This window comes from Bacillus sp. FSL P2-0099 (genome assembly GCF_038007445.1).
Lineage (GTDB): Bacteria > Bacillota > Bacilli > Bacillales > Bacillaceae_G > Bacillus_A > Bacillus_A mycoides.
The window spans coordinates 2,385,630-2,443,300 of the sequence record NZ_JBBOXE010000001.1 but is presented as its reverse complement, the minus strand read 5'-3'; the positions used below and the strand labels follow the sequence as shown (position 1 = coordinate 2,443,300).

Here is a 57,671-nt window from a genome sequence, read left to right as displayed (position 1 = left end):
AAACAATTCCTCCCCCAACTAAACTCCATAGTGGTTGGAAGTAATGTTTTTTAGATGAATCGATAATAGCTATACTTTCTTTCAATAGGGATACATTTCGTAACAAATGTGCAGTAGAAGATAGTCCTGCAGTCCCAGCGCCAATCACAATAATTTTATAATTATCTCTGGTCTTCATTATCCTCTTCCTATCTGAATTTAATTTTTAAGTTAACTAATTATTAGCCTTATTTCATCGTAGTAACAATATTATAAGATAAAAATACTATTATTTTATCTTATTAAAACGAATATTCCGTTAACTTTATCCGTCGACATTACTATATGCGTAAATCCCTTATGTTACTTCTTTAATTTGTTTCAAACTCTACAAACTTTACATTTCTCAATATTAGCCTGTATCCTATCTCACTTTAATGTCATTACACTTCTATAGATAATGAAATGCAAGTTTCTTTGGTATGGTTTGTCCATCCTCCTTTTCAGGAGATAGACAAAAACAATCTTATTCCAATAGCTATATTACCTATTCTTTTTTGAATCTTTGTTATAAATATCTATACATGCATTTGAGAACGTCTTTGTTGTTTTTCCAGTCCCTCAATAATGTGAGAATTGCTATTACCATATTTCCCGTAGCCTTTGATTTATAGGGAGCTGAAAATACTACCTAATTAATCAATTCTAGCTACTGAGTAGGAAAGAGTTAATTAATTTGAAAATGATTTGAGTAGGTAAATTCTCCGTTATACTTAATTACTGCAATATATGTCCCTTTAGTATATACATTTGTAATTGGTGTTCTCCAAATTTCTAACCCTTTAGGCGTAGTAATAAATTCTGGTTCAATTGTAATAAAGCGTTGTAAAGTGCCGTCAGGGTGAACCTTGAAAATCTTCATTTTGGCACCAAAATGCGCTCTACCAAAACGTTGAGTTAAGTAGAAAGTATCTCCTGTTATGAGGTGTTCAATATTCCAGTCGGGTTGGTATGTAGCTATGAAGAATTAAGATCTTAACCAGCTTCAATTTGATTTTAACTTTTTTAATATAAACACATTTTACTTTTAATAGAAGTAAGTTAACTATTATATCCACCTACTCTTCGTATGCAATATTGCATACTAAGGGCCTTAAATATTTTGGTATACTATGCATGTGGATTTTTCATCCAAAATTCCACTCAAACGCATATTTATGTATATGCCGACCCTAATTGCTAAAAGTGAGAAGAATGTTATTCATTCTTCTCACTTTTTTTATTTAAAATGTGTGCTTGTACTTAGGTCTTTAGATATTTTACATTTTGAATCTTAATACTAATCCACGTATGTGAATTTCCTTATAAAAATAAACTCCAAAATAGAATTAATCTTCCAAATTCCACCTATGGAGTCAGTTGTTTTCTAAAAAACATTCCAGCGTTTTTATCAATTGATTTTAGAATAGTCAAATAATAATACCGTATACAAGCTCTGCATAAATTATTCATTTTCTTTTATATAATACCTACCTTTTTACTTCTAATAAATCATTAAACATTGGATTATATTTCACTTTTATATAAATAAAAGCCAAATAGCCGTTCATAATGAACGACTATTTGGCATCTTACTAATAATTTGAAGTTTATTCATATTAATCTATTTTGCTTAATCCCGTAGAAGTAACTTGATAGGTTCTTTTTTTACCTATATATTCCTGTTTACTATTCTCAAGGTTAATAAGTGTAGCCCGTGTCTTTTCCTTTACTGCTTCCCCTTCTATATGGGTAAACTCGATATAATCTCCCACTTTGACTGGCACAGTTTGTCTTTCAGCAGTTTGCTGTCTATTTCCCACTATTTCCTTATTGTACACAACACTACCGGATGAATTCTGTACTTTGATACTTGCATACGTATTATTAAAATAAGAATGTGGTACGCCTGCTTCTAAATTCACCTGTATTTTCTCTGTTACCCTATTATAATTTACTTTTGCAATTTCTCTATCACTATATCCTTTTAAAGACCAACCAAATTGATTTCCGTCTAAAACCGTTGTTTCTGGCATTTTTTCTACTTTCTTCAGACCTTCTTTTGTAACTTCGTACATTGCTTTTTTTCCAAAGCTTTCTTGTTTACTATTATCTACATTTGTGAAAGTAGCTCTATGCACACCTTCTAGATGTGTTAACTCAATATAATCCCCTACTTTGACTGGAACTTTTTGCGATTCAGCATTTTGTTGCTTGTTTCCATAAATGTCTTTCTTGTATACTACTTTTCCTGATGCATTTTGCACTTTAATACTCGCATATGTTTCATTAAAATAATGATGCGGTACGCCTGCTTTTAAGTCAATTTGCATTTCTTCTGTCGACTTATTGAAATTGATTTTAGCAAATTCGAAATCACTAATCCCTTTTAGTGACCATGAAAATTGGCTTCCTTCTAAAATATTATTTTCATTAGGCACATCTGGTTTAATTGGATTAGAATCCGTACCCTTCCAAATCTCTGCTGTTAAAATTGGATATCCTAATGCAGCCACTTTTTGAATGGTATTGTTATTTGGACGCAATCCCCACTTCTCAAAGAAAGGTATCAAATTTTGTTTGGCTACTTTTGATGCCGAAATCATAAATAATTGTTTTTTATTTTCATCAGTTTGTGGAAGTTCACTTGAAGACATGTCTCTATACAATTGATGCAATTTAGGATAGAAGTCCTCTCCATATGCTAACTGTAGTTGCCAAAGCATAACAAGCTTAACAAAAACATCACTAACTTCGTCATAATTTTTATTAGGTTGTTCTAAGTATTGAAATGCCTTAGTATAAGCGCCCTCCTGTTGCAATCTAAAAGATTGATTAGATGTAAATGCTTTTTCTACAGAAAGGCTGTAAATATTATTTTGTACTTCTGTCATATTATAAAACTTCCAAGGTGATTGCTGTCTCAAATGCCCTGCCTCATGCCAAGGACCCCAGCCATCTTTTATAAATTTATTAATATCTAACACGTATTGGATTGCATCTCCTACATATGCGGTTCGATAAGAAGTTGCATACATATAATAATCGGGAGAATGATTTTCTTCTACGTAATGAATATAATGTTTATCTACTTGTTCCTCGGATAAACCAGCTACTTTGTCTTGAATTCGAGTAGCTTCATCCATCTTTTTTAAGAGTTGTACAGGATCTGTATTAGAACCTAACAAATATTTCTTAACACGTGCAGGGCTGGCCGTAATTAATACACGTTCTCCTTTTAACTCCACTGCATGTGCATTGGGATATTGGTCCAGCATGTTTATTAAATCTTGTTTCGTATGCTTTCCTAGTTCAAAAAAAGGAGTAGTCGTTCCACCTGTTGTGACTGTTGTTCGAATGGTACCACCTTGTTGTTTATTATAAAAATAAATCATCCCCCCATTTGGAGATTGGATTGTGTTTATACCAGGTTTTAATGTAAATGATTTTATTTTAGAATCATCTCTCCAAGAAGCATCATACGAATACGTTCCAATGTATGCTTGAATATTTTGATTTCCTTCTACATTAATCGTTATTTGTTCATTTGGCTTTGCATATAAACCAGTGGGTTCATATGGACTAAATGCCATACTTTTTCTTTCCTGTTGTTTCAGTACCTCAACATCCCCTTTTCCTGGGACTGTATATATTCTGTTTTCTGATTTAACTGACTTTTCCTCTTGCAGTGATGTCGATATTTTTTTTTGCTGCTTTGTTTCCTCTGCAAAGACATCTGATGAAGAAACCATTCCAGTCGTAAGCATAGTTACTGTAGCGGTAGCTGCAAGTATTTTTCTAGTTTTATATTTTGAGTTATTCCCCATATTATCTCCCTCATTTTCCCTTAGTACATTTAAGGATTATTATTTTACTTATTACGTTTTTACACCAAAAATTTTTTACGCTATTTATGTTGTATCTAATACTCTATTTTTTCTCATAATAGTCTCCTTTTCTTTATTTCTAATTGTTTATAAATGTTATTTGATGACACATAAAATAACAACTTTAGGATAAACTTATCGATAACAACCTATTATGTTTTGATTTAGCATTCTTAACTTCCATCTAATTCTATAAAAGTATTCAATTAGGAAAATAAGAATATAAAGCTCACTAATCATAGATCAGGTTTTATGGAAAAATTCATAAAAATCATTCACCTTAAAAATTCAAACTTGTATAACTACTTTCTACATATAGGATGGAATTATAAAAATATTTCAATAAAATAAAAGACAGAGGCCTGATGATACCTCCGTCTTTTCAATTTATAAAGAACAAAAAATCATTTTATAACTGTATAAATGCCCTTGCAACAAATACTGTATTCCGCTATTTTTTTGAAGAAACAGGATCCATTTTTAATGTTTTTATCCCTTCTTTTAATGTAAACGCATCCGCTCTCAATGTTTTCCAACTATCTTTCGCTGCATTCAAATTAGGTTTTAGGAATTTGAATTTATTTTGATCCGCTTTTTGGGATGCTTTATCAATATGACTAAGCACTCCCGAATATTGAGAATCTAAATCATGCCATTGTGCAGACATATAGGTAAGTGCATTAATAGCCGATCCAATCGCATTGTGCATTTCATTAATATTATTATACGCAACACCAACTACACGATTTAATGTTACTTTATAATCTATAGTCTGACGTAATTGTGCTAACAACGGCTCTAACGTACCTAAATTATTTCTTGCTACCCCTATCATTACACCACCAGCAATCCACGTAGGAATTGAGGGAATTGATACAGTTATTATTCCATCTGATTCTACTTGTTTAAAATGTCTTACTTGCTCTAAAACTTCATTTAGGCGCTTTTCATCTTCATCAATTCCAGATGCTTGGTTTTTCAGAATCGAATGCAAAATATCTTTATGACCTCCAAATGCCCGGACATCTTCTCCAATACTATCTCTTAGCTTAGCTAGTTCTTGTATTAAATTCTGTGTATATGCTTGATTTTGTTTAATCTCACCTTGTAAATCTGTCATGCCTTCTTTTAATGTGTCTGCATCCCCTTCATTAATCGCTTCTACTAATGTGTCATAATAATTGTCGAATTTAGTATCATACTCTACAATCCCCGTCAGTGTATCTAAAAGTTGTTTTTTTATGTGTGAATCCCATTTCGTAGCATGCTCTCTTGCATTCTTTTGATCTTGTAGAATTTGACTAGGTAGATTTGTATATCCTTTAATGTCAATGCCTTCAAAGTTAACATCTGGGTTTTTAATTAACAAATAAGAGTAATCATTCATGGATTTTGCAAATACCCCAGCATCTTGCAAAGCTTTTTTCATCTTTTCGCTGTTTACAGAAAGAGATATATCTTCGGTACTAGTTTGTTCCATTTTACTTTCACTTGCGAAGGCTGCCACTGGAGAAACTACAGTAGTTGTTGTCAGAGTTAAAAACGTCGATACAGCAAGTAGTTTATAAGGAAAGTTTTTATTCATTTTAATTCCTCCTATACATATATATTGATTTTTAATTTGTTTTTTCTTGTTTAAAAGCAATGTCTTTTGAAATGAATTCTGCATCCTTATGAATATCATTCCAACTTTGTTTTGCAGCCTTTAAATCATCAGGTATTAAAGAAAGTTTATGTTCTTGCATTTGGTCGATATTATCATATAGATCTTTATAATTCGCTCCCATCGTATTCCATTGTTGCTGAATACTTGTTAGAGACATAATTGCTTGATCAACTGTTTGATACAAATATGTTAAAGTGTCTTTTGTATTAGTAAGTGAAATAACTGCTTGGTTAGCTAAATCAGCTTTCATACTTAATTCTCCAATTTTATTCGAAATTTCATTATAGGAGTTCATATGATTAGATGCCTCAACACCAGCTGCTGTTCCTAAACCGATACCAGCTGCCCCTAGAGCTGTTAGACCACCAACAACAGCTGGTGTCGCTGTGCCACCGGTCACAACAATTACTACCGCTCCTGCAATCGTTCCAATAACTAAAATAGCTGCTCCTAATCCACCACCAATTGACCAGGCTAATACATTATCAAAATGTGCTTTCTGCGTAGAACGTAAATTCTCAATTTCGGCCTGAAGTTGTGGGACTAGTGCTTGTTTTCCCGCTAATATAGCCGTTAATCCCCCTTGTCCATCTGGACCTCCAACATTATTTTTAAAATCTACAGTATTTGTATACAACTTTGTTTTGAAAGCTTCTAACATCTTAATAACTTCCGTAACTTCATTTGAATTTGTATGAATTGTACCGACTAAATCCCCTATTCCTTCTTTGAGGCCCGCCTTATCTTTCTTTTTTACAGTATCTACTAGTGTGTCGTAATAATTTTGAAATTGTTCATCATAATTTACAATATTACGTGCTGTCTTTTGAATGTTTGGCTTCGCTGTATCTAGCCAGTAATTTGCATTGATTCGTGACAGTTCCTGATTCAGGTGAATGTTTTTGATTAATTCTCCCCCTCCTGAACCTAAATCAATGTTGGATAAATTTACATTCGGTTGCTTAATCATTGTTTTTGCGTACAAATCCATTACAAGAATATGAGAGCCTGTTTCAGCCAACACTTTCTTTAACCCTTCAGGTCCTAACGCATAATTTTCTATTTTCTGTTCTTGTGCTGTCTGTTCTTGTGCAAGTGCGTGAATAGTACTACCATTCGTAGCAGTTATAACCGTTGCTAAAGTGGCCAAAGTTATGACCTTAAATGGAAATTTCATTATTTGATTCTCCTCCTTATTTTCAATTGAGTTATTATCTTTTTATTAAACCTAAATTCTTAATATTAAAATTTATAAACTTGTTCTTCGAGTTGATTTGTTACATTTTTTAGTCGTCTTAATGTATCTTTTTGAGACTGAGTGTTACTAGTATCAACTTCAGTCAATAATTTTGTAATACTATTATTTATTAGATTCAAATCCTCTTTATAACGTTTCATTAGCTCAATTTCTCCATCTACTTGATTAGCAAATGTATGCAAATCATTTTGCATGAAAAGAATCATTGATTTTTGTAAATCTGCTACTGTTAATTTAGTTGTTAAGTCATATAATTTCTGATTTTGTTTCTCTAAATCATTTAAATATACTCTTTGCTCTGCTGTTAGTTTATTAATTTCGGCAAAGGTACTATATGTTTTTTTAATTTTTTCAGGATCAATCACTTTCATAAGATCATACTCTTTCGTTTTTGTAACTGCAGCTGCAGCAATTTCACCTTTTTTACTTTTCTCTATCGTTTCACGTGCTTCTTTTTTGGCAACTTCAATTTCTATAGCTGATTTTCCCTTTTCTGTTGCTTCTTGCTCTGCTTTCTTCTCTGCTTCTACAATAGCATTGTTTATTTCTTTTCCTTTGTTATACGCTACTACCGCTGTTTGAGCAGCCGGTTCAATGATATCTTTTGATAGACTATAAATTTCTTGGAATACCTTTAGCCCTTGTTCATTTAAAGCTCCTGGTAATAATGCTATTTGCTGTAAATCATTTTGAATTAACTTTTTTGTATTTAGCATTTCATTTTTTAACTTGTCTATTTTTCCTGTTCCCTCTGAACTAAGTACACTCTGTGCTTTTACCACATCCGTATCAAGATTTTTCAACTTCTTATCTACCTGTAGTTTAAGATCTGTTAACTCATTAATCTGACGTTGCACGTTTTTTTGGTTTGTTATAGTCATATCTTGAAGAACTTCCAGTCTATCTAAAAACCCTTCTTTATCTTCCTTATTATCTACAAATCCTTTTAATGTTGGATAATAGCTATTAAAATTCGTTGCAAATCCTTTACTTTTTGAATTTAGTAGAATTAATTTTGGATATAGTTCTGATGACCACTCTTTCATATCTTGTTTAATTAGAAATTGAGTTGTATTTAAAGATGGAACTTCTTCAAGTTGCACATTCGGACTTACTAAGGCTCCATCTATAAAGGTTTGTGTTAATTTGGAGTGTGCACCTATTTTTCGTAATGCTGAGGAAATATCTATATTATCTTGTTTCGTTTCTGCCTGAACGATTGGCATTGCGAGAGTATTGATAGGAATAGTCGCTCCAGTAACGATTGATGTTATTAAAAATCCTGTCATAATTTTATTCTTCATTCCGTACACCTCTTCACTATTGTTTTTTACAGTTTTAATCGTAAATTTTGTACAACCTAACGTTAGGATTTCATCACACACACTTGAGGATAGAAATTTTTTTGATAGAGTAATCGTATCTCGTTTTTTATTTATTTTTGATAGAATATAAGGACCTTACTTCTCCCTCATTTTAAACACTATGTTTTTCATAAGTAAACCTGAAAATCACATTGATTAAATTTAATTTTTCAGATATTTATTATTCGAATTTAAAAATATTATGTTTAAAAAAGTTAAATACAAATTTCATTTCATAAAGTGAAATAATTATACTATGATAATTAAACATAAAAATTCTTTGATTCCCTTAAATCTATATGAATCCCTTACTTAAAAATGATTTCAATATAATTTAATAGTGATTAACACATATGTGTCTTTTATATGGATATGTAAAATTACATATCCATATAGGAGTATCTAGCTTAACTACTCCAAAATATTATTATCGTATACATAATAATCATATTGCTACGAACACCACAGGAGAAAATTTCCCTCATGCACTTTAGGGGATAAATTGTCCATGAAATAATAATTTTCGCTTATATACTTACTACTCATTATAGGAATACAAAAAAGCGATTCTTTTCACAGTAAAAAGAATCGCTTTCTAGGTTCCTATTTTCAATTACATTACAAAAAGAATTGAGAAATTATCATTTAAGAGCCTTAACTATAACTTCAGCTGCATCTGCAATTAGTTGATTATCATAGGTAGCCTCTTTCTCATCTTTACTAGATAAAATTGCGATGATAATGGGTGCTCTATTAGGCGGCCAAACGATAGCAATATCATTTCGTGTCCCATAACTTCCAGCTCCTGATTTATCTCCAACTACCCAGTCAGTTGGTACGCCTGCACGAATAAGTTTGTCTCCTGTAGCATTTCCTTTCATCCACTCTGTAAGAATTTTACGTTTATCAGCTGGAAGTGCATTTCCGACCGTAAAAGCCTTAAGATTGGTAGCAATGGCTTTCGCTGTACTAGTGTCACGAATGTCTCCTGGAGTAGCTTCGTTTAACTCTGGCTCAAAGCGATCAGCCATAGTAACCCGATCACCCATCTGTCTAAGTGCTTTTTCATATCCTTTAGGTCCACCTATTTTATTAAATAAAATGTTCCCGGCGGTATTATCACTGGAACGAACAGCCGCCTCTGCAATTTCCCCAAGTTTCATGCCTGTATCTACATGTTTCTCTGTAATGGGTGAATATTCCACCAAGTCGTCTTTCGTATAAGTGATAACTTCATTTAATTTCTCAGTTGAGTTTTGCTGTAGCAATACTCCTGCCGCTAATGCCTTGTAGGTTGATGCAAAGGCAAATCTTTCGTTAGGTCGATAAGCAATTGTTCGATTTGTACCAGTATCAATAGCATACACACCTAATCGAGCATCAAATTTTTTCTCAAGTTGAGAGAATTCTTTATACGTCGCATGATTTTTATGTTTAACTGGTCCGGTCTTTTCTTTCGCTTCAACTTGCAATGCCCCTCCTGTAAAAGCTTCTAGGCTTGTAAGACTTAAACCTAATATACCAACACATAAACCTATTTTTAGCATCCTCTTGTTTTTCAAAATCATCATTCCTTTCAAATTTTCAATACTGAAAACAAGTAGTAAATTCAATACACTGTATCCTATTTGAAAACCTGTTTTTATACGTACACATAATAGACCATCTAAGAAACAAGTTTGTTCCATAAATTTAAAACCTTTTTAACTAGTAGCCAAGATATTAACAAAAGTAAGAGATAGCAACTATGATAGCCGCTATCTCTTATTTCAAATCTTCCTTTTTCTTTAACTTATAAAGGCTTTTATATAAACAGGGTCTCTTCCCCTGAGAAAAGTGCACAAATTTTACTAATTTTGATTCGAACTATCTGTACTAGCAGCTTCACCATGTATACGTTGCTTTTTTAAATCAAAGTATACATCTAAAATTTCCTTTCCAATTATAGAATTAATTCCATTTTTATCATCATGAAGCCATGGGACTACTACAGAAAATGCTACTTCTGGATTATCATATGGAGCATATCCAACTAATGTTAAGTTGTAACATTCCATACGTTCTCCTTTTGCATTTCTACCAATTGGATCATCTCCACCATATACAGTTTGAGCTGTCCCTGTCTTTCCTGCTGGTTTATATGGCGCATTTTTGAAATACTTCACGCCAGTTCCATCACCTTCTTGGAATACCCATCTAAAACCTTCTTTTATCCGATCAATATGTTCTTTCTTCATATCAACTCGATTTAATACGACAGGCTCTATAGAGCGTATAACTTTACCGACCTCTTCTTCTTTTATTGATTGCTCTCGTATTTCTTGTACAATTTGGGGTTGCATTCTATATCCACCATTTGCAATAGTTGAAATATATTGTGCCAATTGCAATGGCGTATACGTATCATACTGACCGATAGAAAAATCTAGTAAAAACCCAGGTTGACTATCTACTTTTCTCGTTTGCCCAATTATTTCATTCGGTAAATCAATACCTGTTGGTACCCCTAAACCAAATTGTTTAAAATAATAACGCATTTTATCAAATGCTTCTTGTTTAATATCCAATGAACCATTCGGTACGTAATTAACTCCCGCAATTTTTAAAGCTGTCTGGAACATGTATACATTCGAAGATACTTGTAAAGCTCGTAAATCATTAATATTACCAAATCCGGATACATTCCATGATTTCTTGGCTTGTGTACCTTTAAATTTCATCGGTGCATCATAAAATTGATCTCCTGGCTGTATTGCCCCTGTCTCATATCCAGTTAATAACGTTGCGCCTTTTACAGCTGATCCTAGCTCATACGAAGTTGTCATGTTACCTAATGCCAAATCCTCAATCTCTATTTTCCCTTCTTTTTCTACAATCTTTTTGCCTGCCATAGATAAAATCTGTCCGTTATTTGGATTTGTCATGACGACAAACGCTCGGTCCAACAATGGCTCTGAACTCTTAAAAGCTCTCAAATTTTTCTCTATACTTTCTTCCACTTTCTTTTGTAATTCCATATCAATCGTTAATGTTAAACTACTACCACTTTTTCCTTTAGAGATTATTTCTGTGTTTATAATGTTTCCTGATTTATCAGTAATGTTTTTCACTTCTTCTTTTGTGCCGTGTAATACATCTTCATATCGTTGTTCAATATAACTTTTTCCTACACGATCATTACGGTTATATCCACGTACCAAATAAGAATCTAAGTTTTCTTTCGGTAATCCTTCTTCACTACTTGTAATATTACCTAACACGGAACGAAATAAATTACCATTTACATAATTACGTTCCCAATCAACTGTTGTATCTACTCCTGGAAATTCCGCAAGTTTTTCACTTATCCGCGCATATTCTTGATCTGTCACATCTTTTTTTATAATTTGTGGTGTCAGTTGATAACCTGAACTCATTTTACTTTTAATAGATAACACCTTTAAATCTTGTGCTGTTAATTCTGCCAATTCTACTTCTGTAACGCGACTTCGTCTTAAGTCTTGAATTTTTTTGTCTAGTTCTTTTCCCTCTATTCCCTTTTCTTTAAACTTTCCTATGTCGTTTTTAGTAATCTTTGATTCCGCACGTTTCGTATTCAATTGCATCCAGAAATCTTTTTTATCGATATCGGTTAATTTATTTATATCTTGCTCAGGCATTTCAAGTACCTTCGCCAAGTCTTTTGCTGTTTTTAAAATATCTTCACTCGTAATCCCCTTTACCCTTGTATACGTAATTGCGCGAAGAGATTTATTATTAACGACCGTTTTCCCTTCTCGATCTAGAATCTGTCCACGTGGAACTGGTATACTAGTTGTTTCATTTTGACTGTTTTCCACTTGGTTCTTATAAGCCTCTCCCTCAACGATTTGTACTTTTCCTAGCTGCATAATAATAGCTGAGAATAGTACAAATATGCAAAGGAACATTATATTCAATCGAATAGATATATATGTCTTCTGTTTCTTTACTTTTTGTTCTTTCATAAATCCTCCATATAATTCTTCAGGAAATCCTCACTAATACTTAGTAAATAAATATACTAAAAGCGTTCCCTATATATTAGAAACCACTATTCAGTTATAATAGTGTCTTATCTTTTTTGTTAAATCCTTGTAAGCATCCATTCCTTTTGGTTTAGCCGCGTAATTGATAAATCTCCCTTCCTGTTTTTTTCTCTATTTTTTTGTCGCCTGCATTAGAAATGCTAAACTGTATAATGACTCATATTAAACTTACACATAGACTTACTATTAACATGTACTTTTTTTCATACTGATTGTTCCTTTCTTCATGCTGTAATACTTAATAGACAACCTAAGTAATAAAGTTGTTCCACATTTACAAAAAAAAAAATTAACTATAAGATGGAATAGGCTACATAAGGGAGGGTTATATGTTACATACGAAAAGATGGAGATTTTTTGCGGTTCTTTCTATTGTAAGTTTGATTTTACTAATTTTATTAAAAATCAACTTCATTTCAATTACTATCGCAACTTCTTCAGCTGAAAGAGGAAAAATTTTTGATCAAAATGGTGTAATACTAGCTACAAATAAGAAAGTTAAGTCTCTATATTGCACTTCTAATGATGAAAAACTATCGAATAAAGATACATCAAACACATTAGCTTTTTTCAATCAATTTTCAAACGAGTTTCAACATGACATTTCTACAGAGGACATAAAATCTCAATTACAACAATCCTGTAATAAGCAGACTATGAATGAAATATCCTTATACTCTGATATAAATAAAAATGAAATTTCATTCATAAGCAAGAATAAACCTAAAAATGTAGTGATCAAAGACGAATTCATTCGATATTATCCAAAGAACGAAATTGCTTCACAAGTAATTGGGTATGTAGAAAATGACCTTAATTCTAAAAATGTACCTGTTGGTAAAAGTGGGATTGAGTTTCAATATGAAAATGATTTAAAAGGAAAACCCGGAAAAACTCTGATTTTTAAAATGAATAATAAAAAGTTCTTATGGAACATTCAAAAAGTACAAAAAGGAAAAGATGTCCGGCTAGCTTTAGACTCTAAATTGCAGCAAAAAACAGAGGAAGCACTAAGATCTCAAATTAAGAAAGTACCTGATGCTAATGCTGGTTATGCAGTAGTAACCGATGTAAAAACTGGCGCAATATTAACTATGGCCAATTCGGCAGTTTTTGATCCAAATATATTAAATACACATGTATCATCTAAAAAAGAAAACATTAAATCCCTTTCGCAAAATAAAGCAATTCAAAAATTAAAGTATGGTGAATCTTATGTAAATATGGCCTCTACTATAAAGCCACTTACTATTTTAATCGGATTAAACGAAAAGCTCTTTCAACCTGAGGATACATATTTGGATAATGGTAGTTTTCAGTATGATAATCAAAATAACATCACTAATGCTCCTGGAACACCAACAGGTGAAATTACACCGATTCAAGCTATCATTAATTCATCAAATACATTTATGACGGCAAAAGTAGCTCTCCCCTTATTCAACCGAAATAATGGGAATATAGAAAAAGTAGCAAATATATGGACAGATTATTTAAAGCAATTTGGCCTCCGCTCTAAAACTGGTATTGATTTACCCTTTGAAGAAGACGGAGAATATGAATTTCATCCATCTAATAAGTTTGAAAATGGAATCTCTGCTTTATTAAATGCATCTTGGGGAGGAAATGAAGTACACACCCCTCTACAACTTGCTCAATATGCAGCAACTTTGGCAAGTAAAGGTGATAAATATAAACCTCAAATCGTAAGTGTTATTATTGGTCAAGACGATAAGGAAACAAAAAAGTTTAAACCACTCTTAGAAAGTTCAAATCGTTATCCTATGAAATTTTGGAGTGTCGTGCAAGGTGGGATGAGTCAAAATATAGAGGAGATTAAAAACTTGCCCTTTCATGTCGCGGGTAAAACAGGGATAACTGGCTCTCCGAACGAGCAAGAAAGAATGATAAATCATTCTCTTTTCATTGCATATGCTCCTACCGAAGATCCAAAAATTGCTATTTCTGTCGTTATTCCTGGTAGTAATTCGGAAAAAAATATTGCTGCTCTCGTTACATCAGAAATTTTAGAGTGCTGGAATTCACTTCAAAAAGAGGATAAAGATAAAGAGGAAGGTTCATTAAAGTGAACCTTCCTCTTTTACCATATAGAATCTATATTCGTTATTTCCCATATACCTTCATCATTCTTTTCAAATATGAAAGAATATTTAATATCAGTTAAAACATACTCTTTTTGTACATATCCAGTATGACCGTTAATTGTCGATACTTTTATAAATCCATCATTCCGTACTTTTTCTGGAATCAAAGCTTTTACCATTTCATTAGATACTTCATATAAAACTTGTGATTCTCGTTTTGGTTCAGCTAAAATTTTCGTTTTATTTCCAGTAACAGTTGCATATATAAAATGCGATTGCTTTGGTTGGTTACTTTCTGTCAATCCACTTGGTACTTTGTATGCTTTCTTTGTATCATTTGCAAATTCTCCCCCCATTGTAAGAGCGACTTGCAACTCATGAAAAATATCCTCATCAAACTTCAATTCATCCTTCTGATAACTTTTCCCTTTAAATAGAACTTCATCATTTAACGCTCTATACAGGTCATTTTCATTTTTTGAATTTGTACTTCGATATAACTCATTCATAAATTGTTTTAATGATGGATCTTGAGCAGACTCATCTTTTGTTTTAGGCTTAATTTGAGTACTACTTTGTACCGGTGATTTATTATCATCAAGCCAAGGTTGTTGAACAATAAAAAATAACATTGTACAAACCAAAACAACTACAATAGGCAATGCTTTTTTACGAAATGGTCTCTTGTATGGTACAGAGTCTACTTCACTATTTTGGTATATCGATTGCTTTATTTTATAAATAAATGCTTCTTCATCTTTACGACGCTCCATTGGTCCATTTTTTAATTTGCTATACCAGTCAGGATTTTTTTTATTGTTCATCACTTCTACCCTCCCCTATTAATTTTGAAACTTTACTTCTTGCTCTGCTTAACCTAGATTTGACTGTTCCAATGGATACACCTAATGTTTCAGCCATTTCTTCATAAGATAATTCATATTTCGCGTCCAATATTAGTATTTCGCGGTGTTTTTTAGGTAGTTTTAATACAACATCCCACACATCATTCATTTCCTCTTGATTAAAAAATTCTTGTTCTGCCGATGGAGATTGCTTATCGTCACTAAAAAATCCCACTAAAGATATCCTTTTAAAATAAGAGGATTTCAAATAGTTTATTGCCGTATTTCTTGTAATTTTTAATATCCACGTTTTAATAGATGACTCCTTTCGAAACGAATTCCAATGTTTAAAAACCTTAATAAATACATCTTGTGTGATGTCATCTGATAAGTGTGGATCTTTCGTAATAATAAATGAATAATTCCATACATCTTGCCAATAGTCTTTTATAACATAGTCAAGCTCATCATGATTACATTTTTCAATAAACTTCTGTTCCATTTCCACACCTCAAACTTATTTGAATAAACATAAAACTGCCCTCACTTTTAATATGGTTTCAATATATAGACATGATACAAGTTTCATTTGTTCCATTGTTTATCTTTTTTTTCGATAGATGATATTTCTTAAAAAAATGTAATAAAAAAGACCAGGATAAATTCTTAAAATCATCCTGGTTTTTCTGTATTAAATATATTTTTATTATTTTTTTATAATAGAAACCGCATCTAATACATCCACTTGACTCCCCATAGTTTTAGTGAGTTTTTTCCATTCAGTTTCTGCTTGTACAGCCGTAACATCATCTGTGTTATATGGTCTATCTTCACCATACGATTTATTGAAATGAAGGATTTCCATTGATGTTTCATTTACAGGGATTTGATTGAAAGTCGCATTATCAACAATTACAATCAATTCCTCGTAATTTGGATTACGATAGTGACCAAACCAAGTATCACTAGCATACTGGACATCTATTTTCTTTTCATTAATTGTTAATTCCTTGATTTTTTTATTTTTCTTACTAGCTAGTAAGACAGCTTTACCTTTTGGAACTGAAGGTACTGACTTAATTGGGTCTGAACTCCATACTTCATCATCATTATCTGACTCTCTTAATACACCTAACCCAACCATTTTTTTCGCTGTTTTTTGATCCATCATTAATACTTGTTTACCATCAATTTCTGCTTGCTTCACTTTATACAAAGTGTTGGTCTTAATTTCACTTTTATGTTGATTTACTATTCCTTTTAATGATTGTTCTCCTCCAATTAATAAAGCGGCATTCCTTGGTTCTTCTTTCTTCCCAAAAGAACAAGCTCCTAACATAGAAATAGATACAATCCCTGCCACGCACACTTTCATTACTTTTTTCATTGCTTTTTCTCCTCTTTGCTTGTTTTATCAATACGCTACATAATTTTTTTATATAACCGTTGTAAATAACGCCAACGGACAGTGAAAAAGTACACACTTTGAATGGATATAAAGGCTAGTATAATTAAAATCGAAATCTTTAAAACTGAGTAGTCAATTAGCTGTTGCAAGGCTATAAAAGCGACCCCGCTATGAATAATCGCTATAATGATAGGCAAGAAGAACATTAGTATAAGCTGTCGTGTTACGATTTTCTTTAGTTCTTTTCTACTTAGACCGACCTTCGCAATCATTTCGTATTGTTGTTGTTCTCTTTCTAAATCTGCATATAGCCTGAAATATAATAGGCTGGCTGCAAACGTAAAGAATACGATCCCTACTAATACACTGACAATAAGTAAAATACCGTTCTCTTGTTTCGAAGAAATCCATTCAGAATACAACGCTTTAAAATAATGATGTGCTTGCACCGAATTATGATTACCCATTGTTTCTTCTAATTTTTTTGTAACCACTCTTGATTTCTCCCAATTTTCCACGACAAAACCATATTGACTTTTCATTACGTAAGAATCATCTTCCGTCTTTCTATTAGGGATTTTATCGTACAGAGAATCCGAAACAACAATAATGGCTCCAATTGAATTTGGGAGAACTATATGTGGGACCGCCTTCTTGACCCGGAGGGACATTTCTAAGTTTTCCTGTACTACATCTATTTTCTCGGGTATATCTTTTCCTCTTGCATACTTTTCTTTTTGCGAAATGATTGAGGGTACTATAATCGCTTCTTGATCGTTATCCATCTTTTCCATTTCATATCCGAAAATTTTTGCAAACTTGTTATACTCTGATACTTTGATTAGCACTAAATTATTTTCCGTGAATTTAGGATTCGTAACCGCTACCTGATAAGAGAAATTTGAGCGAGTAAGTTGTTTTTTTATTTCTGTAATGTGCTCTTCTTCTTGTGCATTTTCTCCTAACGAAGTATAGGTAAATGCAAATGGGTTGGTCATTTCGGTTAATCCCTTATTTCCCATTGCTAGGCATGTACCAATCCCTGTGAAGGCCACAGCGGAAACAATCGCTAGCATAAAGAACATAGTTGCATTATCCTTCATACGATAGGCCAATTCAGATATAGTAAGAAGGTTTGTTTTATTAAAAAACAAAGTGTCTTTTTTCTTTAAGACACGTATTACATACACGCTCAACTGTGAAAATAGAAAATATGTCCCTATCACTACAAAGACTACCCCTCCAAGTAAGTAAGGCATAATGAAGTTTCTTTCTAGTACGAAATAGAACACACATCCATACCCTAATCCAATGAAGAATACGGAAAGAAATGCTAATGCTTTTGATGCCTTTGGCTCTGGTTTTGGCTTTTCCTCTGATTTCATCAAATCAATTAACTTGTTTGCTTTTACCATTTTAGAAGTAAACAACGAAATGACTAGAAACAGAATCAAAAATGCGCCAGTTGTCGTAAAGACAGCTTTTATAGGAACGTAAAAAGGAAGACCCTTATCAATCGCTAATATATTTTCACTTGCCAATAAATTGAGCTTTGAAAATATCAAACCAATTAAGATACCAAATGTAATTGAAGCGACTCCAATTAACATATTTTCTAAAAAAATTAATTTATTTAACTGCGCCGGTGTCATACCATGCATGATTAAAATTCCAAATTCTTTTTTTCTTGTTTTTAAAAAAGAACTCACCGAATATAAAAGAAAGAAGAATGAAAATACAAAAATGAGATATTGAGAGATTTGCATCCCCATTGTTCCTAAAAGGCTCATTGTTTTACTTGTGGAGGCTAGTTCTCCTTGTAAATCAGGATGAAAAAGTAAGAGTGAATATGTGAAAAAAACCATAACTGAAAATGAGCTACTTAGAAAGTGTGCAGCATAAGTCCGCTTACTTCGAATGATATTATTAAAAGCGAATCTTTGAAAAGTCATGCTTACGACCTCCTAGTAATGCAAGTACATCTATAATTTTTTGATAAAACATTTGTTGGTTTTCTCCGTTATAAATTTCGTTATATAATTTTCCATCTTTAATAAATACAACGCGATCACAAAAACTTGCAGCCACTGGATCGTGCGTAACAAGCATCATTGTTGCATCTTGTTCTTTATTTAATCGTTTTAATAACTCCATTACATCATTAGCCGCTTTTGAATCTAAGTTTCCTGTCGGCTCATCTGCAAGTAATAATTTAGGTTTATGAATTAGAGCACGTGCAATTGCTGTTCTTTGTGCTTGTCCGCCCGATATTTCATATGTTCGTTTATTTAATATATCTTGAATGCCTAATTTTTCTGCAATACCTTCTACACGCTGATTCATATCCTCAACTTTAGTACCATCTAACGTCAGAGGAAGAACAATATTTTCTTTTACAGTTAATGTTGTAAGAAGATTGAATGCTTGAAACACAAAACCTAATTCACGTCTTCGAAATAATGCCAGTTCATTTTGAGATAATTGATATGGATTTTCTCCATTAATCAATATTTCTCCTGATGTGGGAGAATCAATAGTAGAAACCATGTTCAACAAAGTAGTTTTTCCACTTCCTGATGGTCCCATTATTCCTACAAACTCCCCTTTTTTCACACTCAAATTAATGTCGGCGAGCGCTTCATAAGATACCTTTCCTGTATAGATTTTACTCAGTTCACAGACCTTTAATATTTCCATATCGTTTTGCTCCTTTTTATCTTTTAATAACCTAAGTTTATCTAAGCGTCCCTTCTTCTCATATCGATTAACCTTTCATATATCTAACAGGTCTGTAATATTTCTGAAAAGTCAAACTAAATAACGTTCTAACGATTTGCATAAGGGAAAATAATACAGATTGTTGTTCCTTTTCCTACTTCCGACTTTATTTCAATATCATGTTCCAATCTTTTTATAATATTTTTCACAAGATATAATCCCATCCCAGTAGATTCCTTAAATTTCCGACCGTTTATTCCCGTATAAAATGGGCGGAATACTCTCGGGAGGTCTTCTTTTGGAATTCCCACACCATGATCGTGTATTTCAAGGATTACTGAGCGCTCTTCTTCTAATGTAGTAATAGTAACGTTTTTTCTACTTCCTGCTGAATACTTAATGGCATTGGATATCACTTGATGAATAACAAACCGAAGCCACTTTCTATCGGTTTCTACCATAATAGTTTGTTTTACTTTTACTTCTGGATAAACATAGCTACGGATAAACAGACGTTTATTTTCACGGATTACTTCTTGAACGATTTCCTGTAACGAAACTCTTTCCACATAAAAATCTTGCTCAAACGTTTGTAATCGCGCCATATATAAGACCATTTCTAATCCGTACTGTATTTGATCTACTTCTTCCACAATACTTTCAAAAACCTCCCCATTCTCTTCTTGTGTGATCAGTTCAATAACTGATAGAGGCGTTTTCATCTGGTGCACCCATTGATTAATAAATGTAAGGTGCTCTTTTTGTTTATATTCCCAAGTCTTTAACTGTTGATGATATTGACTGTATTGTGTCTTTAACACACGCTGAAGTGCTACTGATAATGGAGTGGAATCGAGTTCTTCTAAGGAGTCCTCTAATGTTTCAGAAGGGTTGGATAATTTGTTATAAAATCTACGATGGCTAAAGTAGCGATAAAGTAAAAACGCAATTAAAAAGCATCCTCCTAAAAACACACTATATAACGCAGTAGATAAGTGGTTATATCCATCCAGCCAATAAACAGTTAGAACGACAAATAGCTGAATGATTGAGAAACAGATGAAAGGGATATGTTCACGTAAAAATAAATTCATTATTATACCTCATCATTCTTCCAAGTTATTTTCAAACGATATCCAGCACCACGAACTGTTTCTAATGCATTTTTTATTCCGATTTCCTCTAATTTTTTTCGGACACGTGTAACATTTACACTTAACGTATTATCATCTACATACGTATAGTCATCCCAAAGCTTTTCTAAGATTTTCTCTCGACTAACAATACTAGGAGATTGTCGTAAGAGAGTTTCTAGTAAAGCAGTTTCTTTTTTTGACAGTATACACATGCTATCATTTAGCTTTAATTCCATTTTTTCTGGATAAAGTATTAAACCGGATTGCTGAACAACTCTTTCTTCCGCTTTCGGTGCGTATTCTCCGTAAATTCTTCGAAGATGACTTCGGATTTTTGCCATTACAACTTCATAATGAAACGGTTTAGTGATATAATCGTCTGCACCATGTTCAAGTGCCATAACTTGCTCCATCTCTCCACTACGTGCTGATATAAATATAATGGGACAAGTAGAGACCGTTCTAATTTGTCTGCACCAGTAGAAACCATCAAAACTCGGTAAATTTACATCTAATAAAACTAAATCAGGTTGAATTTTTTCAAAGTTAGCCAAAATATTTTCAAAATCCTCTGTAATATTCCCTTCATACCCGTACTTATTAATATGGGATTGAAGTAGTTTAGAAATTTTTTGGTCATCTTCTACAATCATGATTTTATACATATATTTAGCTCCTTTTATTTATGTATCTATTTATTATCTAGAAATATCTAATTAATACTTTTATCTTTTAGTATAAAGAAATTCCCCTCTTACTTATATTGAATAACCTTACTTCAAACTAACAGTTTTGTAATATTTCTGAAAATAAAGTTAAGTATAATAGCTCTTATTTTTTAAATTTCAATCATCTAATTTAACATTTAAAAATTTGTTGTTTTATAATTTTTAAATAAAAAATAATCGTATTTAATTGTGTAAAAAACACGTAATTAAATACGATTATTAAAATCATAAAATCTGCGTTTAGACATAAATTAACCGATTCCTAATATAATCTTGAATCGGTAAGGTTTGTATATTTACTAAAGAAGTAAATTTCACCTTCTAATTAAGTATTATTTCTGAAAAACATGTTTTATTTTTTCACCTGGAACGTTGCTCCCGCCTCTTCCTTTTACATCTTCAATCATCATGGTAACGATCATGTTTGGCGCGCTTGCATCGAAAGCTGCAAACCATCCAAGTTCTTTACCCTCTGCTTCTTTCGATTCTTTCAGTTCTGCTGTACCTGTCTTACCAGCGAGAGTTACACCATCAACTTTAGCAATTCTCCCGGCACCATCAGGATCATTAATAACCTTTATTAACGCACTTTTTAATATCTCTTGATTCTTGGTAGAAATCACATTTTCTTTCCAATTTCCCGTTTCTTTTGTTTTTTTTATAAGATGCGGTGACGGAATGTTACCCTCATTGACAATCGGTGCATAAGTCAATGCTAAATGAAGAGGTGTCATTAATACTTGTCCTTGTCCGTACCCCGTGTCTGCTAGTTGAATATCATTTTTTATCCCATCTTTTGCAATGATTGAAATAGGGAATTCGTATTCAATTGGTAATTTTTCATGAAATCCGTATTTCTTAAATTCATTTACATACTGATCTTTTCCTATTTTCAAAGCTTGTTGAGCAAAATAAATATTATCAGAGTACTTCATTGCCTTATCAAAATCAACTGGACTAGCATCCTTCACACGTGTTACATAATAATTTCCCCAAGATGAATCTTTTGTCCACTTTAATCCTTGAATTTTAAATTCTTCCTTAGGATTTATTGTGTTTGTTTCCAAACCAATTGCACCTGTTATCGTTTTAAATACGGAACCTGGTACAAATGCTTGTGTGAAGCGATTCATCATTGGCAGTTTCGAGTCATTATTCCATGCTTCCCGTTGAGCTTTTGATGCTCCTCTAACTATTGTATTTGGATTATAAGCAGGGCTACTTACAAGTGCGATTGTTTCACCCGTTTTAGGATTGACCGCTGCACTAGATCCTGCTTCATTTTTCATCTCATTAAAGATTTTTTCTTGAATTGCAGCATCAATAGTTAACGTAACATTTTCCCCTTTTTTTGCTTCTTGTTTTGCTACGTTTTTAATCTCTTTCCCGTTCTCATCTTCCATAAATACGCGTCCACCCTTTTCACCACGCAATTTATTCTCTAATACTTTCTCTAAACCTGTCTTACCCACTAAATCATCTGCTTGATAACCTTTTTTTTGAAGCGATTTTAACTCCTCTGCATTTACCTTTCCTATATATCCCGTTAAGTGTGCCGCTGCTTCTCCTAATGGATACGTACGAATATTTACTGGGCGAGATGAAACTCCTTCTAATTCAATATAATCATTCTGTCTGGTTCCCTCTTTTAAAATACCAATTGGTACAAGGGAATCTGGTTTTATCCATTTCGCTGCGAGCTTTTGATTGATCTCTTCTATAGACATATCAAGTAATTGTGCTACTATTTCTTTCGTTTGCGCTGCCGTTTCACCTAGTTTCTCTGGAATAATTCCAACTTCAGTCGCTTTACCATTCGTTGCAAGCCCTTTTCCATTTCGATCATATATTTCTCCGCGTTTTCCTTGCTCTGTTTGCATACGTACTTTGTAATCTTTTTTCATACCTGGGAAAATGAAGTCTGGTGTCCAATCTATTTTCCAAGATTCCTTATCTTTATCTTTCACGAGTTTTGCTTCATGGATGAATGAAACTGTTCCTCCATCCGTATCCATATTAACTTCAAAAAGAAAAAGTTCTTTATCTTTAGTATTCTCTCCTTTCGTTTTAATTTTTAAATTCTTAACTCCAATACCCTCATAAATTTTTTGATATTTCTCTGTGAACTCCTTTTTAGAAATCGTTTTTTTTGCATGTTCTGATAAATAATCATACATATTTGTAAATTTTTTATCATTCCATAAATTGATATATTCTTCAAATGCTTGTTTTGGCGGCTCATCTTTATTGCATCCTACCAACATAACTCCAAAACAAAAGAAAAGCAGCATCCATATTTTTTTCAATTCAATCTTCTCCCTTAATTAAAAATGATTATTCCTTTCTAAATATGTTAAATAAAAAATGTTTTAACGCTTAATAGACAGTGTAAGTAATGAAATAGTTCCACATTTACAAAAAAATTAAATTTATGGTTAAGCTGCATTCAAAAAGGGAAGATTTTAAGATTCTTACAAACGACGAATATATTTAGCGAACGTTATCATTATTAGTGTTGTTTTAACAATTCATTTAAAATACCTTTTAGTTCATTTTCGCCAATTTCATCTTTTTTCTTTATAGATTATTGATACAAAAAAAGAATCCTTATACTAAGGATTCTGCAACAGAAAATAACAAAAATATAAACAATAAAAAGAATTACTTAAAGTATAATTTATAGGCACTCTATATCCTTCTTTTTCGCACCAAAAACCCCTGTACAGCATGCGACAGGAGTTTAGGTCATTCTACAGCTTATTTAAAAGAGTCATGTACAGGCAAACTACTAAAAATCAATTCAGCAACTTTTACATATCCTTTTGAGTTTGGATGAATTAAATCCGTAGACCAAAGCGTATTGTCATTAACTAAATGATGATTCCAAAAGTCAACATGATGAAGCTTATACTCTCTACTCAGTGAAAGTATAACTTCATTTGCCTCTAATAATTGTTCTTTTAATACTTGTTTTTTTTCAGAAGGAAATGGAAGCCTAACAGTAAAATCTGGAAGGTTTGCTATAATAATATCAGCACCTGCTTTACTTAATGTATCTATCATAAATTCCATATCGTTCTTATATGCATGATGATTCCAACGTCCTTTTAAAACATCGTTTGCACCTGCAATTAGACTAACCAAATCTGGATTAAAAGTTAATGCCTGTTCCAATTGCTGTGAGCAAATTTCTTTAGTTACTAACCCACGTTTTGCAAAATTAGCATATTTTAAATCATCTACACACAGTTGAACAAAATGATCTACCCAGCTTTTTAATGCTATTCCCTCAACTTCATCCCCTATCCCCTCTGTAAAACTATCACCAATCGCTACAAATCGCTTCCACATATATAGTCCCCCTTTTTTGTTATTCATATCTACACTATACAATAGCCCACAGCGTAATTGTTCTTCTTAAATGTTTTTCAATTTCAATTAAATTCCATAGGAGATTTTTCAAATGAGCAAGACAACTCGATTAAACTATTTCACATGAACAAAAACATGAAAATCTACGTTATCTTCTCGCAGAAATAGGTTGAGACCAACTATCTTTCCCATTATCATTTAAGTGTACTTGAAAAACATATATAGGTTGAGAAAAGCCTTTTGTATCAGCGTAGTAATCTATATTATAATCTGTAATGACTAATGTATCACCTGCTTTGAAAGATATTATAGGATCAAAGTCTCCTTGTTTTAGTTTTTGAAATACTTCTTTGGGAGACAGAATTTCGACATCTCGAATATGTGATTTTTTTGTAACTGGCTCATTGTCATTAGGCATTTTTGTAATTTCCTCTTTGTAAACAGGCATTTTATTACCTTCGTCTTTTAACTCTATTGATGTTTTTATAGTGACATCAGTCATGTCTGTTTTTGTAATGGGATCTAAAGGCATATTCCCAAATTCCTTCATTTGATACGAAATCATTATTCCAAGTGCAACAAAACTTACTGTAATCGGAAGAAATAAATATTTGGTCATTTGTGTATCTGTTTCTTTTTTCTTCAACAATATAAGAACTATATTTAACATAGAATATCCTAGCATCATTCCTAAAGTATTATGAAGTAAATCGGCTAGTTCCATACTTCCACGTTGCATTATAAATTCAAGGATTTCAAGCAATAAACTTGCTATAATTGAGCTGATTAACATCCATTTTGTTTTTTGAAAAACATTACTAAATAAAGGTAATAAAATTCCTAACGGAAAAAGCATACCTATATTCAAAATGATATGGAAAAAAGAAGAAAATGAAAAGGTATTCCATGCTTTTTTATAAACACTAAGTACATCAAAGTCAATTGTTCTTGCAAAAGTTATATCATCTGGACGACCAAATGAAGTAGCTGATAATACAAGGGAATAATATCCTATTATCAATATAAACAATATAACTTGTTGTACGGTAAATTCCCCCCCTCCTTTACATACCTTTTTGTATACTACAAAGTAGCTAAAAACAAAAATGAGTAGTAACAAGAATGTGAGTTGTATTGTAGGAATTGCAAAGGTAACAAGTAGTTCGGAAATAAAATTCATTTTACACCTCTGTTTTTACGAATAAAATATTCAATAGTTTTATATAACATTTTAGATATAGATTGCGATGTGTTGTTACCCCTAATAATTATTAATACAGAATTAAACCTGTATACATTGAGCATTTCTTCCTCTTGAAACTAGCTTTATTTGACCAAGCAGCTACAAGGAAACTAGCTTTTTACTAATTGTACTTTCGGCTATGTCTGGAAAAACGTTACGAAGATTCTCTTTAGTAAGAGGATTTTTGGAGTTAAGTATAAAATTAAAAATTTGTTCAATTTTAGTATATTTATATAGAATCCGTAATTGACCGATTCCTAATATACTTAGGAATCGGTCATATTCGTATATTTACTAAAGAAATAAAATTCCTTCAAGCATTACACTTTTTTTCGAAAATTTGTTGTTCTTTGTTTTGCCCAGTTGATACATTTCTTTTCAATTAAATGATACGAAACTATAGAAAAAAGTATTGTCATTGAAATACACAAAGCAAGAAGGAAAAAGATAGGTATCTTTGTATACAAAAGTTTAAATAGTACCATCATGATTGGAAAATGACACAAATAGATACTGTATGAAATTTCTCCTAAGTATACAAATACACTCTTATTTAAAAATGCTTTCACTTTTAGGTTACTCATGGCCATTATTATAAATATACTAACACCGATTACGACACCCCAATCTTTTAATAAGAAAGTAGTATCATTACGGGAAAAACCATAAATTAAAATGGAATATAAATATAGAATAATCCCTAATGCAATAAGAAATCCTTTATTAAATTTTTTCATATTCCTATATAAGTAGATAAGCTTTTCCTGATGCTTAAAAAGTAACATTCCAACCATAAACATCGATGTGAAATGCAGTGTATCGGCATAACCATTATAAAATCCCTCTGCTTTCCCTATATGCAACATATTAAGGAAAACACTAATTAAAGAAAAGCTCAAAGCAAATAGTATCGTTTTCTTCCAACTCAGTTTATAAAAAAGAAGGAATAACAACGGAAACACAATAGATATACGCATTTCTTGAGCCAATGACCAGATAACTGGATTATAATTTTCCGTAAAAAAGTTATTAAGAAGCACAAAATGGTTTATAATATCTATTTTTGTTATAGACCCTTGCCACCTATCATAGAACCAATCCCGTAGTCCAGCCACTTCATACGGCGAGAACAAAATAAATAAAGCAAAGGTAATGATTATCCAAAAATAATAAGGAATATAGATTCGTACAAATCGCTTAATTAAATATCCCCAATAATTTGTTTTTGAATGATAAAGTGCCATAGATAACACAAAACCACTGAGTACATAAAAAACGATTACAGCTTCCCCGCCAGCCCATAAAAACCTAAGCGGAGAAAATTTAATAGAATTAGGCAACGATGGTAGCATTAAACAAAAATGTCCAAATACCACTGTCAGTGCCGCTAACCCTCGTATGGAATCTAATTCTTTTATTCTCTTACTCATAAAATGTTCTCCTTATAAATTGTAGATTTTGCTGTTAATAAAGGCCACTATACTATTGTAGTGGGAGAATTATACATATTGTTTCTTTAAATTCCTAATATAAGCAGTACAAAGTCAATCTATGTATCTGTTTTAGGAAACTTTCGTATTTAGGCGTAAGTTATATAATAATAGAAAGAAAAAAGAAATTTCATTCTATAAAATCGTATTGTCGTTTAGAAAACATTTTAAAACTGTTTTCTAAACCCTCGTTATAGTCTGTCTGCTTATTTGTCCATTGAACACCCTTATTCCCAGGCCACCCTGAGGTATTAGCAACATATTTTAATAGCTCTGGTCCTTTTAAATTTTGCTGTAAACCACGGTTATATGCATTTATCATATTAGATATTGCAATTCGAGTATTGGTTTCTGCATTTTTCAAATCTTCGTTCGTTAAATCTTTAGGTGCTAGTCCACCTCGATGAAGCTGAAACAGTCCAAATGATGTGCCCTGATCTCCAATTGCGTTTCGATCAAACTTACTTTCATGGAATGCAATAGATAAAGGAATCCATGGCGGTATACCATGCTCTATTGATATTTGTTGAATCGTGTCTCTTACTTTAACTCGGTTAGTATGATGGTCATATGCGTATTTTGTAAGATATAGCCCTCCTGTTAAAACTAAAATAAATACTCCACTTTTTATTAATGTCCCTCTCATCGACGTCACCTCAATTGTCAGTATCAAAGATTGTCACTAGTAATCCTATCTTTTGGGGATATTAACTCGTAATCATGTATCATCTTGTTATTGTTTGTTTCATTAATTACCGATTTTCAGGTGAAATTATTAGGGGGTTCCCTCCATATAACATTCGCTTTTATCACTTTCGGTACAATTTACTTTTGTATGGGAGAGCGTTTTCTCTGTATGGTACCGTACTTTTTTCTCGAATACCTTACTTTTTTATTCGATTGAAATTAAAGAATAACTATATACATAGGGATAAACACTATAAAAAGATACTTAAATTTCTTTAAAAAATTCATTTTTCGGCCTCCATTTCTTTATATAATTAATTTAAAACAAAATATTTAATAAGAAGAAAAGATTTTATTAAATTTTTATAAAATTTAATAACAGGAATAAGTACCAGGTATTTATTTTTATTGTCACTTGATGGAATAATGAATGTGTTTTCATCATGTAACTTTATTAAACTAGCCTTGCACCAGAACCCTTTGAATCGAACAATTCATAATAAACGCCATCCTTTCTGTATATTTCTACAAAAAGAATAGCGTTTTTTGATTATATGGATACAAATTTATCTTAGCTTGATTGCAATACCGAAAGTTCCGAAGAACCAGATTTGAGAATTAATGCAATCTTCCATTCCAAGCCATCCACATAAGAATCTATAATACTTTGAAACCTTTTATTTCAGGCTAATATTTAGTTTTATCCTACAAAGTTAGCCTTTTACTATATCAACCGCACTATTCCACATACCGCTAAAGAAAGATCCTATTTCGCGCATAAAACGTGTAAACCAATTTGCTTGTTCTACTTCAGATTTTGTTACAAGGTCTACTTGTAATGATTTACCTGATAAGAACCCAGGATCTGTAATATCTTTAGGCGATATAATCATTTGACTAATTGTTACACCTTTTTTAATAGGCGCTTCTTGTTCTTTATTCGATACTTTAAATTCTTTTTTATAAACGTCTTTGTTGCCCTTTGGCATTGGAAGTGAAACAGCTTGCTTCGTTTGAACAACTATATCTTTGTCCTTTGCATTTGCTACCCGCACTGTTTCATGACCTTTTACTACTGAATCTTTTCCATAGACCTTCTTCACTTCAAAATTCGCAAATCCATAATCATATAATTTCTTTGTTTCATCAAAACGTGCTGTATGAGAGTTTGCTTTTATAACTACAGAGATTAGACGCATACCGTTTTTTTCTACTGTACCAGTAAAACAATCTCCGGCTTCTGGAGTAGTTCCTGTTTTTAACCCATCTACACCTTCGTATTGCTTAATTAAGCCTTTTAACATCCAGTTAAAGTTCGTCATATCAATCGGATACTTGCCACCCTTTTGGAATGTTTTTTTAGGGATTTTTGCTGTATCTAATATTTTCGGGAAATCTTGAATAAGACGTTGTGCTAAAATCGCACAATCTCTTGCGGACATTTTATTTTTCTCGTCTGGAGTTGTCCCTTCTGGGTGATGTCCTTTTAAATCATGGTTTGTTAAACCTGTAGAGTTTACAAATTTATAATTTTTCATTCCAAACTCTTTTGATTTATCGTTCATCATTTTCACGAAATTGACTTCTTTTCCAGCAATCTCTTCAGCTAAAGCAATTGTTGCACCGTTTGCAGAGTAGATTACCATTGCCTCATATAACTCTTTGACCGTATAAGAGCCACCATTTTCTAATGGAACGTTTGATAATGAGCGATCTTGCGAAATCTTATATGCATATTCAGAAATTTTAACTTTTTGATCCCATTTAAGTTTTCCTTTATCCACCGCTTCATGAACTAAGTATTCACTCATCATTTTTGTCATACTAGCAATTGCTAATGATTCATCTGCATTTTTTTGATATAAAATTTTCCCGGAATTTGCTTCTACTAAAATTGCTGATCCTGCTTCTACGTCTATAGCAGGAACTGTTTCCGCTGATGCTCTTCCAAATGTAACGGCCATGCTACAAAATAGTGTAAGCACTGTTACTATTGTAATAAATCTCTTGCAAAACATACTTTTCACTTCTGTTACCTCCAATATCTTTGTACTCAAAAAAACGTTATTTTAACATAATCCTCCAAAAAATAGACAGTGTTATCAAATTCTATATACATATAAGACATTAGGACCACTTTCATATAGACCATCTCATCCCACACATATCCCTCTTTTTAATACCTTTGTATTTTTCAAATTGATTCGTACTTTCATATTTTTTAGGATTACACTTAATAGACAATCTAAGTAATACATTTGTTCCACATTTATAAAAAAATAAAACCAGTGTGCCCCGGTTGAATACCGAAACACACTGGTTGCTAAATTTACTATCGTCTTTTCCATTGTTCATATCAATGAACTTTCCCTCTATTCTGTTAATTACTTTATAATAATAAACAAATTAATTTGTCAGTATCATGTCTACTATGAATGGCTTACTTGAATTATTAACTTAAGAAGTTTCTTAAGTTTTAAAAAAGCTTATGGAACCTTTCATTCCATAAGCCATTCTATATGATCGGATGTTCAACAATAAAGGCTATCCAACCTTCTTTATATTCTGCATGTATATTACCATTGTGAAGTTCAACAATTCTTTTTGAGATAGCAAGTCCCAGTCCATTTCCTTGATCACCTTTTCTGGCCTTATCACCCCTGAAAAATCTCTCAAACAATTTATTTGGATCGCTAACAGGTGGTTTCTCAGCTTTATTTGATACTTTCAAAATTGCTTTATTATCTATTACTTCAAGACATATTGATAATTCGGATGGCTTCATGCTGTACTTTATCGCATTTATAAACAGATTTTCATAAACACGTACCATTTTTTCTACATCCATAAGAATAGGTATTGTTTCTTCCGTTATTGATTTTTGAACAATTAAACTTTCCTATTCAAATATAGGAGTGTATTCTCCAACTATTTGCTCCAACAAACCTGATACATCAACTTCATTAAGGTTTAATCTGGCATCGATGTCTGATAAACGGGTGTACTCAAATAGTTCATCAATTAGATATTTCAATCTCTGTGATTTTAAATAAGTGGTTTCGAGATACTCCTGTAATTGTGCTTTACTGTCGTATTGCCCTCTTTTTAATAAATCTACATAGCCGATAATAGATGTCAACGGTGTGCGTAAGTCATGTGATACGTTGGTTATGAGTTCATTTTTTGTACGTTCCAATTGTCTTTCCTGTTCAAATGTATTCTCCAATTCCTTGGACATATAATTAATATTTTGAGCAAGATGAGTCAATTCATCCTTTCCCTCAATCCCAATTGTCAAACCCAGTTTTCCATTGGCAATATCATTCACATTATCAGAAATGAGCTTCAAATATACTATTTTCTTTCGAACCAATATTAAAAAATGATAATAAAAGTAAAGATCGCTAACGCAAATATAAGAAATGTAAGTATATTATTTTCAAATGTACTAAGATCATCAAGATAGTGATTTAGATTTAATGGTATTATAATATATATAAAAGTGAGGATTGTTAAACCAAACGAAACAAAAAAACTAACTGCAACAGCACCAAGAAGTTTTATTATTATCTTATTTCTAAAACTAACCTTCTTCATATTTTGTACCCAATTCCCCAAACAGTTTTAATATAAATTGGATGTTTAGAATCCTCTTCAATTTTGTCTCTTATTTTTGTAATATGCACCATGACGGTATTATCCGATTTATAAAAAGCATCTTTCCAAACTGCTTCATATATTTTTGCAACACTCAGAACAATCCCTTTGTTACGAGCAAGTAGTTCGAGTATATCAAACTCTTTTGGAGTTAGCCTTACTTCCGTGCCTCTTATCCATACTTGACGTGTATCTGTATTTACGGTCAAATCACCAATTTCTAGGACACTTTTATCATTATCTGTATTTGTATTATATTTTTTAAACCTTCTTAATTGGGATTTTACTCTAGCGATTAACTCCAACGGATTAAACGGTTTTGATAAATAATCATCGGCACCAGAGGCTAAACCCTGAATTTTGTCTATATCCTCTGATTTTGCAGAAAGCATGATAATAGGCATATTTAGTTCTTCCCTAATCTTCATACACGCTTCAATGCCATCCATATTAGGCATCATAACATCCAAAATAATAAGATCGAATCGCTTTTCTTCTAACAGTTCTAACGCTTCAATAGCATCTTCTGCCTTTTGAGTTTTCAGACCTTCATTTTCCAAATATACAGAGGTAAGATTTCTAATCTCTTTATCATCATCAACAATAAGAATTTTTGACTCCATATGATTCCTCCACATTTTTCTCATATTGAACAACTAAAAGCATAAGCAGACGGTACATTTCTATCCTCTTTTTTGTAAACCTGCAATTGAATGACCAAAAGTAACATAATCGATATAAAAGATAACGTCTTAAATATTGTTCAAAATTTTCTTTAGATCCATTTACAATTAATAATTTTTCTTCTTCATTAAATTTAGCTTTTAATAAAAAAAATTATTTTGAGATTCCTTCTTTTAATTAATTTTTTTTGATTACACCGGTAGTGTATATAACTTATAAAATGAAAAAAGAATCCTCTTCAATACGCTCTTTAAAGAAAATTCTTTTTCAAATCGTATTTTCTTTACTCGTTACTTATTTTCACCAGTTTTTCTCCTTGTTCTAAAAGTGTTTCATAGTCATTGTTCTCTTTAATTTCTTTGATTTTATTTTCAATTGTGGGCGTATTATTTATATTAAAGTACGTATTTAATACTTCATATGGTGTCTTTCCTTGTTTGATTGCACTATCTTCAATAGCTTCTTTCCATGGAATATTTACTTTGTCCATGCTTAATTCAAGGGCTGAACCAGTCTCATATCTCATATTCCGCTCTAAAAACCTTGGAGATTCTGCCTGTCCATTAGCAATGAAGTTGAACGCCTCCATAAAAGTAACATGATATGGCTTCTGCTTCTTTGCAAGTACCATAAGATTTCCACCAGTTAATTTACTATAACGATACTCTAAGTATCGTGCTGAACCTTCTATTGCTTCAGTTTTTGTTTCTCCAATTAATTGAGGCCATTTTTTATAGCGATAGTTACGTACAATTGTCCAATCATATAATGCCTGATTAATACTTTCTGGGTTCGTATCAATCATTGCTTTATCTAATAGCTTAAATTCTAATCCCATTAGCGCGTAATTTTCTTTATTAATCGGATATTCGTGAATAGACTCTCCACCATTTGCATCATATGTCCAATCTTTTTGTTTATCAGCATGAAAACCTTCATGTAATAAGAAAGATGAAAAATCAAAATATAAATCTGGATTACTAAACATTTTAGGATGATATTTTAAATAAAATACATCCATATCGTTAATATTTATTGTCCCAAAGTTCCAAGGAATCCAGGTAGAAATAGTTCTAAAATCAAAACGAGTTAAGCGATAGACTTTAGATAGATGCAGAGAATTTGAGACTTTTATTTCCTTTGCAAAAATACTATTTTCTAATCCCGTTACATTAACTGCATAAGCTTCTTGTCTAAAGAATCCCCCGTCTTTATTACTACGTATCAGAACCAATGGCATTTTTTCGAAGCGATAATCTTCATTCCAAAGTTTATCACTCGATTCTTCGAAGCTCTTATAAATAGTAGATAATTCTTTTAACATGTTTTGATCCGTGTTATCTAAAGACTTAAACTCTGTATGATATGTTTTATTTAAAATTATGCTTCCCAACATAATTCCTATAAATATTACTAATAAGATTAAAATTACCTTTAAAAATTTTTTCAACACACACTCCTTTTCTAAAACGATAATCCTTATGATGAATAAAGTTTACAAGTTTTATGTTTATTTACACTCTTTTGGTGCAAACCCAATTTTAAATAATAGCTATAATAGACACAATGAATACAAGATATTTTTTTGAAAATTGTTCTATCCTGTCAAAATTCCGATAATAGTTAACAATTAATATTGGATGATTATTCAATTTTATTGTAAGGGGATAGTGCAAGAGTTCCTACAAATAAGGTTAAAGTAGTACTCAATGTAGGAACGATGCTATTTTCCCTCTTCTTTTCCCTTCATTATTAAGATATAGAAAGAATAGTATTTTTCTCTTTTAATTGCTCATACATATCTTCTTGTAAGTTATACATGAAATGCGCCCCCTACTTGTATTTACTTTTTTTCTAACACTTTCTGCCGCTCATTGCTGCATATTTGTATCTCAAATCCACTTTCTATTTTGCTTACATGATATTTTTTCACTTCATCATAACGGGGGCCAATTATGATGATACTTAATATACATAACATTATTACATTAACCTTCTTTCGGAAGTACAATTCTTTTATACAATTGAACTGTAATCCAGTAGTAAATCGAATAAATCACTATGAAAATAACAATTGGTAACCAAATACGAAAATACGGATCGATTAAAAGAGGGCCAAACATATTCATACCAACTAATATGTGAACAATCCCGATAATTGCTGGGACTAAGAATACGAAGGATAACTCCTTATAAATCGATTGTGTTAATAATTCCTGGCGAACACCAATTTTACGAAGCATTTGGTAACGTATACTATCTTTAGATGCACCAGATAGAATTTTAAACATTAAGCAACTTGCCATCATTGCTAAAAACGCAATTCCAACGAAGAACCCCATAAACATTAGTCCGCTGGAAAAACCTTGATTTGCAATATATTGTTGATACTTACTATACAGCTCTTCAGATTTCACATTTTTATACTTAACTACCTGTAATTCATCAAGTTTTTTCCATTCTTTTAAATATGCTTCAAAATCATCTGTTTTCCCAATAAACACAGTACTTTCTTTACCTTTCATACTATCGTATATGTTTTGATCTACAATTTTTATTTTATGATTAGGATATATATAATTTGGCTGAATTGTTTCGAAAGCGTCGCTCCATTGTTTTGATTTTGCATCCTCTTTACCCCATTGTCTTGACAATGCAAATGCATCCATGGGAATCTCTTCTGAAACTTTCATTATCTTCTCATTTTTTCTATCTTTTACTAAAGGATGATTGTTCTCTAGCTCTTCTTTTATATAATAAACATACTTATCATCTACTTTGTAACGATATTCAAGTTTCTTTTGAAATAAAATACTACTCAAAATGTTCTTTTCTTCTGCTGTTGGATTGTGAACTACCGAATCGTAAATTGTTCCTTTATCAGTCTGCTTTAAAACGTCGTTTTTAAATGCCATACCACACGCAATTCCACCTGCTCCAAGGGCTACTAAGATTGCTACCGTCGCAAGCACATTTGTTAAGCCATTAATGCGGAAGTTTAATTGAGCAAAGGTAAAAGCATTAAGCCCTTTTTCACTACGCTTTTTATTACTTTTTATTTTTTTTATCATAACTGGGAGAAGTGATCCAAACAACATGTAAGTACTAACAGTTGCTGCGATTAATCCAAGAGCCATTAATGTAGGAACGGTTCCTAGATTTTTTGCCTGTGGTATATAGAGCAATGATGCATAACCAATACCTAACAAAATCAGACCAAGTAATGCAACTACAACTGTCATTTTTCCTTTTACCGCGCCACGCTCTGTTTGTGCACCTGCATGTACAAGTCGTAATATAGAAATACGTGACAATTTAATACTATTCATACTTGCTGATAGTACAAATAATGCAAAGAAGAAGATGCAAGTAACGACCATTGATGGAATGTACAAAGCTTGGTAACCTTCTCCAGTCAACTCCAATTGTTTCATTAATAACTGTCCGATACCTTCTGCAAGTCCTACACCACTTGTAATCCCAATCACAAGTGACGCCGCACCTAATATAATTGTTTCAAGGAACATCAGTAATGTAACTTTATACTTTTTTGCTCCTAACATCATATACATACCAAACTCTTTTTGGTGAAGAGATAATAAGAAAGAGTTTACATACATAATGTAAAAAAATGTTACAATCGCTAATAAAGAGGAACCTATTTGGAATATTAATACAATAGGACCAATGTTTGCATTAGATTCAAGGAACACTTTATTTAGTGATAGCGTTTGAAACATATAGAAAGTAGAAATAGATACAATAAGACCAATAAGTAATACAATATAATCTTGCAATTTACTTTTCAACCCTGACATGGAAAGTTTAAATAACATGCCCAAACCTCCTTTCTTACGCTTTTTGTGTGCCTAAATCTGCAAGCACCTCTAAAATTTCTTTATAAAACTCTTCACGTTTACCACCACGGTAAATTTCTTTATATAACTCACCATCTTGAATGAATAAAATACGCTGACAGTAACTTGCACTGTATGGATCATGCGTAACCATCATAATCGATACGCCTTGTTCTTTATTTAAATTTGTCATCGCATTAAGTAAACTAGTTGCATTTTTAGAATCAAGAGCTCCTGTTGGCTCGTCCCCTAAAATAATTGCAGGCTCATGCACTAACGCACGTGCTGCTGCTGAACGCTGTTTCTGTCCACCAGATACTTCAGATGGGTACTTTTGAAGTATTGTTACAATCCCTAACATATCAGCTACCTTTTCTACTTTCGGCCCAATTTTTCGTGATGGGACACCTTGAAGGGATAATGGAAGTGCAATGTTTTCGTAAATAGATAAATTCTCTAATAAATTAAAGTCTTGGAAAATGAATCCTAACTTTTGCAAACGGAAATCAGAAAGCTCACCTTGCTTCATTTTCGTAATATCCGTTCCTGCAATTTCAATAACGTCACCTGTCGCTTTATCAAGAGTTGAAATTACATTTAATAATGTCGTTTTGCCAGAACCAGATGGCCCCATAATCCCAACAAACTCCCCCTCTTGAATCGAGAATGAAACACCTTTTAATGCGTGTGATTGATTCTCACCTTTTTTACCGTACACTTTTTGAATGTTTTTACGTCTACGACTTGTTTTATCATATAATATCCTCCTACGTCTCTATGATTGATAAGCTACCGGCTACCGTTTGGGTTGTTTCTTTTTCTTTTTCGTTTCCACTTGCAATGCCTCATCTGTAAAAGTATTAAACTTGTACCCCACCAATATATATCCTTTTATTTTTCAAAATAATAAGTCCTTTCATATTTTTGCAATACATAAAAATAGATATCAAACGGGATATATTGTACTCAATTTGGACATCCATTTTTAGGAATACACGTAATAGACCATCTAAGTAATAAATTTGTTCCCCGTTAAGATAAGAAAGCACTAGGTATTTTGTTAAGAAAACAAAATGAATTGCATAAAAAAATCCATTTTCGCTATCTCAAAAAAAGAATCAATGCTGCAGATTTTATAAACTGTATAATGGCCGGCTCATGCACAAGTACACATGTTGCTGCCCACTAGATACTTCAGGTGGATGCTTTTAGAGTATCGCTGAAACTTCTAACATATAAACTACCTTTTCTACCTCCGGGCGAGTAATTCGCGATGGAACACCTTGAAGGGAAAATGAAGAAACAATTTTGTGCAATCATTTGAATTATAAATAAAACATATTAAGAACTACTGGTTATATTTCTTAATTTTTCTTAAGATAATTTATAAAAACTAAACCATAATGGGGAGATTATTTCATAATTGTTTCTAGTACAAATAATAAAAAAACTACATCCTATATTGAATGTAGTTTTTCTAGCTGATTTATTTATTTTTCACTTCATTTTTATAAAAATCAAATAATGGTTCAATGGCTGGACTAGATAAAAGAGGAATTGCCTTCTTAATCAATTCTCTATCCCAATCAAACCAACGCATTTCCATTAGCATATTAATTTCTGTATCAGTGAACCGTTTTTTTATTTCCTTAGCAGGATTACCGCCCACTATTGTATATGGCGGAACATCTTTACATACGACAGATCCTGCCGCAACAATTGCACCTTCACCGATTGTAACGCCAGGCATTATTATAGCATTCATACCAATCCAGGCATCACTTTCAATGACTGTATCACCCTTTGGTTCATAGGATTGTCCGATTTGCTCAGCGAATGGATACACTGTAATCCATTCTGAGTGATGATTATGATTACCACCCATTAAAATGATAACGCCACTTGCAATACAAACATAATTTCCAATAATAAGTTTATCAAGATGCCAACCCATCTGTTCAATTGGATTGAAAAGTGCTTGGGACTTAGCATCGCCCCATAAATACCTTACACAACCATCTTCAAAATTTTGATTTCCATAATACCCTGAATAATAGGAGTACTCTCCTACTTCAATGAGTGGATTTGTTACTATATCTTTTAAATACTTTGTTTCAGACCAATGATTAAATAATGGATGCTTCATAACTATATTCCTCGCTTCTAAGTATTGTAGATTTTTGCAATTTACTTAGAAGCTTAATACGACAGCGACATTTTTAAACTTTTTCAAACGACGAATCATTATCTTCAAGCCTTTCAGTTATAATGAAAAATCATAACGTAATAAATTACACAAGTCAAATTAACCAAGTTATAATAAATCCGAGAATGCGGACAAGAAAACCATTTTATATTTTTTTTGAAACTCTTTATTTTTTTATTTAAATTACGGTACATGAAATTCACATGACACTTGTGTAGTAATACTTTCTCCTTATCAAGAGGATATAATATTACAGCAGAACTTTTACATAGGTGTAGCTTTTGAATAAAGTTTGATTAAATTAACTTAATAAACCTTGATAAAAGAGCGAATAGAAAAAAGTTTGATGATTTTGTGAACCTTACTCAATTAAAGCGCCCGACTGTGGTAGATACATTATCCTCAATTACTTCTTGGGGTAGCGTCAGGAAAATGCGGATTTACAACGCTAAGGAAATGTCACTTATTTAAAAAGCCGATTTCCATCTCAAGGAATCGACTTTTTAGTTATTCTTAATGAACTAACGCATACGTTAGTTCATTAAGTAAGAGGTTTGAAAAAATAGCCTGTATATATTTGAACGATGAATAACTTACCTATTTTCTTGTGTTAGTTTGCACTATATACAGAAAATCCAGAAAAACTTAACATATTATTTATCTGTTTGTTTTTGCTTCTTTTTCAAATACTCCGCACGCAATTTTTCAAGTTGCTGCTTTTTATCAAATTTGGCAGGCGTCTGTTTTTCATGAAACTTTGCCACAGCTGCCTGACCTTTGTAATCCAATTGATATTTCCCCACTTTGTTCACCTACTTTTCTTATCTTTAAAGAGAATCTATTCAACAAATATAATATACCTTATTTTACTTAAGTAAACCTTATTAGTCAAAGGAACTTAAAGTAAAAAGCTTGATAACAAGGGGGAAATCAATCTAAAAAGTCGCTTTCCTTAGGTAAGGGAAAACGACTTTTTGTGTAGTCTTATTCAATTAAATGGCCCGATTGTTGAAGAAAAAGATACTCTGCAAAATAGATCTTTTTATCAAACTTTATTTTAAATCAACAATAGGTAAATTTCTTGGCCATTATTTTGCTTCACATAAAATTCTATACAAAAAAGCAACCTATAAATTTAGGCTGCTTTTTATTCCGTCTTTTATTACTTAGCTAATTCTTTCGTTCCCTGCATTACATCAACGAAAAATCCCCAGTTATTCACAACAGAAGAAATACTAATATGTTCATCTGGAGTGTGAACATTAAAGATATCTGGACCGAATGAAATAGCATCTAACTCAGGCATTTTTTGAACAAATACACTGCACTCAATTCCTGCATGTACTGCGAAGATTTCAGCATCTTTGCTGTATTTTTCTTGGTGCACTTTTTCGAATAAATTACGGATAGGCGAATTAGGATTATATGGCCACTCTGGATATTCAGACTCTTTTTCAAATGTTGCCCCTACTAATTCCGCAATATACTTAATTTCCTCTACAATATGTTGTTTTAAGCTACTTACAGAACTTCTCACTTCGCTTCGTAATTTAATCTCATCTTGCAGTGTTTGAATAACTCCTAAATTAGTTGAGCTTTCTACAAGACCTTTAATATCCATGCTCATACTTTGTATACCATTTGGAATTAAGAATAATGAAGAAATAAGCTGTTTTTGTGTTTCTTTAGAAAAGACTTTTCCCGCCTTTTCTTCTACTTTTGTAAGTGAAACATGAACATCCGGATCAACAGCACGTAGCTCTTCTTGTAACATACGTGTCCATGATTTTAGTTTTTCTTCTACTTGCTGTACATCTTCTGCACGTAATAAAATTGTAGCTACACTTTCACGCGGAATTGCATTTGTTTTTAAGCCGCCATGAACTTCACTCATATTAAACTGAATGTGAAGTGATAAATCACGTAAAACTCGTCCTAATACTTTATTCGCATTACCGCGTTGTTTATCAATTTCCAAACCAGAATGTCCACCTTTAAGTCCCCCAACATATAGTCGGTATGTGTCCATATCTACTGACGCTTCATCCCAAATCACTGAAATCGTTTCAACTGCTTTCGCACCACCTGCGCTACTCACTAGTAATTTATGATCTTCTTCAGAATCAATATTAATAAATATTTTTCCATCAAAATGATTTGAATCAACAGCGAATGCACCGCCCATTGTCGTTTCTTCTTCAGTTGTAATAACAACTTCTAAAGCTGGATGCGGGATGTCTGTTGAATCTAATAATGCTAATGCATATGCAACGGCAATACCATTATCAGCACCTAAAGTAGTTTCGTTTGCATATAACATATCTCCAATAATTCTTAATTCAATTGGGTCTTTCTCAAAATCATGAACTGTCGCTTGGTTTTTTTCACACACCATATCAGAGTGCCCCTGAATGATAATAGCTGGTACATTCTCATAACCAGAAGTAGCTTCTTTTTTTATAATGACATTTAACGCTTCGTCTTGAATAACTTCTAAATTACGTTCCTTTGCGAAACTCACTAAGTAATCACTAATTTCTTTTTCATTACCTGATCCTCTAGGAATCTTTGAAATTTCTGCAAAATGATAAAATACAGGGTGCTTTGTTAATTGTTCTAAAGTAGAATACATTTTTAAGCTCCTCTCCAATTGACAAAATAATATGTACGTCCTTTATTATTATACCATGATTCATTATTTTACTTTTATTTTAAGATTTCAAAAATTCATTATAACCTATTCATTCCATCCTCATATTTTTTAATTTAGTGTAAATAAGCTATACTCTTACAAGATTGTAAGAGTGCTGTAATCAAAATCGATTTTTCTATTTAAAAAATAACCGCATACTTTAAATACATAATTTAAAGGAGAAAATGAAAAAATTTTTATCTGTTATTACACTAAGTTTATTATTTTGCAACTTAACTATCGGGTGCGAAAGAGCTTCTCTAAATAGAATCGGTAAGGATGTATATTACGTACAGATAAAAGGTGAAGGGTTTATTGAAAAGATAGAAGGTAGAAACTTACGGAACTACACATTGCCGGCATATGATGAAGATGGAGTAAGAAAACAAATTACATTTAGAAGTAAAAAACAATCAAACGATCAAAAATTAAATGAAAAGGCATTTTTGTGCATTTATGTAGACCAAGAAAATAAAGATAAAAATGAAATATCATCGATTGAAGTAAAATCCTATGAAGAAATTCAAAAAGCGGATTTACCTTTAAAAGTAAAAGAAAAGTTTAATGCAAAATAAAAAAATACAGGAAAATGCTCTTATGCATTTTCCTGTATTTTTTTCACTCGAGCATATTTCGAACTATTACTATCCATAAGTTTTTCTAAACGATTTATATTTTCTGTTAATGCACCTTTCACAAGAGAGAAATCTGTATTTGATTCTTCTTTTTTAGTTTTAAAAAACGAAGATTTTTGAGCATTTACTTCTGCCATCTCTTCTCCCCCTTTTCAAAAAGATACAACCTTTTATTTATATTATATAGCAAATGCAGACAGAGTGTACACGTATCATTTTCTTTTTAATTCTTCTTCTAACTCTTCTACTTGCTGCAAAGTATCTCCTTTTATTAAAGAGAAATCTGTTGTATCTTCATTATCTTCTTTAAAAAAATCATTGTCATAATCTTTTATCACTACAATCACCTCTACGTGCTAGTGTAGGAATGATTGTCCAATTTTATACAAGCTTGTCTGAATTTGTTCTCCCTTTATGTATAGGTGAAAAGGACAGAAAAAGATTCTGTCCTTATTTACTAAAATAACTATGATGAATTGTTAAATTATATACATTTTCAAAATCTCGATCTTGAAGGTTATTTTTCTTCCCATCAATAACAATGAAAACATCACTAACTATTTTTGCTGGTATAATTCCGACATTTTCTACTTGCACCGCTTTCTGCTCATTCAATTGCTCGATGTGTTCTAATGGAACAATAATACTAAATTGAGAGCGGATACCACGAAAGTTTGTATTTAATTCCTTCACCGCTTCAAATACAACAATTTTCGCACCAATCTTTTCCCCATATGAATCTAAAAATGTGTTTAAGCTTTTTGTATATTCCTCTTCCGTATGCCATTCCATTGTCCCAAAGGCTGTTGGATTCACATTTTGAATAATTGTCGTATATATTTCTCCTCTTGCTTTTGAAGCAATTAATGACCTTTTAATTGATTGGACCGTCTTTCCAATATCGATGAATTTTGCGCCCCATATTTCTGAAATATTTGGTGTCAAAATGAATGCAATATCAACGAAAATTACCATCGCAGTAAACATTAAAAGATTTTTCCAGAGGGTTAAATCTATTCCTTTTATCATGAAATAAACTGTGACTGATGTTATGAACAAACCGTACCACGTTTTTCGAATTCGTTGTTTCTTCTCCTCGTACAACTCTTCATTTCTCCAATAAAAGAAAACAAGAACAATAAAGACGATTGCTAAAATAAATAAGCCAATTCGAATGTTAGAGATCGTCAATCACATCACCCTCCATTCCAAAACTACTCACGATACCATTACATGCACAAACAGCTCTCTTTATGACAAAAGACGTGGACAACCTTCTAAAGTTAGCACCATCGCATATACATTAGAAGCAGGCCACGTCTTTTATCCCGCATTAACGGGCAGTAAGACCCCCCACCTCAAAATTCAGCGAAAGCAAAGACGTTAGGTGAGGGATCAACTGCCCATAAAAGCCCGATTGGTGAAGGCTAATAATCAGTGCGGGATGAACACCCTCCACTGATTAAAGTTTCACTTTATCATGAATCTACATTGTATATGTAGACAAGCATGCGTTTCAAATTTTCATGTTAAAAAGAAATATGTTTCGGAATTTCCCCTTCAGGTACTTCTCCATCCATACTTAAGTAATAATGACGAATCGGACGTAATTTTTCATCTAACTCATAAACAAGCGGAATGCTAGTTGGAATATTTAATGAAACCACACCATCACTTGAAAGATTGTCTAAGTATTTCACTAGCGAACGAATTGTATTACCGTGCGATGAAATAATTACTTTCTCACCACTTTTTAATGACGGTGCAATTTCTGAATGCCAATAATCAACTACTCTTTTCTCCGTATCCTCTAAACATTCAGTCAATGGGAATTCATCTTTTTTTAACGTTTTATATCTTGGATTGTTCGCCTCATATCGAGGATCATCTTCAGTAAGTGCAGGCGGTCTCACATCTATACTTCTTCTCCAAATATGAACTTGTTCATCTCCATATTTTTTTGCAGTTTCGTCTTTATTCAATCCTTGTAGTGCACCATAATGGCGTTCATTCAACTTCCATGAGTTATGTATAGGGACCCAAGTGAGATCCATTTCATGCAGTACAATCCATAATGTACGAATTGCTCGTTTTAGTACCGAGGTATACGCAACATCAAATGTATATCCATTCTTTTTTAATATTGTTCCTGCTTCTCTCGCTTCACTTAATCCATTCTTTGATAAATCCACATCTGTCCATCCTGTAAATCGATTTTCAAGATTCCACAAACTTTGTCCGTGACGAATGAGTACAAGTTTTATCATTATAATTCCCCTCTCGGAAATATGAATTTTTAAATTTCAATACGTACACATATAAAGTTTTTGGCAATGTGAATTTTTTATCCATAGTTGCCAAATATACAGATAAAAATTTATGATTTTTCAAACTACAAAACAAGATACTGTTTCTATCTTTTATTCTACTGGTATTTCACGCTTAGACGTCCATGCATCAAATCCTGAACGGCTATTTGCCATTTCATTCATAACTTGATGCCAATTTTCTTCACATGATTCGCCAAACTGTGAGAAAATAGCTCCCATTTGTTCTCTTTGAACATCGCTCAGTTTTTTCTCTAAGTCTGTTCCTTCTTCTGTTAAAGACAGCTGTTTCACACGACGATCATGTGCAGCTTCATTACTCTCAATAAGTCCTTTATCTAACAGTTGGCGCAACGGTCCGTGAAGAGCTTGTTTACTTATTTCTAAAAGTGATAGCAGCTCATTTACACTAAGCCCTGGAAAACGAGCGATAAAAAACAGAATTCTATGATGTACACGCTGTATACTATACTCTTTTATTATTTCATCTGGTTTTTCTGTAAAAGTTTTATATGCAAAGTAAAATAATGCTAATGCCTCATTCATTTGCTCTTCTTTATGTTGTGTCATCTACTTTCCCCCTGTATGTAAATTATACCACAACTCAATTATGAATAATTAAATTGGTATATTGAGCCTAATTTCTTCATTCTAAAACCAACAAATTTCAACTATTATATTTTTGAAGGTTGTTTAATTCGTAAACCATACCTTCAAATAAAGTATCCAAATTATTTTTTAAAGAATTCTTAAGGAAATAGGTTAAATTCAAATGATAAATATTGTAAAATTTATTTATTAATATTTTTTTGAAAAACTCAATTGTGATTGGAGTGTTATTGTATGCAAACAAAAAAAGTTTATCTTTATGTATTTAATACGATGTCAGACTGGGAATATGGACATTTAATTGCAGAACTAAACTCAGGAAGATATTTCAAAAAAGAGTTAGCCCCTTTAAAGGTAGTTACAGTAGGAGCTAATAATGAAATTATTACTACGATGGGAGGACTGAGCATAAAGCCAGATATTTCCCTGGATGAATGTACTCTTGAGAGTAACGATCTTTTAGTTTTACCTGGAGGGACTACTTGGGGGGAAAGCATTCATCACCCTATCTTAAAAAAAATTGGTGAAGCGTTAAAACTCGGCACTATTGTTGCTGCCATTTGTGGTGCAACTGAGGGGTTAGCGAATTTTGGATACCTAGATTCTAGAAAACATACAAGCAATGATTTAGAATATATTAAAATGGTTTGTCCTAATTATAAAGGAGAACAACTTTATAAGATGGAACCTGCAGTATGTGATGAAAATTTGATTACTGCATCAGGAGTAGCTCCTCTGGAATTTGCAATGGAAGTATTGAAAAAAATTGATGTATTTGCACCAGATACGTTACATTCATGGTATAACCTAAATAAAACTTATAAGCCTGAATACTTCTTCCAGTTAATGAATTCAATTACTAGATAAGCTGAAAAATTAAATTAGCAGTTTTATATTATATAAAAAACTTAAAAAGCACCCCTAAAGTCGTTATAAATACAACCGATGACGGTTGTAAAACAAAAAATAAAAGGGATGATACATATTTATCTTGTATCATCCCTTTTATTTTTTATAACATTAATATCACCATATTATTTTAATTATTCATCTCCAGCAAGAGTTAACTGCCAAGACACACCATACTTATCATTTAACCAACCAAACTTTTTACTAAACGGATATGAACCTAAAGGCATAAGAACTTTTCCATCTTGTGCTAGTTTATTAAAAACTGTTTCGATTTCCTCTTCCGTATCACAAGTTACATAAAGAGACATAGCTGGAGTGAATGTAAAATCATGCTTTACATAACTATCAATACACATGAACTCTTGTCCATTTAGCGTAAAAGTTGCATGAATTACAGTTCCCTCTTTACCTGGTCCATTCTCATCATAACGAGAGATACTTACAATTTCTGATTGATTAAATAGCGATGTGTAAAAATTCATCGCTTCCTCAGCTTTGCCCTCAAACATTAAAAACGTAGTGATTTTTTGATTTGTGTTACCCATTTAGAGACATCCCCTTGTTATGTATTTATGCAAAACATACATCGGACAATAAAACCGAACGTATATTCTTATAAGTGTATTGTCTATAAAAACGATGAGTTTGTCAATTATCTATGTTTTATTTCTTCTTAAATAATGCTGTCCAAAGAAATGATTCTCCAAACATATTATTTGGTTGTTCAATTTGCTTCATCTTTCTAATTTCAACCACTTCAAACTCATTAAATATCTCTCTTAATTTTTCTTCTGAATAAGCAAGACCACCTTGCAGACTCCAGCTTCTATATACATCCCAATCTGTTATTTCTGATCCATTTCGCTCATCTAAATCGCCTGCTGCAAAACATGTTAATCCGAAATAACCACCCGATTTTAATGAGTTTTTAACTAAATCAACATAATTCATTCTTCTATGTGGTGGAATGTGATGCAAGCAACCGGAATCATATACAAAATCATATTCATCTTGAAAATCCAAATTAAAAATCGATTCACAAACAAATTGTATGTCTATTCCGTTTTCTAACGCCCTCTCTTTGGCCCAATTAATCCCTTCTATAGACAAATCGACTGCTGTTACATCAAGTCCTTGTTTCGCTAAATAAATTGCATTTCTTCCTGGACCACATCCAAGCTCTAACACTTCTCCTTTTGAAATCCATTCTTTTTGTATATATGAAACTAAATTCTCATCTGGAATATTTGCAAAAAAAGGAACATCCTTTTCTCTATTTGTGTAAAATTCATTCCAAAATGGTACTGCAGGTCTTAATAAAGAATCCATCATCTTTAAAATATCTTCTTGTGTATGTAACGTTTCATTTTTCATCAAAACGCCTCCTATCATGAATTCAGAATAATCCCATAATAACACGCGAGAGAGTTTAAATAAAAGAAAAGAGCCGCAATTTTTTTTGCGACTCTTTTCTGTCTATCTAAGAAATAAAACGATTTACAATCGTATCTGAAATGTTATCGGCGATTTTTATCCCGATTACTATTTTAAAATTTAACGGCCACGTCTTTGCTGACCTTGCTTTCCACTACCGTTCTTATTACTTGGTTTATTAAATGATCGGTTGTTATCATTTCTCGAACTATTTCTTGAATCATTTCTTGAACCACTTCTTGAACCACTTCTTGAACCTTCACGGCTATCTCTTTGACGATATTGACCTGATTTCTTTGGAGCCGGCTTTTGTACCGGTTTTCCATTTTCATCTACATTTTTTATCATCGGTTGTTCGATTATTTCTCTTTGTATTGGTGCACCAAGCGTTTTTTCAATTTCTTCTAAATGTTTTTCATCTTTCGCTGCAACGAACGTAATTGCAAGACCTGATCCACCTGCACGTCCTGTTCGGCCAATGCGGTGAATATAACTTTCTACATCTTCAGGGATATCAAAGTTAAATACGTGCGTTACACCATCTACATCAAGTCCACGAGCTGCTACATCCGTTGCGATTAAGTACTGAATTTTAGCTTCGCGGAAACTCTTCATAACTCTTTCGCGTTTCGCTTGAGGTATATCACCATGAAGTTCAGCACAATTATAACCTAGTCCTTTTAAATTATCATAAAGCTTACTTGCTCTAACCTTTGTACGACAGAAAATAACTGCTAAAAATGGCTGATCACGATCCATAACAAAACGAAGTGCATCTGGCTTTGCACGATCTGTCGTCTCAATGACACGCTGCTCAATTGTATCTACCGTTACTTCTTCACTTTGTACTTGAATCATTTGCGGCTCTTCCATATAACGTTTCGCCAATTTTTTAATATCTTTTGGCATCGTTGCTGAGAATAACATCGTTTGTTTACTATCAGGTGTCTCATCTAAAATATCTTCAATATCATATAAGAATCCAAAATAAAGCATTTGATCTGCTTCATCTAGTACAATCGTTGAAAGATTACTTAAATCAATTGTTTCACGTCGTATATGATCTAATAATCGTCCTGGTGTCGCTACAACAATATGTGTATTACCTTTTAATTTTCTCAATTGTTGTGCTACATCTTGTCCGCCATATATCGCTAGTACATTAATATCTTCTCTTTGAACAAGCATTTTTTTAATTTCAGTTGTAATTTGCAGTGCTAGTTCCCTTGTTGGTGCAACAATTAAAGCCTGAACATCACTAGACTCTGGATCGATTTTTTCTAAAATCGGTAACACGAATGCTAACGTTTTACCCGTTCCTGTTTTCGCCTGCCCAATAATATCTTTACCTGACATAATAACAGGAATTGCCTTCTCCTGAATCGGTGTTGCTTCTGTAATTCCATTTTCACGTAATGTATGATTAAAAGTTTCACTAATTCCTAATTCTAAAAAGTTTTTCAAATAGACCACTTCTTTTCCTTATTTTTCACATTAGCTTTCATTGTACCATTTGTTTCGCCAAATATGAAAAATAAAAAAATTCTTATCTTCTTTTTTTATATTCATCCTGTACTAGATGAACAAATTCTTTTTGTTTTTTCTCGGATTTTATTAATGCTTCCATATTTGCAGAAGTCAAAATATACTTTTTAATTTTTCTATTACTCCAAATTAAACTTGTATACTTCGGATCTTCATGTAGATTTCGAAACCACTCTAATTCACTTAATTTTGCGATATAATGTTTTAATTTCATGTCATTTCGAGGATAAAATAAAATAACATCTGCTATTACATCAAATAATGAGCCCAAGTTATTCCCTCCTATAACTTCTTTAATGAAGATATTAACGTAATTTTAAAAATCATTGTTTCACCAATTCAAAATCAATTACACCAATATGTACATCAAGGAACTAAGTTCTACCATTTAATATTTAATACGAAATCATTATATAACCTTCATTTTGATTTAGCATATGAGCTTATCTTTCAGAAAGATGGTTTGCAATATAAACTGGAAAAATCCTAATAGTGCATTAGAGATATTTATTATTTTTCATTATAATTTTTATAGCCTTACCATATCAATTTGGGGATTTTGTGCGTTTAGAAAACCATTTAGATACATTTAGTATTGTACGCCAATAATATAGTAGTAATAAATTTACAAATGAAGGATATAGAAAGAGTAAGGGGGCATGGTTAATTACTCATGAAGGTATAGTGCATTAGATGAATAAATAGGCTTCATTTGCAATAACATAGTATGTTTTCCCTTTACTGCTGTGTGCTTTGTACTATGGCGAACCATTGACACTCACTTTTGCATCAATCATAAATCCCTGCATCTACAGAACCAGCTCCATCTTTATATTTCCAAGGTGGAGCATCCTAGAAACGTAGATTGTCCACTTTGAAAACAATACGTTTTCAAGGTGGACAAATAAACTGTGCTTTTCTTATCGAGTAGCAACAGATACTTCTGAAAGAAATAGACTACATCGTAATAGGGGTTATATTCACAGCTGTAATTTTACAAGTTGAAATTGCAAACCTAACGGTTGTAGTTGGATTTATAGGTAATGTCCCTAGTACTATCCCAAGTCCTGTTTGTTCCACGCTAAAATCTGCTGCAATAGAACCATTACTTGCTAAAAGACTTACTGTAGATCCGATAAACGCATCCAGTAATTGTCTAATTGGTCGTTCACGACATTCACACTCGTATCCTCCATCGGTAGGTGGAAGTAATGTAATAGGTGGTCCTGGTGGTAAAAAACCTACCCCTGTTACATCAGATATATTGACCACAAAGGTTGTGGTGCCATCTGTAACTGTAACTAAAAAATCATTCACAGAAGTGATAGTAAATAGAAAGAAAAGCGGGGGCGTGTTGGGTGTGTCTGCAATAGTGCCAAGAATAACAGTTTCTCCAATAAGTTGTTGTAAAACGCTTTGCATAGGTAAAACACAGCAATCACAAAGACAACCTTCAGTTCCTCCTGTTGGGCCTGTCTCTCCTGTTGGACCCGTTACTCCCGTTGGACCCGTTACTCCCGTTGGACCCGTTACTCCCGTTGGACCCGTTACTCCTGTTGGACCCGTTACTCCTGTTGGACCCGTTACTCCTGTTGGACCCGTTACTCCTGTTGGACCCGTTACTCCTGTTGGACCCGTTACTCCTGTTGGACCCGTTACTCCCGTTGGGCCTGTCCCTCCTGTTGGACCTGTGGGTAAAGTAAATGGTGGGATTGGGGGAAGTGTAGGGCCAATTAAATTTGGATTTAATGCATTAGCTTGAAGTATCCCATTTATCTTTTGTATTTCATTTTTATCAAACACATAACTACCTCCTATGAGTGTACTATACTGTAGTAATACAGTTACAAATACATAAACTTCATTGATCGTAATATAATATGTTTTCCCTATCCTATTGTGCACCTTAAATTGTACTGAACCTTCCATATTTAACTTCCTAAAAATTGTAAACACCTCACCTACATCTACAAAACCATCCACGTCTTTATCCTACCAAGGTCGAGCATCATAGAAACGTAGAATGTTAACTTTAGAAACAACACGCTTTCCTATAATAGAAGAATCTACTGTACTTTTCTTACTAAACTTCACATAGGATGGATTGTTCTTAATCCATTGCTCTCCACCAAGGTTTAACCAACCAGGCTTTTCGCCCCATTCAACATAAGCTTCTGATTTATTTAGTTGACGAATCTTAGAATAGCTTGTGTCTGGTCCTTTACGTAAATTAACGTTGTAGCCTTCAATATAAGCTATACCATCGGTTACAGCTGTTGGTACTTCTGTTGGTTTAGGTGGCTTTCAGGTACAGAAACATCCACACTAGAATTATTGTATGCGCGTTGTACATCAGCACGGGATGGAGCTCCTGATCCCCATGAGATTTTAAATAATCAAGTTGATCTTCATGATCTGTACCGCCAAGGTATTTAATCACATCGTAGTGAATCCACAATCCTTTTCCTACAGATAACTTGTTATCTTTTAAGATTTCCGCTAAAAGTTTTACGTATTTTTCATATGAACGCTCGAGCTTTGTATGGTCTGCTGTTTCACATAACTCTACATGTACAAATCGTTTATTAGCAGCAGGTCCACCGCCATATGCAATGTATTTTATATTAGCGATTTGGATTGTTTCATCTCAATCAACAGCATATTGAACAAATGCGTTTCTTCATGTACGAGATTCATACTTTTGAATATTTCAGAAGTCGCTGTACTATGAGCTACTACGCCCTCATAAACACCTACGCCAAAACGATATGATTGTTTTGGTAAATTAGGGATAAAAAACGTTCTATCAGCAAAAATACTTGTAGCAAATGAACCAGCAAGTACTAGAATCATAAGGAACGAGGTAATTAGCTATATTAAAACCAGCTAAAATTGGAATGAATGTAAGTGATTGATTGATTATTTATATCCTTAATTCCTTTCAATATTATTGTTGTATTCGGATTCATATACGCTATAAACAATCTAATAATTATTGTCAAGATAGCTGGTATTAAGAAATCAAAAGTTTTTTCTGCCTTCGTTGCAGAACGCAAATAATTCATTGAAACCTCTATCGGAAACTTATTTGCTTTCCAAAACAGATTTTCTCTTCATCCATCTCCATAATCGTATCCGCTTAACAAGCATTGTTTTATTTTGAACAGGTATTCGCTTATAAATATCGAAATATACAATAAGAAAAAACAATAAAATTGATTATTCTTTCGCTTCTTTGTCCATCCTTTTAAAAAATCCATCTTTTGGAAAAGGAGTGTTTATATGGAGAAACAGACACTTTGGAAAAAATTCAAAAAAAGCTCAGTAAACCTCGGTAAATCCAGCGTATATGAAAGTATTATTTTATTTTACACAATGAAAAAGAAAGAGTTACCTACTAAAGCAAAACTCATTATATTAGCCGCTTTATCCTATTACGTATTAACAATCGACTTCATTCCAGATATAGCTGCTATTATTGGGATTGGCTTATTAGATGATGTTTTAGCAATCGCTGTGGCGCATAAATATGTTATGCGACATGCTGATGCTGAAATTAGAGAAAAGAGTAAAATAAAAATGGAATCATTATTTACTTCAGCACACATTTAACGAAGAAAGATAGGCTCTTACTTGTCTTTTCTCACTGCCTAACCATCATCTATAGCTTTTAAACAAATGATTTGAACAGTGTTAATACAGAAAAAAGAACTAAAATAATCTTTTAGTTCTTTTTTGTCAACTCAATTTATTTTTGAACAATAGTTAAAAGAGCCTATTTTAATTTACCAACTAAAACAGGCTCTTTACTAATTTAAATTTACAAGATCATCATCATTTTACGCTATACTTTGCTACTTCAACAACATTTCTCTTTCATCGCTTTCATCATAGACATAGTAGTCTTCATCATTTCATCACATTCATTCATTTTCACCATCATTGCCTTATCCATTTCTACATCCATTTGCATCATGTTATTCATCATCATTTTCATACACTTCATTTCACACATCATTTTTTCCATAGACATCATCATGTTTGTTGTTTCTACCATCATAGTTTTTTCCATATTAACATCCCCCTAGAATTTTTATGTTACAAGTATAAAAATTCCTTTTCGTTTTTCTAAAACCTTCTTATTTTACCTCATACAAATATTTATCAATATATTTCCCTCTCAATTCGTCATTGATTAACTTTATTTATTGTCACGCTGAAACGTAAGTATAATAAAAAGCATCTTATTATAGATGCTTCCTTGTCTAACAATTAAATTATTAACACTATGAAACTCCATTTGTTTCGTAAACATAGGGTAAATCTATTATTTTTATAAAATTCATAAATCCAACTATAACGTATTATAGTTTCACTCATATACTGTAGTAGATCACTAGAAAGGAGGCGTATATATGGAAAGTTGTATTGTGTTCGTAAACGGCCAACCTTTTTTAGTACTCACAGTTGCTGGCATCGAAATTGCTAGATTGGAAATTACTCTTCAAGTAGCACTAGCTTTGAGAGTTCTCGGTATTCCAATCTGTGGGTAATTCATTTAAGTAAGTTTAAAAGAGAGCTTTCGCTCTCTTTTAAACTCTTGTCAAAAAATGCACTTCTATACACTTAGCAAGTGTGACTCATAGCCTTGTAGAAATTATATAATAAATATACAAGCATTTACGTTAAAAGAACTTTCTTTAACACACACATCTGCAAACAATTTAACATCCTCTTCATATCACGTTCTTTATAGTGATTCAGACATGCAATTTGGATCCAGTTATTCTTTTGTAAATACGCTGATTCATAATGAACAATATATCCTTGTAACGCTAACGCATCACCTAGCGCCTTAGAAGACTGATCTTCATTTAATTGAATGGTAACTATAATTGGAGCGGCATGTTCTTTAGGTGAAACAAGATTTAAACCCATACTAGTAATAGCTTGTTCAATATATGTATACGTCTCTTTTATTTTTTCAAATACCATTTCATCTTCAAATATTTTTAATGCTTCTTGCAATGTATAAATTAAATTCCATGAATGGGAGTATGGGATACTTTCATTTTCTTCGTACATACCAATGTCCATATAAGCAGGTACTGCCTCGTTTACTTTTACAATGTGGTTATGAAAAACGAAAGATAATCCTGTATATGATTTAATCGCTTTTCCGCTTACACCACTTGCAAAATATACATCCTTCAAATTTATTGGTATTGCTCCAATTGAGCTTATACAATCTACACATAGTTTCATTTGATATTTTTTACAAAGAATGTTTAGTTCTTCTAAATTATTTAACATTCCAGTTGATGTTTCATGGTGAACAAACCAAAGCCATTCATAATTTCCAGTTGCCATTATTTTTTCTAATTCTGTATAAATAAACGGCTCTGCCATTTCTTTTTTATGCGTATCATAATGTAATTGCGCACGTGTTGCATGTCCCACTAACCTATTTCCAAATTCCCCATTTGTTAAAACTAGTCCTTTCCCTTTTAAAGAATTCAACTGTAAAGCAATGGCATCATTCGCTAACGTCCCTGTTCCTAACATTATTTGCACACGTTTTGCTTTTGTCATTTGCAGTAAACGTTTTTTTACATTTTCCATTGTCACTTGAAATGACTTAGAACGATGCGAAATAGGCTTAGTAGAAAATGCCTTTCGAACATTTTCTTCAATATCCACTGGACCAGGTAAAAACGTATATTCTTTCGTCATAATACCCCCAACACTCGACTCTTCAAACATAGCTGGGGTAACATACATTGGCTGGAAGGCTGCTTCTTCAGTACCAACTAACGTATGGAAAGATTTGAATCCCATTTGCTCATATAAAGGTAGTTCACGTGTTGTAGCAGAAATGAGTGCCAATTCATATCCATTTAGAAGCAAATAACGATGTAAAAAGCGAATTAAACCTAACAATGCTCTTCCATTTCGATATTCAAGTTCTACTGAAAGTAAACGAATTTCATATACATTTTCTCCATGTTCTTGCAAATAAAAATCTAGATTTGGAATTTTATAATCTAACGAGAATGGTCGTTTTCCTCGCAATGCAACCATACCTACTAACTTCTCGTCATCTAAACAAATTAAATATGTATTTTCTTCATGGAAACGATCTATACGAACACGATCTTTCGTTTCTTCATGTTGCGGAATTTCTTCTACAAATGTTTTATAATTCAATTTATGTATACTTTCAAATTCCCAAGCTTGATCAGCAACTTTATAAATTAACCCCATGTTGTATCTCCTTTATGTATTTAATAAAAATTATAAGTGGAGATTAACTCCACTTATTAAAAGTTCATTTCATTCTCGATTTACATATAAAATAAGGACAATGATAAGTACACTTAAAATAGTCGTAACAATAGAGTAAGAATACAAAATCATGCAAACTGGTAAACAAGCGATTGTAATTAGTCCGGGCTTAGTAAATCCTTTAAAGATTAAACAAAATATAATGAAAACAGCAATAAGAGTAAGCGCTATCAAATAATCAAATGCAATTAACCCTCCAATAAATGTTGAAATGCCTTTTCCGCCCTTGCCTTTAAATAAAATTGGGTAAATATGTCCAAGTATAACAGCCAGTAAAGCTAACATTACAAATGTAGAATCTTCGAAAAGGTATTTTGCAATAGAAACTACGATTGCCCCTTTGATCGCATCACCTAAAAATGTAGCGACGAAAGACCCTTTTCCATATACGCGCCCCATATTTCTTGCGCCAGGATTACCACTTCCTTCTTCACGAATATCAACATTATGTTTCCACTTCGTTACTATATAAGCGGTCAATATGTTTCCAAATAAATAAGAAGCCACCAAATACAAAAATTGCATACTATTAATCATGTAATCATTCACTTTCTACATGGGAGTACTTATACAATATTCAATGACTATGTATATTGTACTTTTTCTTGCTTTACATCCCTTTATATATTTTAACATCATATTTTTACAAATCATACAAAAATTCTCATAATTCTATTTTATAAAATATACACCCTTCATTAAATGATATGTTCCTTTCACTGCCATTTCTGATGGTGATACGAATATAACTTCTCCCATACTTTTCTCACAGCATTTCTTAAATTCAGCATATATTTCAGGTACTGAACACAATATACTACCACTAACTGCAATTAAAGGTGATAAATCAAACTGCATCTTGTTGTAAATATTCACCGTAATTATCGTTAATTCCTTAGCCGCTTGCAGAATAATTTTATGTGCATCATCATTCCCATTCCTCGCTTCCTCTATAATTAATGGTGCAATTGCTGCAACTTTATCTTTTGAAGAACTATATACTAGTCTTTTTATATGAGATGATGTTAAAAGTCGAAACTCGTCTTGAATCCTTAAGCTTAATGGACAAAGTCTAACTCCTTGATCAAATTGATTTGCCATTCTCTTTAAACCTTGTAACGCAATCCAATAACCGCTTCCCTCATCCCCTAAAATATGTCCCCATCCACCGCTATACTCGTACACTTCGTCTTTCTTTCCTATACAAATTGCACCTGTACCACCTATAGTTAATATTCCATTCTTACCTTTTAAAGCAGCTGCATGTGCAATCATTGCGTCATTAAAAACTTCAATTTTCGTTTCATATTTCTTTATTAATCGTAATGTTAATTCATTTGTATTCGCTCCACTTATACCCGCTAACCCTAAACAAATACAAACGCAGTGCCCATCTATTAAAGCTTTCTTGCATTGATCGATCGCCTCCATAATATGCGAAACTGCTTTTTCATAATCTATTAATATATTTCCAAACCCACTCGTACCTCTTACAACTTCGTTTCCGTCTTGATCAAATGCAATTGCTTCTGTCTTCGTGCCCCCACCATCTACTCCAATCATATACTTCATATGTTCGCCTCATTTTCATCATCTTATTGGAGGGAATGTTATATTCCCTAAAACTACAGATTGCTTTGCACCTGTTGCGCTCGGCACATTACTCGGATTACGATGATGCGTTTCGTTTGCTAATATCGCAAAGGCAATTGCTTCTTTCGCCTCTGAAGAATAGCCTATATCTTCTTGAATGAATATCGCGCACTTTTCTTCCTTCAATCCATTTCGTATCATTTCAACAAGTGTACGATTATAACTGCCCCCACCACCTAAAATTACTTCATCGATTTCATAATACGGCAGAATAAACTCCTTATAATGATGAACAATTGAACTTGCTGTAAACATCGTGACAGTCGTCAAAAGATTTTCTTTACCATGCTTTTCAAACCGCTTCAATAATTCACTTACAAACTCTTCTCCAAACTGTTCTCTACCAGTTGATTTCGGTGGATTCATTTTCAAAAATGGATGGTTCATACAATATGTCAAAATTTCATCTACAACTACTCCTTGTTTTGCAATCCTACCATTTTGATCATATGGCAACTGAAATAATCTTTGACATACATCATCGATTACCATATTTCCTGGGCCAGTATCAAAAGCAATAACACTCTTATCACTTAGATGACTTGGTACTACTGTAACATTACCGATTCCGCCAATATTTTGTAGTAATCTATTTTTAGTTTGATGACGATACAAAATGACCTCTGAATATGGCACAAGTGGTGCACCTTGCCCCCCTGCTGCCATATCCATCGTTCGAAAATTAGAGATAACCGTAGTGTTCGTTTCATATGCTATAACTGCTGGTTCTCCAATTTGCAATGTCGAAGAAATACTATTGCCTTCTTGCTTTGGCTGATGATAAATCGTTTGTCCGTGAGAACCTATTAAATCTAATTGTTCCAATGACAAATCAGCCTTTTTACAAACTTCCTCCACAGCATTGGCAAAACATAAACCAAGCTTAAAGTTCAAACTGCATATCAATTGAACATTAGATGTATCAATTGATAAAGCCTGCAGTATCTCATTTTTTATATCCTTACAAAATGGAACAGTAGTAAAATGAATGAGTTCGACTTTAGAATCTACACCGTTTCCTTCTACATGAACGAGCGCTACATCTATTCCGTCTAACGATGTACCGGACATTATCCCTGCAATATACATAATATGCATGCCCCCTATTCACTAAAAAACAATT

48 protein-coding genes and 8 pseudogenes (2 of these 56 cut by a window edge) are annotated in these 57,671 nt (G+C 32.6%); 7 read left to right on the top strand and 49 right to left on the bottom strand.

Annotated features, from left to right (window positions below):
• The 6 genes from MKY90_RS12505 to hblC all read right to left on the bottom strand — a co-directional run.
• Positions 1-178, bottom strand: the start of a protein-coding gene (locus tag MKY90_RS12505) for an NAD(P)/FAD-dependent oxidoreductase (protein ID WP_016126968.1). 1,022 nt of this gene lie to the left of the window's left edge; only the first 178 of its 1,200 coding nucleotides appear in the window; the start codon lies at positions 176-178; its stop codon lies beyond the left edge, outside the window.
• A 528-nt stretch (positions 179-706) separates the two neighbouring features.
• Positions 707-961 (bottom strand): DUF5065 family protein, encoded by a 255-nt coding sequence (locus tag MKY90_RS12500; RefSeq protein ID WP_078177185.1) that lies wholly within the window; start codon positions 959-961, stop codon positions 707-709.
• A gap of 676 nt (positions 962-1,637) precedes the next feature.
• Entirely contained in the window at positions 1,638-3,845 is a 2,208-nt protein-coding gene (locus MKY90_RS12495) for a M60 family metallopeptidase (RefSeq protein WP_215599651.1), read from the bottom strand.
• A 511-nt stretch (positions 3,846-4,356) separates the two neighbouring features.
• The gene (hblA, locus tag MKY90_RS12490) at positions 4,357-5,490 is read right to left on the bottom strand and encodes a hemolysin BL binding component B (protein ID WP_002141823.1); all 1,134 of its coding nucleotides are present in this window, start codon (positions 5,488-5,490) and stop codon (positions 4,357-4,359) included.
• Between the two features lie 31 nt (positions 5,491-5,521).
• Positions 5,522-6,751 (bottom strand): hemolysin BL lytic component L1, encoded by a 1,230-nt coding sequence (gene hblD / locus MKY90_RS12485; RefSeq protein WP_176523434.1) that lies wholly within the window; start codon positions 6,749-6,751, stop codon positions 5,522-5,524.
• Positions 6,752-6,813: 62 nt separating this feature from the next.
• Positions 6,814-8,133, bottom strand: coding sequence for a hemolysin BL lytic component L2 (gene hblC / locus MKY90_RS12480; protein ID WP_215599652.1), 1,320 nt, complete (start codon positions 8,131-8,133; stop codon positions 6,814-6,816).
• A 607-nt stretch (positions 8,134-8,740) separates the two neighbouring features.
• On the opposite strand from hblC, the pseudogene MKY90_RS30420 reads away from it, so the two are divergent.
• Positions 8,741-8,827, top strand: a pseudogene (locus tag MKY90_RS30420) (undecaprenyl-diphosphatase); the annotation flags it as partial.
• A 7-nt stretch (positions 8,828-8,834) separates the two neighbouring features.
• Here MKY90_RS30420 and bla read toward each other — a convergent pair.
• Both bla and MKY90_RS12470 read right to left on the bottom strand, forming a co-directional pair.
• Complete coding sequence (gene bla / locus MKY90_RS12475) at positions 8,835-9,761, bottom strand: class A beta-lactamase Bla1 (protein ID WP_176127024.1); 927 nt, start codon at positions 9,759-9,761, stop codon at positions 8,835-8,837.
• Between the two features lie 282 nt (positions 9,762-10,043).
• Entirely contained in the window at positions 10,044-12,179 is a 2,136-nt protein-coding gene (locus MKY90_RS12470; RefSeq protein WP_215599653.1) for a peptidoglycan D,D-transpeptidase FtsI family protein, read from the bottom strand.
• A gap of 410 nt (positions 12,180-12,589) precedes the next feature.
• On the opposite strand from MKY90_RS12470, the gene MKY90_RS12465 reads away from it, so the two are divergent.
• Positions 12,590-14,350, top strand: coding sequence for a peptidoglycan D,D-transpeptidase FtsI family protein (locus MKY90_RS12465; protein ID WP_215599654.1), 1,761 nt, complete (start codon positions 12,590-12,592; stop codon positions 14,348-14,350).
• Between the two features lie 11 nt (positions 14,351-14,361).
• Here MKY90_RS12465 and MKY90_RS12460 read toward each other — a convergent pair whose 3' ends face one another.
• The 22 genes and pseudogenes from MKY90_RS12460 to MKY90_RS12355 all read right to left on the bottom strand — a co-directional run bounded on the left by MKY90_RS12460 (position 14,362) and on the right by MKY90_RS12355 (position 41,028).
• Positions 14,362-15,189, bottom strand: coding sequence for an SH3 domain-containing protein (locus tag MKY90_RS12460; RefSeq protein WP_199663247.1), 828 nt, complete (start codon positions 15,187-15,189; stop codon positions 14,362-14,364).
• A complete protein-coding gene (locus MKY90_RS12455; RefSeq protein ID WP_002127457.1) occupies positions 15,179-15,712 on the bottom strand; it encodes an RNA polymerase sigma factor in 534 nt (177 codons plus the stop codon). The genes MKY90_RS12460 and MKY90_RS12455 overlap by 11 nt, the downstream gene beginning before the upstream one ends.
• 204 nt (positions 15,713-15,916) lie before the next feature.
• On the bottom strand, positions 15,917-16,597 hold the full coding sequence (locus MKY90_RS12450; protein WP_016101987.1) for a lipoprotein BA_5634 family protein: 681 nt from the start codon (positions 16,595-16,597) through the stop codon (positions 15,917-15,919).
• 35 nt (positions 16,598-16,632) lie between these two features.
• A complete protein-coding gene (locus MKY90_RS12445) occupies positions 16,633-18,570 on the bottom strand; it encodes an FtsX-like permease family protein (RefSeq protein ID WP_098168214.1) in 1,938 nt (645 codons plus the stop codon).
• On the bottom strand, positions 18,545-19,315 hold the full coding sequence (locus tag MKY90_RS12440; protein ID WP_002017024.1) for an ABC transporter ATP-binding protein: 771 nt from the start codon (positions 19,313-19,315) through the stop codon (positions 18,545-18,547). The genes MKY90_RS12445 and MKY90_RS12440 overlap by 26 nt, the downstream gene beginning before the upstream one ends.
• Before the next feature lie 128 nt (positions 19,316-19,443).
• Positions 19,444-20,430, bottom strand: a complete 987-nt coding sequence (locus tag MKY90_RS12435; RefSeq protein ID WP_215599655.1) for a sensor histidine kinase — start codon at positions 20,428-20,430, stop codon at positions 19,444-19,446.
• 2 nt (positions 20,431-20,432) lie between these two features.
• Positions 20,433-21,137: a response regulator transcription factor gene (locus tag MKY90_RS12430; protein ID WP_016120219.1), complete on the bottom strand. Its 705-nt coding sequence runs from the start codon at positions 21,135-21,137 to the stop codon at positions 20,433-20,435.
• 395 nt (positions 21,138-21,532) lie between these two features.
• Positions 21,533-23,506, bottom strand: coding sequence for a penicillin-binding transpeptidase domain-containing protein (locus tag MKY90_RS12425; RefSeq protein WP_215599656.1), 1,974 nt, complete (start codon positions 23,504-23,506; stop codon positions 21,533-21,535).
• A 451-nt stretch (positions 23,507-23,957) separates the two neighbouring features.
• Entirely contained in the window at positions 23,958-24,551 is a 594-nt protein-coding gene (locus tag MKY90_RS12420; RefSeq protein ID WP_141506960.1) for an SGNH/GDSL hydrolase family protein, read from the bottom strand.
• A 169-nt stretch (positions 24,552-24,720) separates the two neighbouring features.
• Positions 24,721-25,752 (bottom strand): VanZ family protein, encoded by a 1,032-nt coding sequence (locus MKY90_RS12415; RefSeq protein ID WP_215599657.1) that lies wholly within the window; start codon positions 25,750-25,752, stop codon positions 24,721-24,723.
• A gap of 162 nt (positions 25,753-25,914) precedes the next feature.
• A pseudogene (locus tag MKY90_RS12410) lies at positions 25,915-26,046 on the bottom strand (Fic family protein); the annotation flags it as partial.
• An 89-nt stretch (positions 26,047-26,135) separates the two neighbouring features.
• Positions 26,136-27,245 (bottom strand): acyltransferase family protein, encoded by a 1,110-nt coding sequence (locus MKY90_RS12405; RefSeq protein WP_002127447.1) that lies wholly within the window; start codon positions 27,243-27,245, stop codon positions 26,136-26,138.
• A 190-nt stretch (positions 27,246-27,435) separates the two neighbouring features.
• Positions 27,436-27,951, bottom strand: coding sequence for a transglycosylase SLT domain-containing protein (locus tag MKY90_RS12400; RefSeq protein ID WP_002141806.1), 516 nt, complete (start codon positions 27,949-27,951; stop codon positions 27,436-27,438).
• 754 nt (positions 27,952-28,705) lie between these two features.
• A complete protein-coding gene (locus MKY90_RS12395; protein WP_002185854.1) occupies positions 28,706-30,019 on the bottom strand; it encodes a D-alanyl-D-alanine carboxypeptidase family protein in 1,314 nt (437 codons plus the stop codon).
• A gap of 488 nt (positions 30,020-30,507) precedes the next feature.
• A pseudogene (locus MKY90_RS12390) lies at positions 30,508-31,589 on the bottom strand (HAMP domain-containing sensor histidine kinase).
• Positions 31,586-32,272 (bottom strand): response regulator transcription factor, encoded by a 687-nt coding sequence (locus MKY90_RS12385; RefSeq protein ID WP_050001421.1) that lies wholly within the window; start codon positions 32,270-32,272, stop codon positions 31,586-31,588. The pseudogene MKY90_RS12390 and the gene MKY90_RS12385 overlap by 4 nt, the downstream one beginning before the upstream one ends.
• A gap of 344 nt (positions 32,273-32,616) precedes the next feature.
• A complete protein-coding gene (locus MKY90_RS12380) occupies positions 32,617-33,783 on the bottom strand; it encodes a hypothetical protein (RefSeq protein WP_341093249.1) in 1,167 nt (388 codons plus the stop codon).
• A gap of 538 nt (positions 33,784-34,321) precedes the next feature.
• A complete protein-coding gene (locus tag MKY90_RS12375) occupies positions 34,322-36,169 on the bottom strand; it encodes an ABC transporter permease (protein WP_033731041.1) in 1,848 nt (615 codons plus the stop codon).
• Between the two features lie 16 nt (positions 36,170-36,185).
• Positions 36,186-36,946: pseudogene (locus MKY90_RS12370) on the bottom strand (ABC transporter ATP-binding protein).
• A 730-nt stretch (positions 36,947-37,676) separates the two neighbouring features.
• Positions 37,677-38,336: a CatB-related O-acetyltransferase gene (locus MKY90_RS12365; RefSeq protein WP_341091455.1), complete on the bottom strand. Its 660-nt coding sequence runs from the start codon at positions 38,334-38,336 to the stop codon at positions 37,677-37,679.
• A 713-nt stretch (positions 38,337-39,049) separates the two neighbouring features.
• On the bottom strand, positions 39,050-39,199 hold the full coding sequence (locus MKY90_RS12360) for a hypothetical protein (protein WP_002069316.1): 150 nt from the start codon (positions 39,197-39,199) through the stop codon (positions 39,050-39,052).
• Between the two features lie 359 nt (positions 39,200-39,558).
• Positions 39,559-41,028, bottom strand: a complete 1,470-nt coding sequence (locus tag MKY90_RS12355; protein ID WP_016126945.1) for an aminoacyl-histidine dipeptidase — start codon at positions 41,026-41,028, stop codon at positions 39,559-39,561.
• A 245-nt stretch (positions 41,029-41,273) separates the two neighbouring features.
• Here MKY90_RS12355 and MKY90_RS12350 point away from each other — a divergent pair, with 245 nt between their 5' ends.
• Complete coding sequence (locus tag MKY90_RS12350) at positions 41,274-41,663, top strand: YxeA family protein (protein ID WP_033733970.1); 390 nt, start codon at positions 41,274-41,276, stop codon at positions 41,661-41,663.
• Positions 41,664-41,683: 20 nt separating this feature from the next.
• Here MKY90_RS12350 and spoIISB read toward each other — a convergent pair whose 3' ends face one another.
• The 5 genes from spoIISB to MKY90_RS12325 form a co-directional block, all read right to left on the bottom strand.
• Positions 41,684-41,860 carry a stage II sporulation protein SB gene (gene spoIISB, locus MKY90_RS12345; RefSeq protein WP_003189253.1) on the bottom strand — a complete coding sequence of 59 codons (177 nt, stop codon included), beginning with the start codon at positions 41,858-41,860 and terminating at the stop codon, positions 41,684-41,686.
• 75 nt (positions 41,861-41,935) lie between these two features.
• Positions 41,936-42,061, bottom strand: a complete 126-nt coding sequence (locus MKY90_RS12340) for a hypothetical protein (protein WP_000588712.1) — start codon at positions 42,059-42,061, stop codon at positions 41,936-41,938.
• Positions 42,062-42,173: 112 nt separating this feature from the next.
• A complete protein-coding gene (locus MKY90_RS12335) occupies positions 42,174-42,914 on the bottom strand; it encodes a type II toxin-antitoxin system SpoIISA family toxin (protein WP_341091453.1) in 741 nt (246 codons plus the stop codon).
• A 338-nt stretch (positions 42,915-43,252) separates the two neighbouring features.
• Complete coding sequence (gene gpmA / locus MKY90_RS12330; RefSeq protein WP_002032137.1) at positions 43,253-43,990, bottom strand: 2,3-diphosphoglycerate-dependent phosphoglycerate mutase; 738 nt, start codon at positions 43,988-43,990, stop codon at positions 43,253-43,255.
• A gap of 153 nt (positions 43,991-44,143) precedes the next feature.
• On the bottom strand, positions 44,144-44,620 hold the full coding sequence (locus MKY90_RS12325) for a MarR family winged helix-turn-helix transcriptional regulator (protein WP_002017049.1): 477 nt from the start codon (positions 44,618-44,620) through the stop codon (positions 44,144-44,146).
• A gap of 273 nt (positions 44,621-44,893) precedes the next feature.
• On the opposite strand from MKY90_RS12325, the gene MKY90_RS12320 reads away from it, so the two are divergent.
• Entirely contained in the window at positions 44,894-45,526 is a 633-nt protein-coding gene (locus tag MKY90_RS12320; RefSeq protein WP_002017047.1) for a type 1 glutamine amidotransferase family protein, read from the top strand.
• 176 nt (positions 45,527-45,702) lie between these two features.
• Here the strand turns inward: MKY90_RS12320 and MKY90_RS12315 are convergent, their stop codons facing one another.
• The 4 genes from MKY90_RS12315 to MKY90_RS12300 all read right to left on the bottom strand — a co-directional run bounded on the left by MKY90_RS12315 (position 45,703) and on the right by MKY90_RS12300 (position 48,821).
• Positions 45,703-46,116: a VOC family protein gene (locus MKY90_RS12315; RefSeq protein ID WP_002012925.1), complete on the bottom strand. Its 414-nt coding sequence runs from the start codon at positions 46,114-46,116 to the stop codon at positions 45,703-45,705.
• Positions 46,117-46,234: 118 nt separating this feature from the next.
• Entirely contained in the window at positions 46,235-46,945 is a 711-nt protein-coding gene (locus tag MKY90_RS12310; protein WP_215598744.1) for a class I SAM-dependent methyltransferase, read from the bottom strand.
• Positions 46,946-47,125: 180 nt separating this feature from the next.
• Positions 47,126-48,478, bottom strand: coding sequence for a DEAD/DEAH box helicase (locus MKY90_RS12305; protein WP_215598745.1), 1,353 nt, complete (start codon positions 48,476-48,478; stop codon positions 47,126-47,128).
• 73 nt (positions 48,479-48,551) lie between these two features.
• Positions 48,552-48,821, bottom strand: coding sequence for a hypothetical protein (locus tag MKY90_RS12300; protein WP_078174373.1), 270 nt, complete (start codon positions 48,819-48,821; stop codon positions 48,552-48,554).
• Positions 48,822-48,839: 18 nt separating this feature from the next.
• Between MKY90_RS12300 and MKY90_RS12295 the strand changes: the two are divergent.
• Positions 48,840-49,028, top strand: a pseudogene (locus MKY90_RS12295) (hypothetical protein); the annotation flags it as partial.
• A 211-nt stretch (positions 49,029-49,239) separates the two neighbouring features.
• On the opposite strand, the pseudogene MKY90_RS12290 reads toward MKY90_RS12295, so the two are convergent.
• The 4 genes and pseudogenes from MKY90_RS12290 to MKY90_RS12275 all read right to left on the bottom strand — a co-directional run.
• Positions 49,240-49,475: pseudogene (locus MKY90_RS12290) on the bottom strand (N-acetylmuramoyl-L-alanine amidase); the annotation flags it as partial.
• A gap of 32 nt (positions 49,476-49,507) precedes the next feature.
• Positions 49,508-50,353: an exosporium leader peptide-containing protein gene (locus tag MKY90_RS12285; RefSeq protein WP_341093246.1), complete on the bottom strand. Its 846-nt coding sequence runs from the start codon at positions 50,351-50,353 to the stop codon at positions 49,508-49,510.
• A gap of 42 nt (positions 50,354-50,395) precedes the next feature.
• Positions 50,396-51,403: pseudogene (locus MKY90_RS12280) on the bottom strand (N-acetylmuramoyl-L-alanine amidase); the annotation flags it as partial.
• A pseudogene (locus MKY90_RS12275) lies at positions 51,357-51,615 on the bottom strand (hypothetical protein). The pseudogenes MKY90_RS12275 and MKY90_RS12280, both read right to left, overlap by 47 nt.
• 217 nt (positions 51,616-51,832) lie before the next feature.
• On the opposite strand from MKY90_RS12275, the gene MKY90_RS12270 reads away from it, so the two are divergent.
• The gene (locus MKY90_RS12270; protein WP_002035120.1) at positions 51,833-52,162 is read left to right on the top strand and encodes a YkvA family protein; all 330 of its coding nucleotides are present in this window, start codon (positions 51,833-51,835) and stop codon (positions 52,160-52,162) included.
• Positions 52,163-52,409: 247 nt separating this feature from the next.
• Here the strand turns inward: MKY90_RS12270 and MKY90_RS12265 are convergent, their stop codons facing one another.
• Complete coding sequence (locus tag MKY90_RS12265; protein WP_000416118.1) at positions 52,410-52,622, bottom strand: hypothetical protein; 213 nt, start codon at positions 52,620-52,622, stop codon at positions 52,410-52,412.
• Between the two features lie 343 nt (positions 52,623-52,965).
• Between MKY90_RS12265 and MKY90_RS12260 the strand changes: the two genes are divergently transcribed.
• Entirely contained in the window at positions 52,966-53,103 is a 138-nt protein-coding gene (locus MKY90_RS12260) for a DUF3956 domain-containing protein (RefSeq protein ID WP_002127410.1), read from the top strand.
• 127 nt (positions 53,104-53,230) lie between these two features.
• Here MKY90_RS12260 and MKY90_RS12255 read toward each other — a convergent pair whose 3' ends face one another.
• The 5 genes from MKY90_RS12255 to MKY90_RS12235 all read right to left on the bottom strand — a co-directional run.
• Positions 53,231-54,814 (bottom strand): aminotransferase class V-fold PLP-dependent enzyme, encoded by a 1,584-nt coding sequence (locus MKY90_RS12255; protein WP_215598746.1) that lies wholly within the window; start codon positions 54,812-54,814, stop codon positions 53,231-53,233.
• A 69-nt stretch (positions 54,815-54,883) separates the two neighbouring features.
• On the bottom strand, positions 54,884-55,432 hold the full coding sequence (gene plsY, locus MKY90_RS12250) for a glycerol-3-phosphate 1-O-acyltransferase PlsY (RefSeq protein ID WP_098168198.1): 549 nt from the start codon (positions 55,430-55,432) through the stop codon (positions 54,884-54,886).
• A 135-nt stretch (positions 55,433-55,567) separates the two neighbouring features.
• The gene (locus tag MKY90_RS12245) at positions 55,568-56,467 is read right to left on the bottom strand and encodes a BadF/BadG/BcrA/BcrD ATPase family protein (protein ID WP_002012893.1); all 900 of its coding nucleotides are present in this window, start codon (positions 56,465-56,467) and stop codon (positions 55,568-55,570) included.
• Positions 56,468-56,485: 18 nt separating this feature from the next.
• Positions 56,486-57,637: an anhydro-N-acetylmuramic acid kinase AnmK gene (anmK, locus tag MKY90_RS12240; protein WP_002141765.1), complete on the bottom strand. Its 1,152-nt coding sequence runs from the start codon at positions 57,635-57,637 to the stop codon at positions 56,486-56,488.
• 21 nt (positions 57,638-57,658) lie between these two features.
• Positions 57,659-57,671: the 3' portion of a hypothetical protein gene (locus tag MKY90_RS12235; protein ID WP_098168196.1), read on the bottom strand. 254 nt of this gene lie beyond the right edge of the window; only the last 13 of its 267 coding nucleotides appear in the window; its start codon lies beyond the right edge, outside the window; the stop codon is at positions 57,659-57,661.

Excerpts from the sequence above, each read along its gene's own strand:
- MKY90_RS12495 (WP_215599651.1), bottom strand. The coding sequence starts at position 3,845 with ATGGGGAATAACTCAAAATATAAAACTAGAAAAATACTTGCAGCTACC.
- hblA (WP_002141823.1), bottom strand. The coding sequence starts at position 5,490 with ATGAATAAAAACTTTCCTTATAAACTACTTGCTGTATCGACGTTTTTA.
- hblC (WP_215599652.1), bottom strand. The coding sequence starts at position 8,133 with ATGAAGAATAAAATTATGACAGGATTTTTAATAACATCAATCGTTACT.
- bla (WP_176127024.1), bottom strand. The coding sequence starts at position 9,761 with ATGATTTTGAAAAACAAGAGGATGCTAAAAATAGGTTTATGTGTTGGT.
- MKY90_RS12470 (WP_215599653.1), bottom strand. The coding sequence starts at position 12,179 with ATGAAAGAACAAAAAGTAAAGAAACAGAAGACATATATATCTATTCGA.
- MKY90_RS12465 (WP_215599654.1), top strand. The coding sequence starts at position 12,590 with ATGTTACATACGAAAAGATGGAGATTTTTTGCGGTTCTTTCTATTGTA.
- MKY90_RS12460 (WP_199663247.1), bottom strand. The coding sequence starts at position 15,189 with ATGAACAATAAAAAAAATCCTGACTGGTATAGCAAATTAAAAAATGGA.
- MKY90_RS12455 (WP_002127457.1), bottom strand. The coding sequence starts at position 15,712 with ATGGAACAGAAGTTTATTGAAAAATGTAATCATGATGAGCTTGACTAT.
- MKY90_RS12450 (WP_016101987.1), bottom strand. The coding sequence starts at position 16,597 with ATGAAAAAAGTAATGAAAGTGTGCGTGGCAGGGATTGTATCTATTTCT.
- MKY90_RS12445 (WP_098168214.1), bottom strand. The coding sequence starts at position 18,570 with ATGACTTTTCAAAGATTCGCTTTTAATAATATCATTCGAAGTAAGCGG.
- MKY90_RS12440 (WP_002017024.1), bottom strand. The coding sequence starts at position 19,315 with ATGGAAATATTAAAGGTCTGTGAACTGAGTAAAATCTATACAGGAAAG.
- MKY90_RS12435 (WP_215599655.1), bottom strand. The coding sequence starts at position 20,430 with ATGAATTTATTTTTACGTGAACATATCCCTTTCATCTGTTTCTCAATC.
- MKY90_RS12430 (WP_016120219.1), bottom strand. The coding sequence starts at position 21,137 with ATGTATAAAATCATGATTGTAGAAGATGACCAAAAAATTTCTAAACTA.
- MKY90_RS12420 (WP_141506960.1), bottom strand. The coding sequence starts at position 24,551 with ATGTGGAAGCGATTTGTAGCGATTGGTGATAGTTTTACAGAGGGGATA.
- MKY90_RS12415 (WP_215599657.1), bottom strand. The coding sequence starts at position 25,752 with ATGAATTTTATTTCCGAACTACTTGTTACCTTTGCAATTCCTACAATA.
- MKY90_RS12405 (WP_002127447.1), bottom strand. The coding sequence starts at position 27,245 with ATGAGTAAGAGAATAAAAGAATTAGATTCCATACGAGGGTTAGCGGCA.
- MKY90_RS12400 (WP_002141806.1), bottom strand. The coding sequence starts at position 27,951 with ATGAGAGGGACATTAATAAAAAGTGGAGTATTTATTTTAGTTTTAACA.
- MKY90_RS12385 (WP_050001421.1), bottom strand. The coding sequence starts at position 32,272 with ATGGAGTCAAAAATTCTTATTGTTGATGATGATAAAGAGATTAGAAAT.
- MKY90_RS12375 (WP_033731041.1), bottom strand. The coding sequence starts at position 36,169 with ATGTTATTTAAACTTTCCATGTCAGGGTTGAAAAGTAAATTGCAAGAT.
- MKY90_RS12365 (WP_341091455.1), bottom strand. The coding sequence starts at position 38,336 with ATGAAGCATCCATTATTTAATCATTGGTCTGAAACAAAGTATTTAAAA.
- MKY90_RS12355 (WP_016126945.1), bottom strand. The coding sequence starts at position 41,028 with ATGTATTCTACTTTAGAACAATTAACAAAGCACCCTGTATTTTATCAT.
- MKY90_RS12350 (WP_033733970.1), top strand. The coding sequence starts at position 41,274 with ATGAAAAAATTTTTATCTGTTATTACACTAAGTTTATTATTTTGCAAC.
- spoIISB (WP_003189253.1), bottom strand. The coding sequence starts at position 41,860 with ATGGCAGAAGTAAATGCTCAAAAATCTTCGTTTTTTAAAACTAAAAAA.
- gpmA (WP_002032137.1), bottom strand. The coding sequence starts at position 43,990 with ATGATAAAACTTGTACTCATTCGTCACGGACAAAGTTTGTGGAATCTT.
- MKY90_RS12325 (WP_002017049.1), bottom strand. The coding sequence starts at position 44,620 with ATGACACAACATAAAGAAGAGCAAATGAATGAGGCATTAGCATTATTT.
- MKY90_RS12320 (WP_002017047.1), top strand. The coding sequence starts at position 44,894 with ATGCAAACAAAAAAAGTTTATCTTTATGTATTTAATACGATGTCAGAC.
- MKY90_RS12315 (WP_002012925.1), bottom strand. The coding sequence starts at position 46,116 with ATGGGTAACACAAATCAAAAAATCACTACGTTTTTAATGTTTGAGGGC.
- MKY90_RS12310 (WP_215598744.1), bottom strand. The coding sequence starts at position 46,945 with ATGAAAAATGAAACGTTACATACACAAGAAGATATTTTAAAGATGATG.
- MKY90_RS12270 (WP_002035120.1), top strand. The coding sequence starts at position 51,833 with ATGGAGAAACAGACACTTTGGAAAAAATTCAAAAAAAGCTCAGTAAAC.
- MKY90_RS12265 (WP_000416118.1), bottom strand. The coding sequence starts at position 52,622 with ATGGAAAAAACTATGATGGTAGAAACAACAAACATGATGATGTCTATG.
- MKY90_RS12260 (WP_002127410.1), top strand. The coding sequence starts at position 52,966 with ATGGAAAGTTGTATTGTGTTCGTAAACGGCCAACCTTTTTTAGTACTC.
- MKY90_RS12255 (WP_215598746.1), bottom strand. The coding sequence starts at position 54,814 with ATGGGGTTAATTTATAAAGTTGCTGATCAAGCTTGGGAATTTGAAAGT.
- plsY (WP_098168198.1), bottom strand. The coding sequence starts at position 55,432 with ATGATTAATAGTATGCAATTTTTGTATTTGGTGGCTTCTTATTTATTT.
- MKY90_RS12245 (WP_002012893.1), bottom strand. The coding sequence starts at position 56,467 with ATGAAGTATATGATTGGAGTAGATGGTGGGGGCACGAAGACAGAAGCA.
- anmK (WP_002141765.1), bottom strand. The coding sequence starts at position 57,637 with ATGTATATTGCAGGGATAATGTCCGGTACATCGTTAGACGGAATAGAT.